The following is a 57671-nucleotide window of genomic DNA, read 5'->3' as shown; positions in this document are numbered from 1 at the left end:
GGCGGTAACACGGGTTCGAATCCCGTACGGGTCATACTAAAATACAGTAGATGTAATTTACATCTACTGTATTTTTTTGTATTTCCAAATGGTCCAAAGGTGGCGAATGTAATACTATTTGTCTTTAAGATACACTACAAAAATAGCATGTTACTTTTCATGTCTTTTTATTGCTAGTACCCTAATGGGATATAAAAGGTGTTTTGTGCACGTACTTTGCATTATCAATATGATCAATGATAAAAGTGGCTATATCTTGATTCGTAATTTTTGTACCAGGCATATCAGTAAGATTTTCCTTTATCTGATTAGATGTTAAGCTATCTTTCACAAATGGTAATCTAAGTAGTGTCCATTTAATTTGTTTATTATTTAATAAAAGTTCCCATTCCAATTTTTTATCCTTCATCATTTTCGGAAAGATAACTTCAAACATCTTTGCTCCAAAACGATTCATCATGCTTTTTTTGTCCTCTTTTATCGTTAGAGAACCACCGGAAACACCTATATATCGACTAATGTTTAAATCTTCCATCACATTAAAAATAGTAGCTGTAACTTTACTATAAATAGGTTCCTCTTTAGGTGGTTGACCAAATGTATTAATAACAACTTGACAATCTTTAAGAAGTTCTCGAATGCTTTCTATCTCTTGAACCTGTCCTTTTACTATTTCAATTTTATCATTTTTATATAGTACCTTCTCCGGGTTCCTAACAAGCATCCGAACATGATATCCTTTTTCTATTGCACGAGCTGCTATATGCCTTCCTACTTTCCCTGTTCCTCCAATTATCGCAATTCTACTAGGGTTATCCATTTTAAACCTCCAATTGAATATACTAGTACATATACGATGAATCTCATTAATAGGTTTCAAACTTTTCTTTTTCTATTAAGTTATTTTCCAAAAGATTGTTGCTGTTAAAACAAAAAGGCAGATTTAATCTACAAAATGTGTAGAATAAATTCCGCCTTTTTGTTTTTTTAACTAAAGCCCCGTTTTAGGAAAAACAGCGATGCTTTTTAAACAATCGTGCCTTTTTGTGGAATACTTGTATACGAAATAATCTTGAAAAGTTCTTAGGGAGCTTAATCCTCTTCCTCTTGAGCAAAAGATGCAGCGATATCATCACGTACACCAGACAGTTTCTTCTTATCACCATTTGGATACACAATACTCCACAACGCATAGCCATTGTAACGCTCTGTGTAATTTTCACCTTTAACGGAATTTACTGCGGCAATGGCAGCGGCTGAAGGACTACTATATTCTTTTCCTTCAAAAAGGACCTTGCCACTTGTTAGGTCGATTTCTGCCTCTCTTACGGCACCTCCATAAGTAGCTTCTAGATTTTTTTCGTCTTCATTTAGTTGTGAATACAACTCTTTCCAAGAGATATTTGATTTACGAATCGGAGAAGATGTTTTGGCCGTCCTTTTTTCAGGTGTCTCATTTTTAACCGCATCGAATATCTCATCTAATACATCTTTATACTTATCGTATATTGCTACACACAACTCATCATTTACTCTTGCCATCGGCTTATTCACTCCTTTATAGACCATACGAAGATTATGTATATATTCTTCTAAAATATTTTTATTTGCTGTTGTAATTTTGGGGTGATTCAAGCAAGGCAATATGACGAAATCATATAACTCTTGATAATCAATTTGAATAAACTCGGGACATTTTGGTTTTACCGTGGCATCTGGAGACAAAAAGACCTTTAATTCATATGTATACGAGTCATCCAATTGTTTTAAGATTTTCGTATAGGTTTCGGTCTGGTCTTTGTTTTCTCTTGCCAACACCTTATTCTCCACAATGATTTTCACCAGATCGTTCGTCAAACATAAATCAAATCGAGCCCGTAATTCCTGGTTTGTCTCTGGATCGACCGCAGACTCCGATACCTCAGTTGCCACTTCCATTTCCTCTAGTTGGAGTGAGTCCGATTCGATTAAATCAAAATCAATAACGGTTTTCGCATTTGAGACATTTTCCTCAGAAATATAGTAGAGAAAACGCTTCAGTGGGAACGTCCCTAAATTTAACGAAGACGTTGGTGAAAGCAACCAACTGATAAAAGAGCTGTGCATCGTTTCGCGGTGTCCAAAACCCAATAATTGAAACAAGCTTTGTTTTTCAAAAGATTCTTGTAAACGCAAGAAATTAGAATCACTAATCAACTGATTCAGCTTGGTTTTCAACTCTTTCTCATTTCTTATCATATTCTAACCTCTCAAACTCAGTAGATTTAAAGTATCGAAAACTATTATAGCAATAATCTTTTCGAAAACAGCCTTGTAGTATTTTTTTGTGATGCTATAAGCTAAGATAAATATAGAAACAAAAGTAGGGGGATGGAGATGGAAAAATTATTATGGACAAACAACCAACAATATTTGTTGCAGAAGAACGTAGAACAAGTAGTACCTTTTCTACATCATTTTTCATCAGAACAAGTAAACCGTGTTGGTAGATTTCAACGTACATATGAGAAATTTGAAAGCACACCATTGCGAAGCTTAAATGCTTTTGCATCACTAGTTGGCGTACAAAGTATTTTTGTAAAAGATGAATCATATCGATTTGACTTAAATGCATTCAAAGTATTGGGTGGTGTTTATGCAATTGGGCAGTATGTTGCCAAAAAGTTAGATAGGAATATTGATGAGTTATCGTTTGAGCAGCTTAAATCACCAGAAATAAAGGAGCAGCTAGGAGACTTAACATTTATTTCAACGACCGATGGCAATCATGGTCGTGGAGTAGCTTGGGCTGCTAGAGAGCTTGGTTTGAAAGCACGCATTTATATGCCAGCAGGTAGTGCTGAGGAGCGCCTCCAAAATATTAAAAATGAAGGTGCATATGCTGAAATAACGACAATGAATTATGATGATACAGTTCGTTATACTTCACAACTAGCAACAGAAAATGACTGGGTAGTTATTCAGGATACGATGTGGGAAGACTATGAGGAAATTCCTTTATGGATTATGCAAGGCTATACAACGCTAATAAAAGAAGTCGCTCTGCAGTTGGAAAAAGCACCTACCCATGTATTTTTACAAGCTGGGGTTGGATCTTTTGCAGGTGCAGTTGTAGCTTTCTTACAACAATACTATGAGCAAGAGATTACATTTGTCTTAGTTGAGCCTTTTGTAGCGAATTGCTATTATGAAAGCTTTAAAGCAGGAGCTGAGCAATTTGTAACGGTTGGTGGAGAGATGCAAACCATTATGGCAGGTCTTGCTTGTGGTGAGCCGAATCCACTAGCTTGGGATTTATTAAAGACTTATACGAAGGTGAGTATTTGCTGTGATGAGGAAATTGCCGCTACAGGTATGCGCATTCTTGGGAATCCACTAGCAACAGATGCAAGAATTATTGCTGGAGAATCTGGAGCTGCCCCAGTTGGATGTTTTTATGAGTTGATGATGAATGAGCAATATATAGAACTGAAAGATACATTACAAATAGATGAAAATTCTCGTATATTGTTTATTAACACTGAAGGTGACACAGATGTAGAAAACTATAGAAATATTATGTGGCATGGGAAATATGCAAACATTTAACTTATTATAGCGGGTGTCCAAACACCCGCTATAATAGAACCCCACGTCCTGTGGCAATCTATCTGTGCGAAAGCGACAGCGACACGGTTTTAACTGTGCGAAAGCGAAGCGACAGCAACAACAACAGCAACAACACACGACTGAGGGACCTACTTCATGCTGCTGACGCTGCGTTAGCACTACGCTGTCGCACAAAAAACATCTGTTGGCCCAAAGCCGATTTCGGACGCAAATAACCAAGGCATAATTGATAATGAGCAAACTAGTGATAATAAAAATTCTAGTTTGCTTTTTTTATACGCATGTATTGAAGGATGAAATTTGAAAGACTTATGCAATTTATATAAGTTGATCTTCGTTACGACTGGGCGACTCCTTCGTGACCAACATCGGTGCCGCTGCCGCTTCGTTAGTACTATGCTTTCGCGCAAAAAATATCTGTTGGCCCGAGACCCTGAAGCGAAGCGAATGTTTTCTGTGCGAAAGCGTAGCGACAGCAACAACAAATGGTTTCTGTAGCGAAAGCAAAGCGCCCAGTCTGAACGGAAATCAACCACACTTATGGCGAGGAACAAATTTTTTTATTTTTTTCCTTGACCTTAACGTTGCGTAAAGATTTACAGTAGTAGTAGAGGGGGTGAACAGTGTGGAATTTACGATTCAAGAGCTTGCTCAATTATCCGGAGTTAGCACAAGAACACTACGCTATTACGATGAAATTGGATTACTGAAGCCAGCAAGAACCAATGAGGTGGGCTATCGATTTTACGGACAGTTTGAAGTTGATATGCTCCAGCAAATTTTATTTTATAGAGCATTAGATATGAAGTTAGCGACCATTAAGGAAATTATTCAATCGCCAAATTTTGAACATACAGAGGCACTCAAAACCCATCGTACGGCTTTACTGAAACGCAAGGAACAGCTTGAAAAGATATTACAAACAGTGGAAAAAACCATTCAATCTATAGAGGAGGAACAACCAATGGCAAATGAAGAGAAATTTAATGGATTTAAAGAGAAACTAATCGAGGAGAATGAAAAGCAATATGGTCAAGAGGTTCGTGCAAAATATGGTGATAAAACGGTTGATGCATCGAATGCGAAGCTAATGAATATGACGGAAGACCAGTATGAGGCTATGCAGCAGCTAGAACAGCAATTATTTGCTCGTTTAAAAGAAGCGATGGCAATCGGCGATACAAACAATGATGTGGCAATGGAAGTAGCAGAGCTTCATAAACGTTGGCTTAGCTTTTCGTGGGCACAATATTCTAAGGAAGCACATGCAGGTATAGCACAGATGTATGTAGCGGATGAACGCTTTTCAGCTTATTACGATGAACGTGTTGCTGAAGGAGCAGCGCAATTTTTACATGATGCCATCCAAAATTTCACTTTAGCGTAATTATAGCTGACGTTTCGCTTTCGCTATAAAAAACGTTTACTAAATGAAAATAAATATACAAAAAATAAGTGATTCCTTCTCATGCTTTCATGTTTTAGAAATATTAATTTAGGAAAAAATGAAGGCATGAGGAGGAGATTTTTTTGAACCCACAAGTAATGGAAAAATTGAAAAAGCAATTAGAGCAGGAGCTACAGGAAATAGAACAGCAACTGGAGGAATCAGAGCGTCCACAAGCGACAGAGCTATCTAATTATGATAATCATCCAGCTGACAATGCGAGTGATTTAACGGATCAGCTAACGGAAATGGCGATTGATGAACACCGTGGTGACGATGCTGAAGAAATAAAGGCTGCACTACAAGCGATGGAGGACGGTACATATGGTAAATGTGCTGTATGTGGTGAAGAGATTCCGATTGGTCGCCTAGAAGCTATGCCGAAAGCATTGACATGTGTTGAGCATGCGGAGCACAAAGAAGATAATTTAAGGCCAGTAGAGGAAGATGTATTGTCTTCAACCCCAAAATCAGATGATTTCATAGAACTTGAGGAATTTGGCTCTTCCGATACACCACAAGATAAAAGTTAGTAAGCATTTTCACTCACAGGCAGTATAATAGCTGTATGGGGTGAGAATATGGATATAATTGATTTACACTGTGATGCTCTATTGAAATTAACAACTTTAGAAGCGGCAAAATTTGAAGATGATGCACGTTTGCATGCCAATCGAGAGAGATTACATTTAGGGCGGGTTAAGGCACAAGTATTTGCTATTTTTATAAACCCTAACATTCCGCAAAGCATGCAATTTTTAGAGGCGGTGCGGCAAATTGAAGCCTTCCATACACATGTATTACAAACTGAGGGCATGGTGCATATTACGGATTGGTCCCAATTAGATACTTTAGCTCCGCATGAAATTGGAGCCATTTTAAGCTTAGAGGGCTGTGGCCCAATCGGTGAAGATTTAGCAAAGCTTTCTGCCATATTAGACGCAGGTGTAAAGCTTGTTGGTCTAACGTGGAATGAAGAAAATGCTGTAGCCCACGGTGCTGAACAGGATGCAAGCCTTGGTTTAAAATCATTTGGTAAAGAAGTTATAAACTTGCTAAATGAGAGGGATATTATTATCGATGTCTCCCATTTAAATGAACAGAGCTTTTGGGATGTTTTGCCACTAGCGAAGCATCTAATTGCTAGTCATAGTAATGCACGTGCAATTTGTGATCATCCTAGAAATTTATCGGATGCTCAGGCGAAAGCACTTGTCGAGCATGGCGGTCATATACATGTCGTATACTACCCGACTTTTATCCGAGACAATGCTAAGATAGATGATTTAGTAGCGCATGTGAAGCATCTAGCGAATATAGTAGGGGTAGAGCACCTTGGACTAGGTTCAGACTTCGATGGTATAGATGTTACTGTCAAAGGATTAGCGCACGCAGGAGAGGCACAAAATTTGTTAGAGGCATTACGTGAACATTTTTCAATCGAAGAAGTTTGTGGTATTGCAAGTAATAATTTTCGACGCTATGTAAAAGATGCAGCAACCTTTTAAGGCTGCTGCATCTTTAATGATGGGTCATACTAATAAAAGAAATATTGAATCAATAAACCGATTCCTAAGAGGAAGCCGAAGAATGTATTTGTTTGCGCTGTAAATTTCATCGCAGGCATCACTTCTTTAGCTTCTTTTTTATCGCGGAAAATTTGAATCGCACGAAGTGGTTTTGGAACACTTAAGAATATGATTAGAGCCCAAAAGGTAATACCATCAATTGCTACAAGAGCGATTACCCATAAGTACGAAATGATAAAAAAGCCAGATAGGACAGAAATGGCATTGTCTCGGCCTACTAAAATAGCAAGCGTTTTTCGACCACCTTCTGTATCGCCAACGATATCACGAATGTTGTTGGACAGCATGATTGCCCCAACTAAAATCATACTAGGTATTGAAAGTAAAACAGCATCAAAAGTTACTGTAAGTGTTTGAATATAAAAGGCGATTAAGATAATACCCATCCCCATAACACCGCCAGATACAAGTTCTCCAAATGGTGAATAGGCTATAGGGTAAGGTCCTCCAGTATATAAAAAACCGATCAGCATACAAACAAGTCCTACGGCAGCAAGCCACCAAGAGGTAGAGGCACATATGTAAATGCCAAGCAGCATAGCGATTGCATAAAAGCTTAAGGCAATCATCATAATAGTTTTTGGTTGAACACCGTGACGTACAATCGTTCCACCGATACCGACAGAATTTTCGTTGTCTAGTCCTAATTTGTAATCGTAATATTCATTGAACATATTTGTTGCTGCTTGTATAAGCATACTTGCAATGAGCATAGCAAAAAATAGTCCATAATCGATTGTTTGTTTTTCAATTGCCAAGGCAATCGCTGTTCCTAAAAATACTGGAACGAATGAAGCGGTTAAAGTATGTGGACGTGTTAAATGCCACCAAACTTTAAAACCCCTATCAGCTTCAATGACTTTGGTCATAAGGTCTTTCTCTCCTTCAAATGTTGTAGACTATTCTTATTTTATACGAAGAATGAGAAATTGGATAGGTTCACAGCTTATTATATACAGTTCAGATCAATTATGCCTTGGCATAATTGCGTCCGGAATCGGCTTTGTGCTTGCACAAAGAACTCCTTTCCGATTACGTGACATCCGCCGGGGGCTTTTAACTTCTTTCAGCGGCTGTTTGGACACCCGCTGAAAAGTAGCTTAAATCCGCATTCATCTCACCACCTATAGAGGAGGGAGACTTCTGTACCTGTCGCTACGCTTTCGGTACAAAGGACATTTGCTGAAAGAAGTTAAAAAAAATGATACAATAGAACATGCATTTATGAACTGAAAACAATAATTAAGATAATAGCAACAGTACAAAGAATAAGCTAGCAAAATAAAATGACAGCTATTTTAACAATATAAATATGATGTGGTAAAAGTACAAACACTCACTTTATTATGCAAAGGTTTGTCCAATTTGTGTTATAGAAAAGCCAAAGCAGTTAAAATTTATATTGAAAGTTAGAGCGAGTACAAAACATACCGTGCGTCATTCATTATGTACATTGCAACAACGGAGGTAATTTTCATGCAACAGAAGTGGTACCAAGCCACAGAAGTAGAAGTGGACTCTTTGGGCCAAAGCCTTCATTTTTATATGGAAACAATTGAAGTAAGTCGCTTATCGGCGCTCGCATTTTATGCGGCGGGTGAGGAACATTATAAAGGTGAACGATTTTATTGGCAAAATAGAGAAAAAACAATGACATTAGTAGGGCTAGGACATGCCTATACAATACAAAATAACGCCAAAAATGATCGCTACGATGCAGTAGAAGCGGAATGGAAAAACTTAACGAAAAACTGTGTTAAGGGACAAAGTGAGCTACAGCCAATTTTATTTGGCGGATTTACATTTGATCCACAAAATAATGTTGCTGGGGAGTGGACAGACTTTCCAGAAGCTTTTTTTGCGCTCGCAACATATCAGCTTGTCATACGTGATGACAAAGCATTTGTAAGTATCCATCTTCTTTCAAAAGATGGGCAAGCAGAGCCTCAGTTTGACGCGTTACGAAAAGAGCGAGATCATTTAATTCATGCTGCGCAGGTAAAAGAAGTGAAAACGTATTCAAAGCCTGAAATCACAAGTTATTTTGAGCCATATAAGGAACCATATTTAGCTTCGATTGACCAAGTAACAGCATTGATTAAGCAAAAGAAGGCAGATAAAGTTGTTATTGCACGCTCTCTAGCATTGCAATTTAAAGAAGAAGTTTCTTCACCACAAGTATTATCACAAATTATTCATGAGCAGCCAGAGAGCTATTTATTTGGTTTAGAGCATCAAGAATTATTGTTCTTTGGTGCGTCCCCTGAACGTCTTGTAAAAGTAGAAAAGGGCCGCGCCTTTTCATCTTGTGTGGCAGGTTCTATTAAACGTGGTAAGACAGCAGAGGAAGATGAAGCCTATGGACAAAGCTTATTAAATGATTCGAAAAACGGTGGGGAGCATCAATATGTTGTCGATATGATTGCGGAAACTTTCCGTAAAAATTGTGTCGAGATGAAAGTACCAGATAGCCCTCGCTTACTAAAGATTAGAGATATACAACATTTATATACACCTGTTGAAGGTCAGTTGAATAATGAGGCAACTATATTACAACTGACAAAGTCTTTGCATCCAACGCCAGCTTTAGGCGGTGTGCCAAGGAAAGAGGCAATGGCAGCTATACGTAAGTATGAGCCTATGAATCGTGGACTTTACGCAGCTCCAATTGGTTGGGTAGATGCTGAAGGTAATGGGGAATTTGCAGTGGCCATTCGTTCTGCTGCTTTAGTTAAGGATAAGGCTTATTTATATGCTGGTGGCGGTATAGTAGCAGATTCAGAGCCACAATCTGAATATGATGAAACATTAGTGAAATTCCGTCCAATGCTTCGTGCGCTAGGAGGACAATTACATGAGTGAACGAGAAATATTAACGGATTATGTTTATAAAATGGTAGCGTCACTAGTGCAAGCTGGTGTTGAAAACGTTGTTGTCAGCCCTGGCTCACGTTCTACACCTTTAGCTTATGCATTTGCTTCAACGAAACAGCTCCATATGTATCGTCAGGTTGATGAGCGATCTGCTGCCTTTTTTGCGTTAGGAATTGCAAAGGCTACCGCAAAACCTGTTGTTCTTTTATGCACATCGGGAACAGCTGCGGCAAACTATTTTCCTGCCATTGTTGAAGCAAGCTATGCCCGTGTACCGTTAATTGTAATCACAGCTGATCGTCCGCATGAATTGCGAGAGGTAGGTGCACCACAGGCTATTAATCAGCCGAATTTATACGGCTCCCATGTCAAGTGGAGCGTGGATTTCCCGTTGGCAGATGATGCAGCACCAACATTGCCGTTTATCGAGCGTCATATCGCACGTGCGGTAGCGATTGCAATGAGCGCACCATTTGGACCAGTGCATATTAATGTACCGTTTAGAGAACCTTTGTTAATTGATTTTCGAAAGGAACTTCCTGAAGCGACATTTAAGCACAGTAGTATGGGTCAGTTAATACCTTCCAAGGCGACTCAACAAGAGTTATCGGAGATTATACGTGCAACTAAAAAAGGCTTTGTTATTATTGGGGAGTTAGCACTTGGTACAGATTTAACAATGATGTGGGAGTTTGTTCGCCAATTAAAATGGCCGGTCATTGTCGAGAGTTTATCTAATATGCGCTCGTCTGTCCCAGAGGATTGTCTACCATATATGATCACAACGTACGATGCAATTATGAAGAGCGAAGATTTTAAAGCATTAGTTAAACCAGATACGGTACTACGTTTAGGAGCACAGCCTGTTTCTAAATTTATTATGCAATTTATTACTAAATCGCAGCCAGATGCTTATATTGTGGTCGATGAAGATCCGATGTTCCGTGATGCTACAGGTGCGTCTACTCATTTTGTTCATGCAAGTATTGGCGAGTGGCTCACGCAATTAGAAGTCTCTAAAACAGCACTAGAAGCAGCGTATTTAGCTGAGTGGCAAGATGCTAATGATATAGCACTAGAGTATATTGAACACTATTCTGATGGTGCGATTGATGAGGGTGCAATGGTAAGTCGATTACTCAAAATGATTCCTAATGGTAGTGATATTTTTGTAAGTAGCAGTATGCCAGTGCGTGATATTGATACGTTTTTAATGGCAACACCAAAAGATCTTCGTATTATTGCGAATCGTGGAACGAACGGTATTGATGGCGTCGTATCGACAGCAATGGGCTTTAGTCAAGGAAATAACCGCGAAACCTACTTGCTTATTGGCGATTTAGCCTTTTTACATGATGTCAATGGGTTAATTGCTTCAAGATACCAAGAATGCAACCTAACAATAATCGTTATGAATAATGATGGCGGCGGTATTTTCTCTTATTTACCACAATCTACAGTCGAGGCACATTATGAAGATTTGTTCGGGACACCAACTGCCCTAGAATTCTTCGATATTGCCAACATGTACGGAATGGACTATATACGTGTAGACGATATTTCAGAGCTATCAGTAAAGTTCACTACTATGAAGAAACGACCAATGCGCTTAATCGAAATTTTCACGAACCGAGAGGAAAATGTATATGCGCATCGAGCGTTGTGGAATCGCATTAATGCGGGGCTAAAAGCATGGCAAAGCTAATGATTCGTGGACTTGAAACGAGCGTGGAAATCTGGAATGAAGAAGCGGAGCAAACGCTCGTTGCATTGCATGGTTTTACAGGAAGTACGGCTACATGGAAAAATTTAGCGAAAGCTCTACCTAATGTACGAGTTATTGCCATTGATTTAATTGGACATGGTCAAACGGCAATACCTCAGCAAATTAGTCGTTTCTCTATGCAAGAGCAAATCCAAGATTTAGAGGAAGTCTTTAGCCAATTAGAGCTAAAAAAAATTACGCTGCTAGGCTATTCAATGGGGGGAAGAGTTGCATTATCGTATGCAATCTCCTACCCTGAACGCATTGAAAAGCTAATTTTAGAAAGTGCTTCGCCAGGTTTACGAACGGCAAAGGAACGTTCTGAACGTTGTGAGAGGGATAACGCTCTCGCTGAAAAAATAATTAGTAATGGTTTGATATCATTTGTTAATGCATGGGAGACTATTCCTTTGTTTGAATCTCAAAAGCGTTTACCACACAATGTGCGAAAAGCGATTAGGTTCGAACGACTTTTTCAGAAAGAGGAAGGCTTGGCAGGTAGCTTACGAGGCATTGGTACAGGAAGCCAACCATCAAATTGGATAGCATTGGAGAATCTTGAATTTTCTGTGCTTTTAATTACAGGATCACTCGATGAGAAATTTTGTAAAATAGCACTAGAAATGAAAGCGTTATTAAAAAATGCCAAGCATACGACAGTAAATGAAGCTGGACATGCAATTCATGTGGAAAATCCCGCTGAGTTTGCTACAATAGTAGAGGAGTATTTAACTTCTTTCAACACCAATGAGAGAAGTTAAAGTCGATTCCAGACGCAATTATGCCGAGGCATAATTGATAGTAATAAAATTTTTACGTTTTCGCCTCGATTTGAACGAGACGAATTTAATTATTAGGAGGCAATTCAATGACACGTCAATGGACAAGTTTACATACTTATGAAGACATTAAGTATGAGTTCTATAACGGTATCGCAAAAATTACGATTAACCGTCCAGAAGTACGCAACGCGTTCCGACCAAAAACGGTAATGGAAATGATCGATGCTTTTTCACGTGCACGTGATGACAAAAATGTTGGAGTTATCATTTTAACAGGTGAAGGTGAACATGCCTTCTGTTCAGGTGGAGACCAAAAAGTACGCGGTCATGGCGGCTATGTTGGTGAAGATGAAATCCCACGCTTAAACGTCCTTGATTTACAACGTTTAATCCGTGTTATTCCAAAACCTGTAGTAGCGATGGTAGCAGGTTATGCAATTGGTGGAGGACACGTATTACACGTTGTCTGTGACTTAACAATTGCTGCTGACAACGCTCGTTTTGGACAAACTGGACCAAAAGTTGGTTCATTCGATGCTGGATATGGCTCAGGCTATCTTGCACGTATTATTGGTCATAAAAAGGCGCGTGAAATTTGGTACCTTTGCCGTCAATATGATGCACAGCAAGCACTTGATATGGGATTAGTTAACACAGTTGTTCCTTATGAGCAATTAGAAGATGAAACTGTACAATGGTGTGAAGAAATGCTAGAAATGTCTCCAACTGCTCTACGCTTCTTAAAAGCAGCAATGAATGCAGATACAGACGGTTTAGCAGGTCTTCAACAAATGGCTGGCGACGCTACTCTTCTTTATTACACAACAGATGAAGCTAAAGAAGGTCGTGACGCATTTAAAGAAAAACGTCAACCAGATTTCGGTCAATTCCCAAGATTCCCTTGATGATCTGAAGCGATGAACGGCTCGTATCTTACTGAGATACGAGCTTTTTGTATATCTAAATGGGCAAGTCGGATAGACTTGGCAGAGTAACGGGACTCCATGTCCAACTGAAGGATTCTATGATGAAACGGCAAGATAAGGCAGATTGGAGGAATAACGAAATGTATCTGAACTGGGTTTTACAGCGAGCGTATTTAACACCATTACGAAACGGTTTAACATATAATGGGCAGACTTGGACATTTCAAGAGTTAAATGATTTATCTTTAAAACGTGCTCGTCAACTTACAACACTGGATATTAAGCAAGGCGACCGTATTGCAATAATGGGGCCGAGTAAGCCTTCACTTGTTATTATGATGTACGCATGTATGCATTTACAATGTGAAATGGTCATGCTAAATCGTAGGCTAACACAGGATGAAATTGCTTACCAGCTAGAGGATTCAGAAGCTATGGCAGTATTAGTTGCCGATGAGGATATAGAAAAATTACCATCACATACGACGAATTATTTATTTTCTACAATAGAAAAAAGTACAGAAACGGCAATTGATATTACGAAAGAATGGTCTTTAAACCAAACAACATCGATTATGTATACATCTGGTACGACTGGTTTTCCAAAGGGCGTTTGTCAAACAGTAGGAAATCACCAGGCAAGTGCAACGGCCTCAGTGTTAAATATAGGTTTGCATGCGGATGATACATGGTTATGTGCTGTACCACTTTTTCATATTAGTGGCTTTTCTATTTTAGTGCGTTCACTGTTGTACGGAAATAAAGTGCATTTATATGATCACTTTGATGCAGAAGCAATTTCGCAAAATATAATGGATGGCGAGGTTACACATATGTCGGTAGTCGCTGTCACATTAGAAAGGATTCTACATACTCTTGAACAGAGAAACGCACAAGCCTCACCGAAATTTAAAATGATGCTCGCAGGTGGTGGACCTGTGCCAGTGGATTATTTAAAAAGAGCGCATGCATTACATTTAGCTGTAGCTCAAACGTATGGTATGACAGAAACTTCGTCACAAACTGCAACATTAGCAAATGAAGATGCGATGAAAAAAATTGGTTCAGCGGGAAAACCATTATTTTTTAATCAAATTCGCATTGCTGAGCAGAATGACAATGGTGAAGGAGAAATTTGCATACGTGGTCCACATGTTACACCAGGGTACATTGGTCGTTTTGCTCAAAAAGAAGCAACGATTGATGGCTGGCTCCATACTGGGGATATTGGATATATAGATGAAGATGGTTATTTATTTGTTATCGATCGTCGGGCTGATTTAATTATTTCAGGTGGCGAAAATATTTATCCTGCTGAAATAGAAAATGTGCTACTTACACATCCTGCTGTAAAAGAAGCGGGAGTATGCGGCATTGATGATGATAAGTGGGGACAAGTACCAATAGCCTTTGTTGTATTAAAAGAACATGTTCAAGTAGAACAATTACAAGCATTTTGTCAAAAGAAACTTGCGAAATATAAACTTCCAAAAGAGATTATTGTTACGGACAAGCTCCCACGAAACGGCGCCAATAAGCTACTTCGGAGAAAATTAATGAACTAATCCAAAAAGAAGCTTTCATTATAGGTGTTTGACATGAAAAATTTAGTTTAGATTTTTAATATGGGGGTAAAGAAATGAATTTTCAAGATTTGATGAAATTTAAAGGGTATATATATTTAAATAAATTGTTTGAACCAGAAGAAAATTCATTGAGGGTATTTATCGATAGGTGTAATGCGAACAATACGAAGGGATCCGTGAAAATTATAGATAAGGTTGGAATAGAAGCATCCTAATTGATGTTGATGAAAATCAATCAGTTTTACAATTGGATTTTGAAACGTATGTTGCTTACTCCATTATTGACGAATCATTTACTGTAATGGATGATTACGAAATTTCCGATGGTAATCTTTTTAGAATTTACTCTAAATCAAGGTATTTGGATTATATTAAATTAGGAACAATTGCTGAAGATATAAATCCTGAAAAGCAGTTCGTTCACTATCAAATTCCTTGTTTGAACCATATAATCGATATTATTTCATATGATGAGCCTATAATTACTGAGACAAAAAGAAATTAATAATTTTCACACTAAAAGAGCATCGGAATCGATGCTCTTTTATGTGTTTAAAAAAACAAAATGATCAGGGAAATAGTATAAGCTTCTGCAAATCAAACACCACTTACTATAATTTTGTTTTATGACTCTATAAGAATGACATACTTTGTGACTTTGTTTGATTTCCGTTCCGACTGGACGCCCCCAGGAAAGCGCCTAGCCGGAACGGAAATCAACCCATCGTTTTGTAGAATAGCCATACTTTCATTTATTTCAACTAAATAATAGTTTTTTTCAACACTATAAAGGGAAGCCTTTATTATAAGAAGGCTTTTTTTATTCGTTTTAAGAGTCATCTTTAGTAAATTTTTAGGATTAAATTAATCATTCATTAACATAATAAGAAATGACAGGCATAAACTATTTAGTAAAGGAGAATGACTCATATGAGAAAATATATATATAATGTTTTCATTATATTATTTGTTCTACAAATGAGTCATGTGCAAGTATTCGCAAACTATGAACAAAAGAACACAACAACAGCCAATTCAATAGAATCCCTACAATATCAAATTCAAGAACAAGTCATGCAATTAACTACTGAATTTGACATTCAATATACTGGTAAAACGACGGAAATAAAAGATGAACTATCAGAGCTTATTAAACATGCTATTCAAGATCCATATATTTACGCCAATATTTCTAGTTTTAAATGGAAATATGAAGGCTATACCAATAATATTGTCATTAGATTTGAGTTTACCTATCATATTTCACAGCAAGAGGAAGTGTTTGTAGAACAGACTTTGGCGAATATTATTGCACCTATGCATGGATTAAGTGAATTGCAAAAAATACAAGCTGCACATGATTTTATCGTCCTATCTGCTGAATATTCAAAGGAAACGGAAGGAAGTCCATATTCCCCCTACACATTGCTTACAGAAAAAAAGGGAGTTTGTCAGGCGTATGCTTTAGTACTTTATCGAATGCTAGAGATGCAAGGCTTTGAGGTACAATATGTACCAGGAAAAGTAGGGGAGCAACTACACGCCTGGGTCTTAGTAAAGCTTGATAATGCATGGTATCATATCGACGTTACTTGGGATGATCCTTTGCCTGATCATAAGGGAGAGGTACGTTATAATTATTTTTTAGTTTCTGATCGCCAATTAGCAAAAGATCACTCTTGGGACTATTCGAGTTTCCCAGCTGCTACAAACGAAGCCTATAGCGATTTACAAAAAACAAGTAAGATTGAAGTTCTTACAAAGCCAATTATGGATAGTCAGTTTTCCTTTGACAGAGGGCTGTCCGTTTTAAGTGAAAATAAACAACTAGTAAAGCCATTAATAGAACAACCTACACTGCTTTTGAAAAGTAATAAAAGCGATAAGAGTGTTCAGGTACATCTAAATGAATGGGAACCAATTATTTTAGAAAGTAATATAGCCCAATTAAAGGCTAATCGAAAGATAATACAAAATACTTTGTATAAGAAAAAAGGGCTAATAAGTATTGATAGAACGGAAAAACGAATGCCACAAGAAAAGTACGTCATAATAAAGGAGGTGTCCCCATACGATTTTCGGGGCACCTCCTTACTCATTTATTTGTGTTCGTTTAAGGCAGTATTTAAGGTTTGAATATTTTTCTTCATAAGGGTGAAGTAAGTTTCATTTTTCTTTACATCCTCTGTTGTTAAAACGCTTAAATTATGCAAGACAAGAGAGTTCGCACCGACTTCTTTTTGGATAACCTCTGCTAATTTAGAAGAGACATTTTGCTCGAATAAAATGTAGTGAATATGCAATTCATTTGCTTTATCAACAATCGTTGTAAGTTCTTTTTGAGAAGGCTCATTTTGCGAGTTTAAACCGGCTATTGGTACTTGCTTTAAGCCATATTGTCCTGCAATATAGCCAAATGCTGCATGTGATACGAAGAATGTTTTCTCTTGCGCTTTATCCGCCGTTGCTTTGAATTCGTTATCTAAATCTTGTAGTTCTTTTACCAATGTCTCGTAGTTAGCTGTAAATGTAGCTTTTTGTTCTGGCATTTTTTCGACTAAAGTATTTTTAATGGAAAGTGCTAAGTCTTGACTGATCGTTGGTGATAGCCAAACATGTGGATCTACATTACCGTGATCATGATCTTCATGACCGTGATGTGCTTCCTCTTCATCATCATGTGAGTGACCTGAGCTCATAGCTAATTTTTCATCTGAAACCTGATCTGCTGTTGCCACCATTGTTACATCTTCATTAGCTAGAGTCTTTTTGGCATTCTCAACAAAGCCCTCTAGCCCTAAGCCAATATAGAAAAATATATCAGCATCTGCTAATTTCATCATATCTTTTTGTGTTGGCTCAAATGTGTGTTCATTGGCACCGGTAGGGTAAATAGAAGAAACCTCTACAAAATCGCCACCAATTCGTTGTGCAAAATAACTTAATGGATAGACAGTCGTGTAAATTGTTAATTTATCTTTTGTCTCTGACTGTTTGGACATTGATGATTTATCCCCACAGGCAGCAGTGAATAGGGCAAGTACTGCAACTGAAAATAACAAAAATAATTTTTTCATCTTATTGTATACCTCTTTTTTTAATAGTAATCATTACGATTTATTTTTTTGAACAGTTTCTATAATAACGTACATCTTAAAAAAGCACAAGAAAAAATGACCCTCGAAAATTAATTCTTTTTCGAAGGCCATTTTTCAGGTACTGGATCAAAGCCACCTGGATGGAATGGTTGGCATTTTGATATACGTTTAATCGTTAAATAGAATCCTTTAATGGCACCGTGTTTTTGAAAAGCTTCAAGTCCATAAGAGGAGCATGTAGGATGGAAGCGACAGGATGGCGGTGTCATGGGTGATATAAATTTTCTGTAAAACTTAATGAGCCATATAAAGGGATATTTCATATTTTTTTGTCCTCTTGTTGAGCGTTGGATTGCTTAGGCTTAGCATCGATAGTTTGTGTAAAGAAATTGCTTTTTTTCTTCAACAGGACAATGACAGATACGCCAAACATAAGCATCATCATTGCGATCATAATGATTATTGGTAATGGTACTCCCATTGCGTTCACTCCAAATTCTACTTGATAATAATATTATAAAAGAATTGCTAAAAAAAATGTACAAATTGAACTAGTCATCATCTCGATGAAAGCTTTGCTGAGGTTTTTCGTCAACTGTATGTTTAAAAGCATACGCACGATTGACACTAATAATAGTCGCGACCGTTATTAATACAACGATGATTGCGGCTACAATTAAGAGTGTGACTAAACTCATGGCATTCACTCCGTTCCTGATTCATCACTTCCTATTATAAAATAGATAAACTTACTTAGTTGTGAAGGAAGTTTGACATTCCAGCGAATAAAACAGTACTTTTACCGCCATACTATGGTAAAAGGAGTGTTTTGTAAAAATGGATCGTCAGCGTGTATATTTTTCACTTGCCAATAGAACATATTATACAAATCCATATGCAGGACCGTGGAATTTTGAGCTCAATGTAGACCGACAAGCATTAGATGTATTTGAAAAAATATTTCAGCAAATGCAGATGTTGGAGATTGCGAATGCGTGGCGTGCGCAATTGCCATATATCCAATATCATCTTGATAGAGAAAATGATGAAATTGATTTACGATTAAAAAAAATCTATGCACTAGTTCATGAATATGGGGATGCGGATACAAAGGCATTTGTGGAGCAACTTCCTTATTTCAACAAACGTGCTTAAAAGTTAAGGTCACTGAATACTTCAGTGATCTTTTTTATTTAAGAATTAATTAGTGAAAACTACTTTTATTGTACTTTCAATTATAAAAGGCTGTTTTCTCAAAGATCGTTGCTAATAACTCTCATTCATGAAAATCAAACTTAATGACATGATATTTACACTTTGTAAATATTGGAGTTGAAAAAGTAGTGAATTTTATTTGTTGATTGTAGCTACATGATTACACTATAGTGAAAATAAAAGACTATCACCATAACACCGAAGAATACCAATCTCTATTAGTAATTGATTGGGCTCAGTGTGTGAAATAAGCCTTTAACATGAACAAAGGAGTTGATGAGCATGTTCTCATTTACAGATTTAAATGGTTTACGAGTGGATTTAAGTTTTATAAGAGGCGTATTGGACGTTGAGCCTAAGCATGTACTTGTTTTATTAAAGCATGAAAATAAGTGGTTATGTACGATTCATAAACGCCGTGGTGTAGAGGTTCCAGGTGGAAAGCTAGAACCTGGGGAAACATTGGAGCAGGCAGCGGTTCGGGAAGTATTCGAGGAGACTGGTGTTCATGTAAAAAACCTTAGATGGTTTGCTGAATATGCCGTTCATGATGATAGTTTATTTTGTAAAACGGTCTTTACTGCACAGTTTGCGGGGCAGGAGGACATTGATTTTGATTTAGAAACTTCAGGGATGACTTGGCTAACAGATGAAGAATTTACTAATCATCCAAATTTAAGTTTTCATATGAAAGATGAAGGAATGAAGAAAATGCTGGAGGAGTTGAAACATTATGACCAATGGTAAGATCGTTAAAAAACGTCCTTATCCTTCGCCCAATCCAGCTATTCGTTTAACGGAAATCACGTATATGTCACAGGGTCTACGTGTGAAGGGATTATTAGCGGAACCTAAGGCAGAAGGTACATATGATGGTTTTTTATATTTACGTGGAGGGATGCAAAGCATTGGTATGGTTAGACCTTCGCGTGTCGCTCAGTTTGCAGCACAAGGCTTTATCGTTTTTGCCCCATATTACCGTGGCAATCGAGGTGGAGAAGGTCGAGATGAGTTTGCAGGAGCTGATCGTTATGACGCTGTATACGCAGTAGACGTACTAAAGCAGTTCTGTAATGATAATATTCATGTCTTTGGTTTTTCACGTGGCGGTATTATGGCACTTTGGACTGCAATCTTACGTAGAGATATTACATCTGTTGTAACATGGGCAGGAGTATCTGATGCAACAGCTACATATTGGGAGCGAACAGATATGCGCCGAATGATGAAGCGTGTAATTGGAGGGACACCTAATCGTGTACCAGAAGCTTATGATGCCCGAACACCACTTTTTGAGGTAGAGCATATGACAGCTCCTGTCCTTATTATTCATGGCTATCGTGATGAAAATGTAGATATTGAACATGCTAGACAGTTAGAATTTTATTTAAAAGATGCCAATATATCATATGAGACATGGTATGATCATCGCTACGCTCATCAGTATCCGCCTGCCAAAAATAGAGAGACAGTACATGCACTTTGTGAATGGATGAAACGACAATAGATGAAGATCGGTAAAATTAGTTAATTAACTCCATTTTGATTAACTCTTTTTCAAAATGGAGTTTTTTTGTTAGAAAAACTGCTCAGGTAGCCCAAAAAACCGTTCAGGTGCTTTACTGTAGGCACATGAACGGTTGGAAAAAGGAAACTTACTTTACGTATTTCACTAAAAAGTTATTAATAGTTTCCCAGTACGAATCACCAGCAACGCTTTCTGCACTGCCATGTCCAGCACCTTCAACTATCATTTTCTCCTTCGGTACATTGGCAGCCTCATATACTTCATTTAGCATATAAGATGGCACAAATGTATCATTACTTCCATGAATAAATAACATCGGCGTTTTCGATTTGGCAACTTGCTCGACAGTATTAGCTTCACCAAGCGTATAGTCAGCTCTTACTTTCGTAACAATTGAAGAGAAGTGCATAATAGGAAAGGCCGGTAAATGAAAGATTTCTTGTAATTGGTAGGAGAATTCATCCCAAACCGAGGAATAACCGCAATCCTCAATTATAGCTTTAACATTGTTAGGTAGATCTTCTCCTGAGGCCATCATCACTGTAGCACCTCCCATGGAAATACCATACAAAATAATTTCAGCGTTTTTATCTGAATTGGTAACATTATTAATCCATGAGACTACATCAAGCCGATCGTGCCAGCCCATCCCAATATAGTCACCCTCGCTTTTTCCATGAGCTCTTGCATCTGGTATGAGAACATTGTAGCCTGTATCATAAAAATGCTTAGCATACTTTGACATTTGTGAGCCATCAGATGAATATCCATGGAAAACAATTGCCCATTTATTTGTTTCGTTTGTATTTTTAAGCGTATAGGCATGTAATTTCAAATCATCAAAAGACTTTACATAAGAATCCTGGTAATTCTCCTTAAACCATTTTTCACTCTCTTCTTTTTCTTTTGCTTCCTTAGGATTAACAGCGATTGAATTGTGCGGTGCATCAAGCACAGCTGATTTATCTGTATTAGGATTTAAGGCGAGATTATAAAAATAATTCCCTGCAAAAAATCCAGCACCAACAAACAATACTAATAGAAGACTGACAATGGTAATAATCACTTTATACTTTCTTTTCATATATTTCCTCCTAAAACTACTATTATGAATTATACACAAAGTTACCAATATGAAAAGTGGACTTTTCTAAAATAGGGGAAAATAAAAAAGGGAATGACTTGAATCGATCCCTTTGTATGTTGTCGAACTACTATTAATTTAGTGTGGCTCTTCGGCAAAAATGAGGGATTGATTTCCGCTCCGACTGGGGGCGTCCGATGAGCCGCTTCGCTTCGCTGCAGGGTCTCGGGCCAACAGATGTTTTTTGCGCGAAAGCGTAGTGTTAACGTAACGGCAGCAACAGGGTTTGGTTTTGTTTTTGCGAAAGCGCAGCGACAGCAACAGCAGGATGTTGGTCACGAAGGCGTTATCACAGGACTTGATGCTTTTAGCCTTCGTTCCTCTATATCGCTGATCCCCAAGGAGTCGCCCAGTCTCCGCTCCAATCAATCCATTCACTCAGCGTGTATCTTCTGGCATGCTACTGTAATTAAAAGTGTTAAAACGCTAATGTTTTGAATACGAAATGGAAGCGGCAACAAAATGCAAGGCAGTGGAAGTGGCTAGATACAAAGGATAGCGAGTAGTCTAGTATGGAAATCTCTCTCATTTTCATAAAAATTTTCTCTTTCAACAAAAAAGGGAACGACTGAAATCGTTCCCTTTGCTTAGTAAATTATTTTAATGGACCACCAAGGTTTGTGATAGCTTCAGAAACATTTGAGAATTTCTTGAAGTTTTCGTTGAATAAACCAGCAAGTTCAGCAGCTTTTTTATCATAAGCAGCTTTATCTGCCCATGCATCACGAGGATTAAGCACTTCAGTTGGTACACCCTCAATAGTAGTTGGGATGTTTAAACCGAATACTGAATCTTGAATTGTTTCAACATCAGTTAATTTACCATCAATTGCAGCGCGCACCATTGTACGAGTGTAAGAAAGCTTCATACGGCTACCAGTACCATATTCGCCACCAGTCCAACCAGTGTTCACTAAGAATACTTGTGCACCGTGCTCGTCAATTTTTTGACCTAACATTTCAGCATAAACTGTTGCTGGAAGTGGAAGGAATGGAGAACCGAAGCAAGTAGAGAATACTGGTTCTGGCTCTGTTACACCACGTTCTGTACCAGCAAGTTTAGATGTGAAACCGCTTAGGAAGTGGTACATTGCTTGCTCTTTTGTTAATTTACTGATTGGAGGTAATACACCAAATGCATCAGCTGTTAAGAAGATGATTGTTTTTGGGTGACCAGCAACAGATGGATCAACAATATTTTCAATGTATTGAATTGGATAAGCTACACGTGTATTTTCTGTTAATGAACCGTCATCATAGTCACAAACACGAGTTTCTGGATCAACAGCTACGTTTTCTAAAACAGAACCGAAGCGAATTGCGTTGTAGATTTCTGGTTCTTTTTCAGCAGAAAGGTTAATTGTTTTTGCGTAGCAACCGCCCTCAATGTTGAATACACCGTTATCAGACCATCCGTGTTCATCGTCACCGATAAGCTTACGATCAGGATCTGCTGATAAAGTAGTTTTACCAGTACCAGATAAACCGAAGAATAATGCAACATCACCAGCTTCACCAACGTTTGCTGAGCAGTGCATTGAAAGGATGCCTTGTTGTGGTAATAAGTAGTTCATAATACCGAAAATAGACTTTTTGATTTCACCAGCGTATTCAGTACCACCGATTAGGATGATTTTCTTTTCAAGTGATACAATGATGAATGTTTCAGAAGCAGTGCCATCAACGGCAGGGTCTGCTTTGAAATTAGGAGCTGAGATAACTGTGAAGTCAGCAACATGAGAAGCTAATTCCTCTTTAGTTGGACGGATAAATAATTGATGAGCGAACAGATTGTGCCAAGCATATTCATTGATTACTTGAATGCTTAATTGAGAATCTTTGTCAGCACCAGCAAAGCCTTTGAATACGAATAATTCGTCCTGTTCTTTTAAATATTTTACTACTTTTACATATAAGTTATCGAACACTTCAGAAGAAATTGGTCGGTTAACTTTTCCCCAGTCAATTTTATCTTTTGTGCTCTCTTCTTCTACCGTATATTTATCTTTAGGTGAACGACCAGTGTATTTGCCAGTTTCTGCACGAACTGCGCCATCTACTGTTAACATAGCTTCACCACGAGAAGTAGCTTTTTCAGCTAATTGTGGTACTGAAAGTTGAACATTAATGTTACTGCCGCTTAATAATTCCTTCAGTTCGTTTGCAATTTCTACTGAATTCATCGATTAAATACCATCCTTTTTTATAGTATTCCCTTGAGTCTGAGGGAGATTTTCTTAATTTCAAAAATAGTATAACACAATTGCTTAAATAATCTATACTAATTCAGAAATTATTTTTCAGATTTTATTACTTTTCAAGAAAACGACAAAAAGTAAATTGATTCGTTTTGATAATGCTTTTTACCCTATTTATTATAAGTGATCAGTCAATCACTTTCGACACAGCAAAATTGTGTTCTAGAAGCTTTTGGCTTATATGAGGTTCGCACAGGATGTGAAGTTTTCAGCTTGTTTTTTATTAGTTGGAGCTTGTCTTCGATTGAAAAGGGGCTACAATCATTTTCATCCACCACATGTTCCGTAGCTGACGCTTTGCTTTCACTACAAAATGTGCTGTAAAGGGTTACACATATGTTAACACATGATGTGAGGTGGAGAGTAGGGATTATTTTGTTTGAATTTACAGGATAATACAAATGAGTTTCATAATAATGGTATAACTGTAGCTAACGCTTTGCTTTCGCTATAGATAAACAAAGCGTCCGGAATCGGTTTTGTGCTTATGCCTGTAGACGTTATTTTGCGAAAGCGCAGTGTTAACGTAGTGACAGCAATGTGTTTTTGTCTTTGCGACAGTGACAGCACGAGAGCCGACATGATTTTCGCTTTCGGTAATGCTACAGGACGTGGCGTTCTTACACTGAGTTTCCCTATTTTAGCGGGTGTTTGGGCACTCGCTGAAAGAAGTTAAAAATATTTGACAACGTTCGACCTTTTCCGTATTATGAGATATTGAACGGATACTCTTATCCCGAGCTGGTGGAGGGTCAGGCCCTGTGAAACCCGGCAACCTGCATGAACTATTTCACGACATGCGCTGGTGCCAACCTGATGCAAGGGAAACCCCTTGAACGATAAGAGTGAAAGGTTACGAAGTCATTATTCCTTTCCTCATGTAAAGTAAGCGTGAGAAAAGGATTTTTTTATTGTTAAAAACGAATGTAAAGGTAAGTATATAGTCCTTTCCTTATTATAATGACGGATCTTTCGAAAACCTCGTGTTAAAAGCAGTAGTTGTTTTTTATGCGAAAGCGTAGTGAAACGTAGCGACAGCGACAACTGCTTTAGAGTTCAATCTATAGGAGCGGGCTTGACATGGGTAATGAGTACCGTATTAATTCGCAAATATTATTTGTAAAAGTAATTGGAGGAAAACCAAATGACAAAACGTCGACTGTTTACATCAGAAAGTGTAACAGAAGGACATCCAGACAAAATTTGTGATCAAATCTCGGATGCCATTTTAGATGCTATTTTAGCAGAAGATCCAAACGCACGTGTAGCGTGTGAAACAACAGTAACTACTGGTTTAGTATTAGTAGCAGGAGAAATTACTACGTCTACTTATGTAGACATTAAAGGTATCGTTCGTGATACTGTAGCAGAAATCGGTTATACACGTGGGAAATATGGCTTTGATGCTGAAAATCTAGCAGTACTTGTTGCTATTGGTGAACAATCACCTGATATTGCTCAAGGTGTTGACCAAGCATTAGAGGCACGTGAAGGCTCTATGACAGACGCTGACATTGAAGCAATTGGCGCAGGTGACCAAGGCTTAATGTTCGGTTATGCATGTAACGAAACACCAGAGCTTATGCCGTTACCAATTAGTTTAGCGCATAAATTGGCTCGTCGTTTAACGGAAGTACGTAAATCTGGTGAACTAGGTTATTTACGTCCAGATGGAAAAACACAAGTAACAATTGAGTATGATGAAAACAATGTACCAGTGCGAGTTGATACGATTGTCATTTCTACACAGCATGACGAAGAAGCTACACTTGAGCAAATTCAAGCAGACTTAAAAGAATTCGTTATTGCTCCAGTTGTTCCGAGTGAATTATTAGATGCCGAGACTAAATATTTCATCAACCCAACTGGCCGATTCGTAATTGGTGGTCCAAAAGGAGATGCTGGTCTAACTGGACGTAAAATCATCGTTGATACATACGGTGGCTATGCCCGTCATGGTGGTGGTGCTTTCTCTGGTAAGGATGCAACTAAGGTAGACCGTTCAGCGGCATATGCAGCCCGCTATGTGGCAAAAAATATCGTAGCAGCTGGTTTAGCAGATCGAGCTGAAGTACAACTAGCTTATGCTATTGGTGTTGCTCAACCTGTATCTATTGCTGTTGATACATTCGGGACAGGAAAAGTTACGGAAAGTGAAATTGTAAAATGGGTACGCGAGCTATTTGACCTACGCCCAGCAGGGATTATTAAAATGCTTAACCTTCGTCGCCCAATTTATAAGCAAACTGCAGCATATGGTCACTTCGGTCGTACAGACTTAAATGTACCTTGGGAACAAACGGACAAAGCAGACGCATTAAAAGAAAAAGCAGGTTTATAAACTATTCAGCTAAAGTAATAAAGTAGTTGGACAAATATTTTAAGATACTATTACAGAAAGGGGCTTAACATGCTATTGCCCCTTTCGTTGTTTTTAACTTCTTTCAGCGGGTGTCTAAACACCCGTTGAAAGAAGTTAAAGCCCCCGGTGGATGTCACGGAATCAGAAAAGAGTGCTTAGGGGATGTTAGCCTAAAACCATCGCATTCATGCGATAACGACTAACTGACCTACATCGGTAAAAGGGACATGTCCTGTGGCATTACCGAAATGACCGACATCGTGTCGGCCCTCACGCAGGCCTAAGCACAAAGCCGATTCCGGACGCAATTATGCCGAGGCATAATTGATCAAAAAATAAGCGACATATACAATCACGTGGGGATCGGTTGTCCAAGCAACGTGGAGCTGCTTTGATTTAGTTGAAAGAACTATTTATTTTTTGGTTGAAGAGATTTATAGTATTGGCCTTTTTCTACATATTCATGTATGATGCGTTCCATATCTTCTATATCTTCATCATTTAATTCTCTTACAACTTTTGCGGGACGCCCTAATGCTAAGCTATTTGGAGGAATGACTTTGCCTGGAGGAACAAGGCTACCCGCCCCAATAAATGCACCCTCTCCAATCTCCGCTCCGTCTAATATGATAGAGCCCATACCTATTAAGGCTTTCTTACGAATCGTACAGCTATGTAAAGTTACTTGATGTCCGACTGTTACCTCATCTTCGATAATTAGTGGATATTTAGGGCTTTGATGCAAGCAACAGAGGTCTTGAATACTAACTCTTTTTCCGATAATTGTCGGTGATACATCCCCTCGAATAACTGTGTTAAACCAAATAGTTGTTTCAGCACCTATTGTAACGTCACCAGTTATGGTCGCATAATCGGCAATAAATACAGATGGATCAATATTGGGTGTTTTACCTTTAAATGGATAGATCATGAGAATCGCCTCTTTTCTTTCTATGATGTAATATTATCGTATCAAATACGCAACTTGATGGAAATATTAAATTAAAATGAGCTAGATATTTCGTTATAATCATTGTGTAATTATTTTTTTAGGAGGACTATGTGAAATGTGGAAATGGGAAGCTGATGGACAAGCAAAGGCTGTGGTTGCAATTCTTCATGGTGCATATGAAAATCACCGCTGGTATGCATGGCTTATAGAAAAATTAAGATTGGAAGGCTTCCACATAGTCATGGGGGATTTACCTAATCATGGAGTGAATAAAGGATTTTCAAATGTTCACGATGAAGATTTTAAAGAATACAACAAATATACAAGGCATTTGATCGAGAATGCTTTTTCGTATAATCTACCTGTCTTTTTAATAGGACATGGGCTTGGTGCGACACTATTACTACATACCATGCAAAAACGAAAATATGAATGCGCAGGAATTATTTTAACTTCACCATGGCTTCATTTAAAGCTACTGCCAGGTAAATTATCAAATGCTTTAACTAGTTTAAGTGCCCTGACTGCAAATGTGAAGCTGACTCATGAAATTACTATAGAAACTTTAACGCGCAGTGTAGAAGGTAGAGATGAGATGAAGGATGAAGTTCCTTTTTCGTCAGTTGTTTCAGTGAAATGGTATCGAGAACTACAGCAAATGATGCGCAATTTAGTGTTATTGCCTAAGGCAGAATTCCCTAATAGACCTATGTTAGTGATGACAGCTGAAAAAGATAATATTACTGAAACTAAACAAACTCGTAATTGGCTTCATCTGCAGGACTTTACAGAGTTTCAATTTAAAGAATGGGCAAACAGTTATCATAATCTATTTCATGAAGTAGAGCGTGATGAGATTTTTGTTTATATACGTGATTTTATTAATAATGCTCTTCGAAACATTGGCTATATAATTAAGTAGTGAATGACCTCTCCAATTAACTAGAAAATTACTAACTTTTTGTTACTTGAATATAATGTTGTAATTTTCTGAAAAGTGTAATACTATAATGACCTAAAGTATTATTTTTCAAATTGGAGGGGTAAAATGGAAGCAATCGTTGGGAAAATGAATGAGATTTTATGGGGACCGTGGTTTATTTATGGCATTTTGTTAATTGGGCTCTTCTTTTCAATCATTACAAGGTTCCTACAAGTAAGACACATTAAAGATATGTTTGTTTTAATGTTTAAAGGCGAAAAATCGGAAAAGGGGATTTCATCTTTCCAAGCAATGTCTATTGCATTATCTGGTCGAGTAGGGACAGGTAATATTGCCGGTACAGCTACAGCAATCGGGATGGGGGGACCTGGTGCTGTTTTTTGGATGTGGGCAATCGCCTTTATTGGTGCGGCAACTGCTTATGTTGAGTCGACATTAGCTCAAATTTATAAAGAAGAGAAAGATACAGAATATCGTGGTGGGCCAGCTTTTTACATAGAAAAGGGAATGGGGCAAAAATGGTTTGCTGTCATTTTCGCTGTTGCTGCATTAGCTGCCATGTTAGTGTTGATGCCGGGTGTTCAATCAAATGCAATTGCGACAGCTGTTGAAAACGCTTTCTCTGTTGACACTTGGATTACAGGACTTATTATTGTTGTATTATTAGGTACTATTATTATCGGTGGGGTAAAATGGATTGCCAATGCTGCACAGGTCATTGTACCGTTTATGGCATTAGCATATATTCTTATGGCCATTGTCATTATCGCAATGAATATTAAAGAAGTACCAGCTGTATTTTCATTAATTTTTTCTAGTGCATTTGGTGCGCAAGAAATCTTCGGTGGTATTGTTGGCTCCGCTATTGCATGGGGGGTTAAACGTGGTATTTATTCAAATGAGGCAGGGCAAGGGACAGGTGCGCATCCGGCTGCTGCAGCAGAAGTATCACACCCTGCTAAACAAGGTATCGTGCAAGCGGCTTCTGTATACATTGATACATTATTAATTTGTTCAGCTACTGCATTTATGATTTTATTTACTGGCATGTACAATGTACAGGATGAAAAAGCTGCAGAAGGCACTGATTCATATGTTTATGTTGGTGATTTCAATAAAGGTGGATTAACTGGAGATGAGCAAGTAACATTTGCGAAAAGTATTAAAGAAGGTGCAGCATATACACAATATGCAGTTGACTCTTCATTACCAGGCTTTGGTGGACCATTCGTAGCGATCGCATTATTCTTCTTTGCTTTCACGACGATTATGGCATACTACTACATTGCCGAAACAAATGTGGCTTATTTATTCTCAGGAACTACAGAGAAGGTCGTCATTTGGCTAGCTAAATTTGCAATTTTAATTGCTGCGTTTTACGGTACTATACGTACTTCCGACCTTGCTTGGGCTATGGGGGATGTTGGATTAGGACTAATGGTTTGGATTAACGTTATAGCGATTTTAATTATTATGAAGCCTGCTATAGTTGCATTAAAGGACTATGAGAGACAGAAAAAAGAAGGAAAAGATCCTGTTTTTGATCCTCGTAAACTAGGAATTAAAGGTGCAGATTTCTGGATTGATTATAATGAAAAACGTAAAAATAAATAGATAATAAGATAGGAAGCTGTCTAATAGATTGAAAGATTCTATTAGATAGCTTTTTTGTTTTGTCTTTCCCGCGCTATCAGGGATATCCTCTTTTCTAAATTAAAAGGCACGATTCCAATGAGTTATCGGAATTGTGCCTTAAATAAATTATCAAGTGTGTTGATTAAACATTTTTATCTACTCAAATTACTTAGATGGCTCTGATTTCCGCTGCGGGCTACTCGCTTTGGTGCTGCCGCTACGCTTTCGCACAGATAAAACAATTGGTGCTGCCGCTGACGCTCGCCCGCAGGAAGCCTTGCTCAGCGCGAAAGCGTCGAGCCGCTTCCTCGGCTGCGCTCCATGCAGGGTCTCGTCTGTCTCGCTTTCCTGCGGGAGTCGAGTAGCCCACCGCTACAATCAGTAAAATGGACATCCATTAGCAAAGTATCAACAAAAAAATCCTTTTATCAGTCAATAATAAACCTAAATTTTCCTAATCAACATGCATGTAAAATTTATATTAAATTATCTAACTAACTTAACGAATAATTTTTCATTTTTTCTAAAGCAATTACAAAAGGTGGATCATTTTGTTGATTTAAAAACTCGTATTTTAAAACATGTACACATTTTTGGGGAAGTTGACTGACATAGTCAATCACAGCATCTCGCTCTTCCTTCCCGCCCGGATGACCATGATAAATGACGAGGACAATAAGACCCCCTATTTTTAGCATCTTTAGCAAATCATCAATTGCTTGTATCGTCGTATTTGGCTGTGTAATGATGTCGTGATCGCTACCAGGCAAATAACCAAGATTAAAAATTGCAGCTGCAACTGGTTTGTGGACATAGTTGACTACTTCTTCATGCCCTCTATGTAAAACAAGTGCACGATGCTCTAAGCCATTATCTAAAAGGCGATGGAGAGTGGCATCAACAGCGCTCTTTTGAACATCAAAGGCGTATACTTGTCCTTCATCGCCGACAAGCTGTGCTAGAAACAAAGTGTCGTGGCCATTTCCAGCTGTGGCATCTACTACAGTGTCGCCCTCTTCAACAGTATCTTTTATTAGCTGTTGGGCATATTGTAAAACTCGTTGTAGCTTCATTTGTCATCCTCAGCTTTATAAAATTTTCCTTGCCAGCTTCCGCGGCGTTCAAGCTCAGCATCAATTCCATTTAATACTTCCCATTTATTAACACTCCACATCGGGCCAATCATTAAATCAATTGGTCCATCGCCTGTAATACGGTGAATAACCATATCTGGTGGTAGAATTTCAAGTTGATCGGCAACAAGCTTTGTATAAACATCTTGATCTAAAAATTCTAACATTCCTTTTTCGTATTGCTTAACCATTGGAGTACCTTTTAAAAGATGCAGTAAATGTATTTTAATACCTTGTACATCAAGCTTTGCGACTTCACGAGCAGTTTCCATCATCATGTCAGAGTCTTCGAGAGGAAGACCATTAATAATGTGTGAGCATACACGAATACCATGTTTTCGTAACTTTTCAACACCTTCCACATATGTTGCATAATCGTGGGCACGGTTGATAAGATTGGCTGTTTTTTCATGTACAGTTTGAAGTCCTAATTCAATCCATAAATAGGTACGCTCATTTAATTCAGCTAAATATTCAACTACATCATCTGGCAGACAATCTGGGCGTGTTGCGATGGATAATCCGACAACCCCCTCTTGGGCTAATGCAGCTTCAAATTTTTCTTTTAATACTGGTAGCGGTGCATGTGTATTTGTATACGCTTGGAAGTAAGCCATGTATTTGCCATCTTTCCATTTTTGATGCATTTTGTCACGTATTTCAGCAAATTGCACCTCGATAGGATCAACTTTGTTGCCCGCAAAATCACCTGAACCTGCAGCACTACAGAACGTACAACCGCCAAAGGCAACTGTACCATCACGGTTTGGGCAGTCAAAGCCTGCGTCTAGTGCTACTTTAAAAACTTTATGACCAAATTGCTCACGTAAATAGCGATTCCATGTATAATACCTCTTCCCGTCTGATGGAAAAGGAAAGTTTGTTTCTGTCATTTATTTCACTCCTCTAAAACTATATTTTATCACGTGCTGGTGTTTCCGTCATGAGGGAAGAATTTAATAATATGTGGATGTACTATGAGAGGAGGCAATCGAAAAGTACATCGACCATCGTATATCATCAGGAGGCCCCAAAAAACTACACAAAAAATATTCTAATGCATATGTAAAAAGAGTAAATTTATTTTTCTTGTGCTTTTGTATGTTTAAACATAAACTAACTATTTAGAGTAGCGAAATAATGGAGGACATTCTATGCCAAAAAGTGTTTGGTTTTTAATTATTGGTATGCTTGTGAATACGACGGGCAACTCTTTTTTATGGCCTTTAAACGCCATTTATATGCATGATTATTTAGGGAAGTCGCTTGCGATGGCTGGCTTTGTGTTGATGTTGAATTCTGCTGCTGGCGTATTAGGGAATCTCTTAGGTGGTTACTTATTTGATAGAATAGGTGGCTATAAATCAACAATGTTTGGCATTCTTTTGACGATTGCATCATTAATTGCTTTAACGATTTGGCACGGCTGGCCACATTATGTGTGGATTTTAACGATACTCGGCTTTAGTGGGGGTATTGTATTCCCAGGAATGTTTGCTTTAGCTGGTACTGCGTGGCCCGAGGGTGGACGAAAGGCTTTTAACGCAATTTATTTAGCTCAAAATTTAGGTGTAGCAATTGGTCCTGCTCTTGCGGGTGTTGTTGCTGCTTATCAATTTGACTACGTCTTTAAGGTCAACTTAGCCATGTATATTTTGTTCTTTTTTATAGCATTTTTTACTTTTAAACGATTAGAAGCGGGGAGCATTGCGCCGAAGAATGTCGTGAGTGAAAGTAAGAGAATAATAAATAAAGCACCGTTTTTTGCATTATTAATTATAAGTTCTTCCTCTGTACTATGCTGGGTAGCTTATTCACAATGGAGTGCGACTATTTCTGCCTATACACAAGATCTAGGGTTAGGATTGAAACAGTACAGCTTACTTTGGACTATTAATGGTCTGCTTATCGTTTTAGGGCAACCGCTAATTGCGCCGCTAGTGAAACGTTGGGAAAATAATTTGAAGCGTCAATTAGTATTTGGCGTTGTCCTTATCGCGATATCCTTTGGAATCATTGCGTTTGCAAGCGATTTTAAAATGTTTGGAGCAGCAATGGTCGTGCTAACTTTTGGTGAAATGTTTTATACGCCTGCCTTACCTACAATCGCCAATCAACTTGCACCAAAAGGGCGTCAGGGCTTTTATCAAGGGATTATTAATAGTGCAGCAACAACTGGTCGTATGATTGGCCCTCTATTTGGTGGTATTATGGTTGATCAGTTTGGTATGATTGCACTCGTTTCAATTCTAGTAATAATTGTATTGCTTGCGATTATTCCATGCCTTATCTATGATTATCCTTTACGAAAGAATAACACTGCGACAGATTAATAGATAAATTTAACAAAAATATTTTCAAAACGAGCAAAAACCGTGTGGGAAACACGTTTTTTGCTCGTTTTTTAATGTTTGACATTGAAAGTTAGCTTATATTAGCGTACAATCAACTATACATATTCAAATATTTGAATATATGAATATGATTCATGGAGGGATTTATGTGGAAGATTTGCAGCAATTTAAGGCAGATTTTTTTAAAGCTTTAGCACATCCATTACGAATTAGAATATTGGAATTACTAGTAGACGGTAAGAAAAATGTCAATGAAATTCAAAGTTACTTAGAAAAAGAGGGCTCAGCTGTTTCTCAGCAGTTAAGTGTATTACGAGGCAAAAATATTGTGTATGGAACGAAAGAGGGGAAAAAAGTTTATTATTCTTTAAGCGATCCGATGATTGGAGAGTTACTTGGCGTCGCAAAAGAAATTTTTAATAATCACTTAATAAATACAATTACAAGATTAGAAGAAATGACTATTAATGAAGATAATGAAGAGGATATGTAAACTGGGGTTTTTACGAAACATTTACCTTGCTATTATTTTGAAGGGAAGATTTATAGATGAAGTCACTGTTTACAGGGCGATATGAAGGATATTCTGTTCATCATTTGAAGAAAGATTTAATCTCAGGGACAATTGTCGGGATTGTAGCAATACCACTGGCAATGTCCTTTGCCATTGCGTCAGGTGTTAAGCCTGAGTATGGAATATATACAGCTTTTATTGCTGGCATACTTATTTCTCTTTTGGGTGGTTCGAAGTTCCAAATAGGGGGACCTACAGGTGCCTTTGTGCCAATTTTATTAGGGATAGTCATTTCGTATGGCTATGAAAACTTACTAATCGCTGGATTAATGGCCGGGATTATTTTGTGCTTAATGGGTATTTTTAAACTAGGCTCATTAATAAAATTTATTCCCCGACCCGTGACAATTGGATTTACAGCAGGAATAGCCGTTATTATTTTTACAGGTCAAATTGCTAATTTCCTAGGTTTAACAAATATTAAACGACATGAGTATTTTATTGACAATGTAAAAGAAATTGTTATGCATATTGGTACGACAAACTTTTATAGTGTTTTAACGGCGATCATAAGTCTTATCATTATTTTAATAACACCGAAAGTATTACCTAAAGTTCCAGGAGCGTTAGCGGGAATTGTTGTTTCTACACTAGTGGCAACATTCTTTTTTTCTGGACAAGTTGCCACAATCGCAACAGCCTATGGTCAAATTCCTAATACACTACCAAATTTCGCAGTTCCAGATATCACATGGGAGCGTATTCAGCTACTTATTGGACCAGCTTTTGTGATTGCGATGCTTGGTGGAATTGAATCACTTTTATCTGCTGTGGTAGCGGATGGAATGACAAATACAAAGCATAATAGTAACCGAGAACTTGTTGGTCAAGGGATTGCTAATATCGTCACTCCTTTCTTTGGAGGGATCCCTGCGACAGGCGCTATTGCTCGTACTGCGACAAATATTAAAACAGGTGGAGTATCACCAATATCAGGTATTATTCACGGTGTATTTGTATTAGTCACTTTATTATTACTTGCGCCTTTTGCTTCACATATTCCATTAGCTAGTATGGCTCCAGTTTTAATGGTTGTTGCTTGGAATATGAGTGAGCAAAAGCATTTTGCACATATTGTTAAATTAAAATCAGGAGATTCCCTCGTTTTAATCATTACGTTCCTTCTTACTGTTTTTACAAGTTTAACATTAGCTGTAGAGGTGGGGCTTGTACTAGCGGTCGTATTATTTGCAAAGCGTATGAGCGAAAAGCTTGTCGTAACAAAGGTTTTACCGGATCATTCGAAAGAGAGTGGAAAGGTACAATCACATGTTGTTCATCAAAAACGAGACTGTCCACAAATTAGTATTTATACAGTTGAGGGTCCTCTTTTCTTTGGCGCAGCTCAAACCTTTGAGCAGGCAATTGTAAGTTCTATTCAGCACGAACAAAAAGTTTTAGTATTACGCATGGGTAAAGTACCTTTTATGGATTCAACAGGTGAGTCGTATTTTAGTAATGTCATTCGGAATTTTAAAACACAGGGTGGCACTATTTTAGTTACAGGAGTACAAGACGAATTAAAAAAGGCACTACAGCACAATGGCTTATATGATGAAATTGGTGAAGATAATTTCTATCCGCATACAGGAGAAGCGATTAATAAAGCTTTAAGCTATTTAGATACAAATAAATGTATTGGCTGTAAGCATTTCGCTTTCCGTGAATGTCAGGAGCTATCCCGCAATAAGGGGCAGTAATAATAAATGAACTGCCCCTAATTGCCCGATTGGTGAAGACTAATGATCAGTGGGGTACAGAAAACACCCCACTGATAAAGTTTCACTTTATCCCGCAATAAAGGAACGCAATTATGCCGAGTATGAGTATCTTTAGACAAAACTTTCATTTTACATAGTAAATTAGAATTCGTTTTTAAATATATTTCGAGGGGTATCATAGCGGGAATCTTCTTTGAATAATTATAGAAGTATGTCTACAAATAGGCTCCGTAAAATGTGACAAAACTTATAGGGGAGGATTAAGATGAAAAAAATTATGAATCAACCTGAATCACTTGTTATGGAAATGTGCAATGGGATAGTTATGGCTCACCCGGAACTTGAGCTGTTAAAAAAATATAAAATAATTAAGAAAAAAGCAATGAATGCAAATAAGGTAACTTTAATTAGCGGTGGCGGTAGTGGACATGAACCAGCACATGCAGGGTTAGTAGGAAAAGGAATGCTAGATGCTGCGGTATGTGGTGATGTGTTTGCCTCTCCTTCACAAATACAGGTATATCAAGCAATTAAAGCAACAGCCAGCCAAAAAGGTACACTGCTCATAATTAAAAATTACAGCGGGGATATAATGAATTTTAAAAATGGCGCCCACTTAGCTATGGAGGATGGCATTCAAGTAGAGTACGTTCGCGTAGAAGATGATATTGCAGTAGAAGATAGCCTTTATACAGTAGGACGCCGCGGCGTTGCAGGAGTTGTGTTAGTACATAAAATTGCTGGTGCAGCTGCAGAAGAAGGTATGGATTTGATGCAGGTTAAAGCTGTAGCGGAAAAAGCAGCGGCAAATGTTCGAACAATTGGTCTGGCACTAACTTCCTGTACGGTTCCTGCTAGTGGATCACCTACTTTCAAATTGGGTGAAGACGAGATGGAATATGGTGTCGGTATTCATGGAGAGCCAGGAAGAAAAAGAGAAAAAATAATGGCTGCAGATGAATTAGCTTTACGTATGACAAATGACCTTATGAAAGATTTAGGATTAGATAAAGATGCTGAAATTGCTGTTCTAGTAAATGGATTTGGTGGTACACCACTTCAAGAACTTTATCTGTTTAATAATGCGGTTACTAGAGAGCTGAGTAAAAGAAATATACGAATCAATAGAACGTTTGTCGGCAATTACATGACAAGTATTGATATGGCTGGGATCTCTCTTACAGTAATGAAACTAGATAATGAACTGAATACATTATTATCGAAAGAATGTAATACACCTGCATTTAAGGTAGATGGACCAGTTGAACGTGTAGAATACGTAGATATTAATGATAACGTAGAAGAGAAAGAGGTATTCTTTGAGACGGAAACAGAAGAAGAACACGCTATCATTAAAAACGAGGTAATCACATTAAATAATATGATTTATCTTGTAGATAAAATGAGTGAGATTATTATTAAGAACGAAGTGTCTTTCTGCGAATTGGATACCTATGCAGGTGACGGCGATTTCGGAATGAGTGTCGCAAAAGGTTTTAAGGAATTAAAACGAGGATGGAGCTCGATTCTAAATCATGAACATTTAAGTATTGGGACTTTCCTTGATGGTTGTTCCATGATCATTATGGAACATTGTGGAGGAGCTTCTGGTCCAATTTGGGGCGGGGCTTTCCGAGCTGCTAGTAAAGCAGTGGAGGGGAAAATGGAATTAACTGTCGGAGAGTTTGCTGAAATGTTACAAGCTACGCTGAAAGGTATACAATCTGTCGGTGAGCGTTCTTTCGGAAGAGGGGCAGAGGTAGGCGATAAAACGCTTGTAGATGCGCTTGTACCTTGTGTGAATTCCTGGTCAGAAAGTGCTGCAACTGGTGCGGACTTTAAAACAGCTTTTGAGAAAGGGGCAGAGGCTGCTGTTAAAGGAGCGGAATATACAAAGGAAATCGTAGCTCGAATGGGTCGCGCTGGAACAGTTGGTGAAAGAAGTCTAGGTTATCCGGATGCCGGTGCTTATGCGCTAGGAGTTATCTTTACGGAGCTTTCTTGTAGTTTAAAATAAAGCGAGCACTATGGATACAACTTATTTCGAATATTGTTACCTTCTTAGGGATTTAATTTGTTCAAAAATGGTTAGTATGTAAACAAAGTCTTGTGCTTTTCAGTACTTTCCATTAGAATAAATGCAATACATGTAAGACAATGATGAGGAATAGTAAATTTGTGTTTCTTTTTAGAGAGCTAGCGGTTGGTGGGAGCTAGTAGGAAAGCAAATTGAACTCGCCTTCTGAGTCTGCCCGAGTGAAACAGCTCGTGCCGTTCCTTCCGCGTTAAGGAAGCTAAAGCTGAGTGTGATCACTAATGTGGGTGGTACCGCGGGAGATACGAATTCTCTCGTCCCTTTCTAATGAAGAAAGGGGCGAGTTTTTTTATTTTTTAAATATTTTGTCAATTCTTAAGTTGAAGAGCATGACACATTCAAAGGAGGAAAAATAATGAGTTTTAATCATCAACAAATCGAAAAAAAGTGGCAGCAATATTGGGCTGATAATAAAACGTTTAAAACTGAAAACGAAACAGAAAAACCAAAATTTTATGCGTTAGATATGTTCCCATATCCATCTGGTGCTGGTCTTCATGTAGGACATCCAGAGGGCTATACAGCGACAGACATCCTTTCACGCTTCAAGCGTATGCAAGGTTATAACGTCCTACATCCTATGGGCTGGGATGCATTCGGTTTACCTGCAGAGCAATATGCACTTGATACAGGAAATGACCCTGCAGAATTTACAGCGAAAAATATTGCAACATTTAAGCGTCAAATCCAAGAGTTAGGTTTTAGCTATGACTGGGATCGTGAAATTAACACAACAGATCCAGAATATTATAAATGGACACAATGGATCTTTATCCAACTTTATAACAAAGGCTTAGCCTATGTAGATGAAGTAGCTGTAAACTGGTGTCCAGCACTTGGAACAGTACTTGCAAACGAAGAAGTTATTGATGGAAAGTCAGAGCGTGGTGGTCACCCTGTAGAACGTCGTCCAATGAAACAATGGATGCTTAAAATTACTGCCTATGCTGATCGTTTAATCGATGACTTAGAGGAAGTTGATTGGCCAGAGTCTATTAAGGATATGCAACGTAACTGGATTGGTCGTTCGGAAGGTGCAGAAGTAACATTTAATATAGATGGAACAGATGAAAACTTCACGGTGTTTACAACTCGTCCTGATACATTATTTGGTGCTACATACTGTGTTATTGCACCCGAGCATAAATTAGTGGATCAAATTACATCTGCTGAACAACGACAAGCTGTTGAAGCTTATTTAGATAAAGTAAAATTGAAATCTGATTTAGAACGCACAGATTTAGCAAAAGAAAAAACAGGCGTATTCACAGGTGCCTATGCAATTAATCCAATTAACGGTAAAAAAATGCCGATTTGGGTTGCGGACTATGTGTTAGTATCATACGGTACTGGTGCAATTATGGCAGTTCCAGCACATGATGAGCGCGACTATGAATTCGCTACAGAATTTGGTTTAGAAATTATTCCTGTCCTTGAAGGTGGAGACATTAGCAAAGAAGCCTTCACAGGTGATGGTAAACATATTAACTCTGACTTCCTTGATGGCTTAAACAAAGAGGAAGGTATTGCTAAGGCAATTCAATGGCTTGAAGAAAAAGGTGTAGGAGAGAAGAAAATCTCTTACCGTCTTCGCGACTGGTTATTCTCTCGTCAACGTTACTGGGGTGAGCCAATTCCTATGATTCATTGGGAAGATGGTACAACGACGCCAGTACCGGAATCAGAATTACCATTAGTACTACCAAAAACAGATAATATTCGTCCTTCAGGTACGGGTGAATCTCCGTTAGCGAACATTTCTGAATGGGTAAATGTTGTTGATCCTGAAACAGGCAAAAAAGGTCGTCGCGAAACGAATACGATGCCACAGTGGGCAGGTTCTAGCTGGTACTTCATTCGTTATATTGACCCAACAAATAAAGAAGCAATCGCAGACCCTGAATTACTGAAACGTTGGTTACCAGTTGATATTTATATCGGTGGGGCAGAGCATGCGGTATTGCACTTACTATACGCTCGCTTCTGGCATAAAGTATTATACGATTTAGGTGTTGTACACACGAAAGAGCCATTCCATAAATTATTTAACCAAGGGATGATTCTTGGTGAAGGTAATGAGAAAATGTCTAAATCAAAAGGTAATGTCGTTAACCCAGATGAAATCATTTCTTCACACGGTGCGGATACTTTACGTCTATATGAAATGTTTATGGGTCCACTTGAAGCATCTGTTGCATGGTCAACAAATGGCTTGGACGGGGCACGTCGCTTCTTAGATCGTATTTGGCGTCTATTTGTTAATGAAGAAGATGGTACAATCGCTGCGAAAATTCAAGTTTCTGATGACAAAACATTAGAAAAATCATATCATCAAACTGTGAAAAAAGTGACAGAGGATTATGAAGGTATTCGCTTCAATACAGCCATTTCACAAATGATGGTATTCATCAATGATTGCTACAAAGCGGATGTAATTCCAACAGAATACGCTGAAGGCTTTGTGAAAATGCTAGCTCCAATGGTGCCACACGTTGCTGAAGAACTATGGCAGATATTAGGTCATGATGAATCACTTTCATATAAGGAATGGCCAACATATGATGAGGCTAAACTTGTAGATGATGAAGTGGAAATCGCTGTACAAGTACTAGGCAAAGTACGTGCAAAAATCGTCGTAGCGAAAGATGCTTCAAAAGAAGAAATCGAAAAAGTAGCTCTTGCAGATGATAAAGTACAAGAGTATATGGCAGGCAAAGACTTAGTAAAAATAATTGTCATTCCAGGTAAGCTTGTTAATATCGTCGTGAAATAATAATGTGAAAAGTGTCCAATATTTGGGCACTTTTTTCTTTTTTGCTGAAACCATATAAGATTTTGATACGACTATAGTGTGAATAGGAGGTGTTTGTTTGAGTGAGCATTTAGCAAATATTATGGAAGAGCATGGTGAGTATTGCCTTCGAGTAGCTTATCTATATGTGAAAGACTGGGCTATTGCAGAAGAAATCGTTCAAGATGTCTTTTTTGCTTATTATCGGCAACGGGAGCGCTTTGAACAACGATCCTCGCTAAAAACATATTTAGTAAAAATAACAGTACATAAAAGTCATGACTATTTACGAAGTTGGAGAAATAAGCGACATATTTTATTTGAAAAGCTGCACATTGGCGTCAATAAACGATCGCCAGAAACAAATTTGATTGAAAAGGATGAACGAAGAATTGTAACAGCAGCTTTGTTTGAACTTCCAATCAACTACCGAGAAGTAATTATTCTTTATTATTACCAAGAATTAAAGGTTCGTGAGATAGCGGAGGTACTTGCATGTACCGAAAATACAGTGAAAACAAGACTTCGTAGAGCTAGACAAATATTGCAGGGAGAACTGGACAAAAACCATTGGGAGGTGCTAGAAGATGACATCTTTTAAAAATAAACTGGATAAAGAGCTTGGAGAAGCCCCGCGTTTCTCACAACAATTGCAGGATCGTATTTTGCACAATGTAGTTCAGCAAAATAAACAATCTCGTAGATGGCAATATCCAATGGTTTTCATTGGAGCAGTCGTGACGATCCTCTTCTTGATTGTAATTGGTCCATGGAAGCAAGTAGATTTATCTAAGCATGCTACGATTATTGAACTAGCCCAACATGAGGTTAAACAGTTTACGAGTGCGTATAATTGGGAGGAGGATACCTTTAAGGCCGGAAGAACTGGCTGGATTTTAGGGCAACAGTCTTATAAAAATGATTCGGAAACAAAGCTCATTGCCAATACGCTTCAAAAGGCAGTTATTTCGAAGAAGGATGATGATTACTATGCATATCGTGATGTATGGGTAGAGTTTGACAATGGGCAGGTTGTGCAGCTAAAAATGTACTTAAACGATGAGCTGTTAGCTTTTAGCGATAGACATACAAATATCTTCTACAAGGTGGAAGATGCTGACACTGCGTCAGCATTTATTGCCCTTATGCGAAAAGATGATAAAGATATTAGTTTCGGTGAGATGGTTACTTTTTTAATAATTGCTCTCTTTCTAGGGTTACTTATCGAGATAGTTATTAGAAAAAAGTTTAGCATCTCAAAGGAGCCAAAATATATAAATACAGGCCATCAACGTACAACATATATTGTTAAGTTTATAGAAGGGGCAATTTTAATTTTAATGAATCTATATGGATGGTTTATCTATATAGCTGCAATATCCGGATTTTTAGCTGTCGCCATGATAAGTTCTATTGCGATTGACTATAATTATGGGCGAGAGGAAAAAAGACATTATATATCAATTGGATTGTTTATTATGTCACTAGTACTAATAATTGTATTTATCATTTATTTTTCATAAAAAGGAAAGAGGTGCTCTGAAATTCTTCGAGCATCTCTTTTTTTGATATGTAACTAGATTAATGGGGAACTTCATTTCAAAATATGTCTTGAAGACCGCCTTAGATTGACCGTCTCTAATAGAATGCATATCTTCGTCAAAGTTAGTATTTACATAAAAAAATCTATAATTGGTTTTTATAAACATTAACAGTATTTGGTTGAAAAGTACTGTTTTTACTTGTGCGCTATAGCAAATATTTCTGTTATAACTGATTGGTTTAGTTGTTTTTTAGTTTGAAAAGTATAACTAGCCATAGCTAAAAAGAATGTGTAGGATTTTTACTAAAAGAAAAAATATATATTTGAATAATAAAAATCAATAAGTAATTATTAATCGTTTTAAAGTATGCACAATGTGTATTGTATTTATTTAATTGAATATCCATTAAAAGTTAATTAAATCATTTAATATGATTTTCACATTCCCTTTTGCACGAACGAAATTTGTCTATTTAGGCTTTAAAATTCTCTTTTATCCACGTTATTTCTACTTAATGGATATTTGTTTATGAACCTTTATAGAAACACGAAGAAATAATAAGCGTTAGAAAAAGTGGGGTATACATTGATTGTATGTGAAAATATGCACAAAATTAATTATATTAATATAGTTAATATGAAGTTGTATAATAGAGTAGAAAAATAATAATAGCTAAAAAATGTTATGGTTTTTGTTTAAAAAACATCTATTTGCTTAGAGACTGTAGGGTTTACGTTATAAAATTATTGGGGTGAAAAATAAAATACTTTTTGCAGAAATAATATTTTTTTAAAAAACATCTTGCATTTGAATAATTCTAAGTGGTAAATTGTTTTACAGAGACGTTCATAAAGTTTTCACAGGTAGCAAAAGAGGGGAGAAAAGAGAAATTATGAATAAAAATAGATGGTTAATTGCATTATCTGCAATCGCTATTCACCTTTCAATCGGTGGAGCATATGCATATAGTGTATACAAGATACCGATTGTTACAGAAATGGGATGGAGTGAAACAAACGTAACGGTTGCCTTCACAATAATGATGGGGCTTGCTGGTTTTTCGGCAGCATTATTTGGTAACTTAGTAGAAAAAATGGGGCCACGTAAATCTGCGATGATAGCAGCTGTTCTATTTGGGGCAGGACAAGCTGGTGCAGGTGTAGCTATTTCAATGGATTCCGTAACATTATACTGGTTAACATATGGTTTACTAAGTGGATTGGGTATGGGTATTGGTTATATTGCGCCTGTATCGACATTAGTAAAATGGTTCCCGGATCGCCGAGGACTAGCAACAGGTATGGCTGTACTTGGATTTGGTTCAGGAGCACTTATTACAGCGCCAGTCGCAGCTAACTTAATGGGGGCTGTGGGAATTTCTACAACGTACTTTATTTTAGGGGCAAGTTATTTCACGTTAATGATTTTAGGGGCTTCATATATAGCACCGCCTAAACCTGGTTATATGCCAGCGAATATGAAGGCGGCTGCAGATAATGGTAAAGAAGTAGTGAAGAAAGATTTAGCTGTCATGTCAGCACGTGAAGCTGTGAAAACTAAGCATTTCTGGATGCTTTGGTCAATGCATTTAGTAAACGTAACAGCAGGTATTATGATGATTTCTGTTGCATCTCCAATGGCTCAAGAAATTGTAGGTTTATCAGTTGCGGGAGCCGCAGCAATGGTAGGTATAATGGGATTATTTAATGGTGGTGGTCGTTTAATATGGGCTGCTGTGTCTGACTATATTGGTCGTTCGAATGTCTTTGTAATTTTCTTTATCGCACAGCTAGTTACATTTATCGTCTTACCGCATACTACAAACGTTATTATTTTCCAAGCACTTATTTTCTTAGTTGTTAGTTGCTATGGTGGAGGTTTCTCTAATCTACCTGCATTTGCAAGTGATTTATTCGGTACGAAACAACTTGGAGTTATTCATGGTTATTTATTAACGACTTGGTCTTTAGGTGGTATTTTTGGTCCACTTTTAGTAAGCACTATTAAAAATGCTTATGGTAGCTATATTCCTGTATTCTATGTATTTACAGGGTTAATTGCAGCTTCATTAATTATTGCATTAACATTACGTGCAGATGTACGTAAACGAACAGCATTAAAAGAAGCTTCTCAAAAGGTTGGAGACGTCTCCGCTACACAATAAAGTTTACTTTCAATTCGCACTTGAAGGTAATGGCCATATGAGTGTCATTTCGCACATGACGCTTGTATGGTCTTTTTTTGTAGCTGTTGTTATATAACACTCGATTAATCTCTGTTTAATGTATAACAGTTGATGTCTGCTGTCAATATCATTATGGGAAATAAAGTGAATTCGCTACTAAAAGAGAAATTTTGTAACGGAAAGCAAATGCGAGGTGTATGAACTAATTTGCTAGTGGGTTTAGATACCATTTCATTTTTTGAAATTTCATGAATAAAAGATTCAACGCATCATTCAATCGTTTGTTTTTACCCCTCGGATAATTTGATTGAATCTTTCCGGAACTTAAAACGTATATAAAATAAATAAGGAGGCATTGATATATGGGGAAATTTTCTTTAAATGAGTTTATTAATAAAACACAGCAGGACGATAGCGAAAATGAATATTTCGAGTTAGAAACTGAGCGTGTATTAGAGGTTAACCTAAATGGCGAGGTTTGGTCGAAAATGGGCGCAATGATTTCTTATGTAGGAGATATTAAGTTTGAGCGTGAGCGTGTGCTGGAGCATGGCTTAGGTAAAATGTTTAAAAAGGCATTAACCGGCGAAGGTACTCAACTTATGAAAGCGATGGGTAAGGGGCGACTTTATTTAGCCGATCAAGGGAAAAAAGTAACAGTCTTCGATCTAAAGGATGAAACAATTTGTGTAAACGGTAATGATTTACTCGCATTTGAGCCTAGTATTGATTGGGATATTCATTTAATGCGTAAAATGGCAGGAGTTATGTCTGGTGGATTGTTTAATGTAACTTTACAAGGAAGAGGGAAGGTTGCCATTACAACTCATTTCGAACCGTTAACCTTGTTAGTAAAGCCTGGTGAAACGGTTTATACTGATCCACATGCTACTGTAGCTTGGTCCGGTACTTTGTCCCCAGAGTTTAAAACAGATATTAGCTTCCGAACATTTATCGGTCGAGGTAGTGGTGAATCTATTCAAATGGCATTTTCAGGTGAAGGGTTTGTCATCATTCAACCATATGAGGAAGTATATATGTCAAAAGAAAGCTAAAAAAGCGTGTCCGCGTTCTCAGGACACGCTTTTTATAATGTGGAAAAATAAAATGTTCAAGGAAATCTTTGTGAATGTTGTGGTGCATTTAATGAGTTGATTTCCGTTCCAGGCTACTCGCTTTGTTGTTGCTGCCGCTACGCTTTCGCACAGAGCAATGCTTCCTATGGGCGGCTCATCGGACGCCCATAGGAAAGCGCTCAGTCGGAAACGGAAATTAACCCCTCGCTTTGCCGAAGAGCTTTATTACCCAATAGTTTTTATGTGATAAAACCACTAATATAAGTCCGAAATAGAGTATCTTACATTCCTGCGTTCATCCCTGCAATACGTCCTGTAACGAGTGCAGACGTAATATTATAGCCACCTGTGTAGCCATGAACATCAAGGATTTCCCCGCAGAAAAATAAACCATTCTTTTTCTTCGAAGCCATAGTCTTTGGTTCAATCTCTTTAACAGAGACGCCACCACCAGTGACAAATGCTTTTTCAAGAGATTGTGTCCCACTAACTGTCATTGTGAAATTGACGAGTAATCTAGCTAAGTTGCGGACTTTCTCCTGTGATAATTCAGCGCCTGTCATTTGCACATCGATATTTGCACGCTCACATAAAAATAGTAGCCAGCGTTCAGGAGCAATACCCTTCCATACATTTTTCACCGCTTTTTTGGGATCTTCTTTAATGAGTTTGTTTAAATGTTGCAAGCACGTTTCCTCATTATAATCAACAAGTGTTTGAATACGCATTGTCACAGGTTCGTATCCTGTTTTCATCAATTCTTTCACGATAAATTGACTGCAGCGTAAAACAGCAGGACCGCTTATCCCAAAATGAGTGAAAAGCATGTCCATTTGATGTGTTACGAGTACTTTGCCCTTCTTGTTTAAAACAGAGACAGCGACATCGCGTAACGCAAGTCCTTGTAGCTCACAAGCTTGAATGAAATCCTCTTTTGATAGAACAGGAACCTCAGTAGGGAAAAGTGTAGTAATTGTATGGCCGGCACGCTCTGCCCATGGATAACCATCGCCTGTTGAGCCAGTTTGTGGAACAGCTTTCCCACCAACGGCAACGACTACTGCCTCGCTACGAATTTCTGTGCCATCTGTAAGGCGTACCCCGAGAATTTTTTCTTCATCCATTAGAAGCTTATTAACGGGTGTGTTTAAGCGCACTTCAATATGAAGTCTCTGAAGCTGACGAATAAGTGCATCTACAACATCCTGCGCGCGGTTAGATACAGGAAACATACGTCCGTGATCCTCTTCTTTTAATGCCACACCAAGTCCTTCGAAAAATGCAATAATATCTTCGTTATTATAAACCGTGAATGGGCTGTAAAGAAAACGGCCATTTCCAGGGATGTGCTTGACTATTTCTTCAACGGGCAAACGATTAGTGACATTACAGCGACCACCGCCTGAAATGGCCAATTTTTTGCCGAGCTTTGTTCCTTTTTCTAGTAATAATACTTTCTTTTTACGTTCTCCAGCGGCTATAGCAGCCATTAAACCGGATGGGCCACCACCGATAACGATAACATCGTACATATATTTAAAAACTCACTTTCTTTTCAAATTAGGAATCTTTCCTATTATACATGAAGTCTATATAGAGAGGCTTCTTTCACATTGAAAATACGACAAAAGTATTTTATAATTTCTTATCTTCTACTTTCACGAAGGGCTCGTCATCAAGTGTTGGGGATGCCATTAGTTAAAACATATGCCATGCCATATTAGTTGATCTTCGTTACGACTGGGCGACTCCTTGGGGATCAGCGATATAGAGGAACGAAGGCTAAAAGTATCACGTCCTGTGATAACGCCTTCGTGACCAACATCCAAAGCGCCCGGCCGGAACGGAAATCAACCACACGTTTTAATGAAGAGCTTTCATGTGTGGATTTTGGATGGAAGATGTGAAATTGAAGTGTTTTTAAATGAGATAAAGTGCTCGTTGGTTGAACGAATAATCGGTGTAGAATAAATTAACTGATGAAAGTTTTGCTTTATATGTATTGTCGGTATGAAATGAATGTCTTTTCATGCTATTATGGTAAAGGTTATGCACTAAATTATGAGGTGAAAAATAGAATGTGCGGATTTATAGGCTATATTAATGGAACAAATGTGATTGATCATCATCAAACGATTGAAAATATGATGAATACAATTATTCACCGCGGACCTGACAGCGGTGGGATTCACAGTGATGATAAAATAACGTTAGGATTCCGTCGATTAAGTATTATCGACTTATCAGACGTGGCAAACCAGCCGTTGTACAGTGCGGATGGTAATATCGTTCTAGTATTTAATGGAGAAATCTTTAACTTCCAAGAGCTACGTGCTGATTTGGTTGAAAAAGGTCATAACTTTAAAACACACTCTGATAGTGAAGTTATTATTTATGGTTATGTTGAATATGGTGTAGAATTTGTCAAAAAGCTTCGCGGCATGTTCGCATTCTGTATTTGGGATAAAAAGAATGATTTACAATTCATCGCTCGTGATGGCTTTGGTATTAAGCCACTGTATTATACAGAAAACACAACAGATGGTACGTTTATTTTCGGATCAGAAATTAAATCATTTTTACCACACCCATCATTTATTAAAGAATTAAATAAAGATGCGCTACGTCCTTATTTGACGTTCCAATATTCTTCAATGGACGAAACGTTCTTCAAAGGTGTGTACAAATTACAACCAGCACACTATATACTTATTAAAAATGGACAAAAGCAAATTGTGCAGTATTGGGATAAAAAATTCCATGCAAAAGAAGCTCCAATTGAAAAATATGTAGAAGAAATTCGTACGACAGTAAGAGAATCAGTAGATGCGCATCAAATTAGTGATGTGAAGGTCGGTTCTTTCTTATCAGGTGGTATTGACTCAAGTTATATTACTTCATTATTACGCCCTGATAAATCCTTCTCTGTTGGTTTCTCTGACTACGAGGATATGTTCAATGAAACAAATTTAGCAAAAGAATTATCGGATACATTAGATATTCAAAATGAGCGTAAATATATTTCGGCAGATGAGTGTTTTGAAGCATTACCGAAAATTCAGTGGCATATGGATGAGCCACAATCGAACCCATCTTCTGTACCGCTATACTTCCTTTCTGAGTTAGCATCGAAGGATGTAACAGTAGTACTTTCAGGTGAAGGTGCGGATGAAATTTTTGGTGGCTATTCATGGTATCAAAACTCTGGCAAAATGCAAAAATATGAAAAAGTTCCTTTTGGTATCCGTAAAGCGTTACGAGGTATAGCAGAGGCGTTGCCTAAAAATCAATATACGCACTTCCTTGTTAAAGGTGGTCAAACAGTAGAAGAGCGCTTCATCGGAGAAGCGGTAGTATGGGATGAAGAAGATGCATTAAATGTCTTGAAACCAGACTATAAAAATGGTCCATCTGTAAAATCGATTACAAAACGTATTTACGATGAAGTTCCAGGCGATGATGATGTTACTAAAATGCAGTATCTTGATTTAAATCTTTGGATGCCAGGCGATATTTTATTAAAAGCAGATAAAATGAGTATGGCCCATTCAATTGAATTACGTGTACCATTTTTAGATAAAGAAGTGATGGAATTAGCGAAAAACATTCCTTCGAAATATCGCGTAAATGATATTGATACGAAATATGTTCTTCGTCAAGCTGCGCATCAGGAATTACCTGAAGAATGGGCAAAACGTCCAAAACTTGGCTTCCCAGTGCCAATCCGTCACTGGTTACGTGAAGAAAAGTATTATAAACTGGTAAAAGAAATGTTTACAACGGACTTTGCCAATGAATTCTTTGATACAAAACAATTAGTAGGCTATCTAGATGAGCACTATGAAGGAAAAGCAAATCGTGGGCGTTATATTTGGACAGCCTATGTGTTCTTAGTATGGTATAAACAATTTTTCGTAGATATGTAATAGAGAAGTAGCTTTAATCGGTGGGGGTTTTCGTAATCTCCACCGATTATTTTGAAACTTCTATTTTCCTTTGGGAGGACATAACTGCTATTTTTTTTTGAGTGCTAGAACTTTTTAATGTATTTATGCGTCTGTTTACCTAGTAAATGTGTTAAGATTACAGTTGCTTTACTTTTTTAATATTTTCTAGGGTTATTGTATTCTGAATTTTGTTAATGTAGTTCTGTAGTTTTTACAGTGAGAGTAAGTTTTTTATATGGCAGCGTTTACAAGTTATTGTGAAACAAGTGCTTTATTCGCAGAAAGATCTGCTCAAGAAGTAGCTTAAACCTTGAGTACATTGAAATTATGCCTAGGCATAATTGATTGGCAAATAGTTTATAAGTTTTTTTTAAGTGTTAAGATAATGAAATTATTGACTTTAAAATGAATGGATGGTTACAATGTCCAATTTAATGAAAGGTACTGCGATATTAACGATGGGGATGTTTTTATCGAAGGTGCTCGGATTAATTTATATTTTTCCATTTTATGCGATTGTGGGTGAGGAGAATGTAGCCCTCTATCAATATGCATATATTCCCTACTCGATTATGCTAGCAGTAGCCATCTCGGGTGCGCCAATTGCTGTATCCAAGTTTGTTTCTAAATACAATGCAATGGGTGATTATCAATCAGGCCGCAAGCTTATGAAATCCGGCATACTTATTATGATGTGTACGGGGTTAGCGGCGTTTGTTGTTCTCTTTATATTAGCTACACCAATAGCAGGCCTTGTTATTAAAAGTGATGAACAGGCATTTTCGGTAGAGCAAATTGCCTCAGTTATTCGCTGGGTTAGCTTTGCGTTAATTGTAGTGCCATTTATGAGTCTATGGCGTGGATTTTTCCAAGGCTATGACAAAATGGAGCCTACTGCAGTTTCTCAGCTAGTAGAGCAAATTGTTCGTATTGTAGTGTTATTAGGTGGTTCATTCTTAGTTGTAGTAGTTTTTAATGGGAAACCAGAAACGGCTGTTTCCTTTGCGGTGTTTGCTGCCTTTATTGGAGCAATTGGCGGGTTGCTAGTACTCTATTATTATTGGAAAAAATATCAACCTGAATTTGATTTATTGCGCAGTCAAAGTGTTACATCTACACAGCTACCAATGTCCAACATATATAAAGAAGTAATTACGTATTCGATTCCGATGGTGTTTGTAGGTGTTGCTAACCCATTATTCCAATTAGTGGATATGCTTACGTTTAATGGAGCTATGGCATCTATAGGCTTAGCGGAAGTAACGGATAAGTATTTATCAATGATTAACTTTACAACACATAAGGTTGTCATTATTCCAGTAATGCTAGCTACAGGTTTTTCAATGGCGCTAGTACCGACGATTACAAAATTTTTTACGCAAGGTGAATATTTATCGTTACGAAATGCAATGGATAAGACATATCAAATATTAATTTTCATTACATTACCAGCAGTAGTTGGAATTTCGTTGTTATCGAATGAAATATATTTTATGCTCTATTCGGAAAGCGAGATGGGGGCTATGATTTTAGCCCATTATGCACCTGTTGCTATTTTATTTGCATTATTCCAAGTGACTGCAGCACTTTTACAGGGGATTGATTTCCAAAAGTGGATTGTCCTCAGCTTATTATCTGGGATTTTAGTCAAACTAGCGATTAATATTCCGTTAATTCGTTTAATGGAGGCAGATGGTGCACTTCTTGCCACAGCTATTGGCTATAGTGTTTCAATTATCATTAATATACTTGTGCTACGACAAACATTGAACTACAGATCAGAAATGGTTATTCGTCGTGTCATGCTCATTTCTCTTTTGACAGCGATAATGGCGGTAAGTGTATTCATCGTTCATACGCTTTTAGAGTTATTAATGGGACCAGTAAGTGGTAAATTCTCAGCGTTAGTTTATTCTGTTATTTGTGCTGGAGTAGGCGTAGCAGTATATGGCTTCTTGTCTTTACGCCTAGGCTTAGCACAAAAGCTTCTCGGTGAACGATTGACAAGAATAACGAACAAACTGGGATTTAAATAGGAGGAACTAATGCGATTAGATAAATTACTGTCGAATATGGGTTACGGGTCACGCAAGGAAGTTAAGTTGCTTCTAAAGCAAAAAGCAGTGACAGTAGATGGCGCATATGTGAAGGATGCAGCATTACATGTTGATCCTGAAAAGCAGGAGGTTTCTGTATTTGGGGAGCGTGTGAACTATACAGAGTTTGTATATTTTATGATGAATAAGCCTCCAGGCGTTATTTCTGCAACAGAGGATTTACGAGATGAAACCGTCATCGATTTGTTAGAGCCTTTACATCAGCATTTCCAGCCTTTCCCTGTTGGTCGCCTTGATAAAGATACAGAGGGATTATTGCTAATAACAAATGATGGTTCTTTAGCACATAATTTATTGTCTCCTAAAAAACATGTGCCAAAGGTTTATTATGCACAAATAGAAGGAATTGTGACTGAGGAAGATTGTGAGAAATTTGCTCAAGGTGTTGAGCTAGATGATGGTTATGAAACCAAACCAGGAGAGCTCATCATATTAAAATCTGCTCAACAATCTGAAATTGAGTTAACGATTCAAGAAGGTAAGTTTCATCAGGTGAAGCGTATGTTTGAGGCTGTTGGAAAACGTGTAACCTATTTAAAACGTCTATCAATGGGCAACCTAAAGCTAGATGACAGTTTGAAATTAGGTGAATATAGAGAATTAACGGCTGAAGAACTAGCCTGCTTACAAAATAGGGATTAGAGAATTCCTCGATGCTAACGACGATTAGTATCGGGGTATTTTTTATATACATACTTATACCAGTAACTGTATAATTAATGTAACCTATGTTAAAAGCTATTTAGTCTATGGTACTAAAAATCACTAAAAGTTTCGAAAAAAATGATGGTGAAAATAAGTAGAGGACACGTTAATGAAAAACCTAAGAATTAAATTATTAATATCTTTAATTGCTTTTGCATTAGTACTAGTTGCTGTAATTTTTTATTTCAATAGGCAAATACTTACATCTGATATCAAAAAACAAGAAGTTATGAATAGAACATTAATTGAAAATCATATTTTGACAGATATGCAAACGGTAGATAATGCACATTTTTATTTTGATAAAACTCTCTCAGAGAAAATGGAAACGGTATTACGAAACCTAATTACATATTATGAAGAAAACCCTCATATAGCAAAGTGGGACTTGGAGAAAATAAAAAACGAGCATGGAATGGATGTGTACATACTCGATCAATCAAATACTGTAATTTATACAACTTTTGAAAAAGATAAAGGTTTAAATTTTTCTCAATGCTGCACACGTTTTTCTGCTTTACTAGACGAACGTCGAATAAGTGGGGAATACTATGTTGATGGTATAGATATTTCAACAACTACTGGGGGATATCGAAAATTTGGTTATTTAGCAACACCTGACAAGAAATATTTATTCGAGGTCGGTATAGACTTACTTAAAGATCCTGTATTCCAAACTTTTAACTTCGAAAAGACAGCTGACTATTTAATTGATAAATATGCTGATTTATTAGAAGTACAAACGATAACGGCGGGAGGGGTTTTCTTTAAGGATTCTAAATCTCGTAAAACTGTAAATGATCAACCGAAAATATTTCAAGAGCATTATAAGCTGGCCAAAGAAACGATGAAGCCAACGGAATATCAAAAGGAGTTTGAAAATGGTTATATAGAAAAGTACCGTTTTTTACCTTATGAAGCAGAAGCGGAAAAGATTCGGGGAGAATCCTCTAAAAGAGTTGTATATGTAAAATACGGTAATTTCACAGAAATTAGAGCGCTTACTAAAAATACAAAGCAGTTTCGAATCTTACTGTTTATTGCCTTAGTAACTTCTTTCATCATGCTATTAGTCATCAATAAACTTCTTTCCAAAACGATTCATCTCGCAACATATGATCCATTAACGAATGTTTATAATCGTGCTACCTATATTAGAAAAATGGGCAATTTATTAAGGAAAAGGAAGACGAATCAACCAGGTTTATTGTTGTTAGATTTAGATAATTTTAAACAAGTAAATGATCGATTTGGACATGTTGAAGGTGACAAGATCCTGATTGAAACAGCTAGAACTTTAAAACGAGAAGTAGGGAAAAATGGCTTTGTTGTTAGATTTGGTGGAGATGAATTCGCAATTGTATTATATGATACGGAAGATGAATATATGGAAAAATTAGCGCATTCTATTTTGGAGAAAATTCATCACTTGAAGTTTGCGGATAAAATTTCTGTTGATAAATGGTCTGTGCTTTCAGTCAGTTTGGGCGGTGCCATTTGCAGTCATCCAGATGAGTCAGAAAGAAGCTTATTTGAGCGCGCAGATAAGGCATTATATCAATCGAAAAATGCTGGTAAAGACCAATACACCATTTATGAAGAAGTTACAGTTGAGGGAGAAAGTTAAAGCCACTTTAAAATTTTGGATATAATTGTAAAACTAATCATTAGCTCGCTCCAATCCTATTAGTAAGTTCAAGCAAGTATATCAAATGCTTGAGATTCGCTGATAGACATGGAGCGATTTTTTTATTTGAATGTTAACTCCTTAATAACCCGATTGGTGAAGACTAATAATCAGTCGAGGAAAGAACTCGCTGATAAAATTTATCCCTGTTGTGGCTTATGATTTGATCTGTAAAATATACAACTACATAAAACAAGAACAGCAATAACCGCAAACATTGCATCCATGTAATGTGTTAAAAGCCACCCGCCAATAATTGGTCCAATAAAGCCGCCTAAATTTTTAAATTGAGCTGCTCCTAAATAGACACCCTTTTGAGTATCAGGCGCAATTTCATCAATCAAGATGCTCATAGTTGGAAAGGCAAAAATTTCACCAATCGTGAATATAACCATAGCGATCATATATAGTGGGTAGTTATTCGAGAAGCCGAATAGTAAAAGGCCAAATGCAAAGAACAGAATTCCTACTAATAGCGTAGCCGAGGATGAAAAACGTTCTGAAAGTATACTAATCGGCAATTGAAGTAATAATACAACCGCTGCATTTAGTGAAATTAATACAGAATAGAGCTTGGCACCTTCTTCGATTTTAAGTTCAATGATTTGTGGCAGTGTCGAATCAAATTGAGAGTAACCAATATTTATTAAAATTGCCCCGAATATAAAGCTTAGTAGTACACGATTCGTCAAAAGTATCGTGAAGGTTTGCAGTATTTTTGTAGGTGTTGGAGCTTTTGGTTGCTGCATCTCATAGTGATTTAAAACTAAAAATAAAAATAAAGCATAAATAATATACATAATTCCTGTCAGCATAAACGGAATACTTGGGCTAGACAATTGAGAAATATAAACACCAATAACAGGACCGATGACAGCTGCTATGTTAATCGCTGTATAGCGAAGCGAGAACAATCTTTTCCGTTTTTCCACAGGCGTAAAATCAATCATTAATGCTTGTGTCGAGGGTTCAAAGAAGGAGCGACATAAGCCATTTAAGGCATTCAATGCTACGAAGAGCCAAACCGTATGCGCTGTTGCAAAGCCAAAGAATACAATGCTCCAAACAACAATAGTAAGTAAAATGATGCTTTTCCTGCCAAACCGGTCAGTTAGATAACCACCAAAGAATCCTCCTACAGTGGAGATTAACGGTGCAATACCAATCGTCAAACCTATTTGTAAAGGGGATGCTTCAATTTCGTTATGTAAGTAAATGGCTAAAAAGGGCATTGCCATAAAACTTGCTATGCGTGTAAAAATAGTTCCACCTAAAATGATCATAACTAGAGGATGAAACAGTTTAGAAAGCTTCATAAAAATCCTCCTTTCAAAATGTAGAGTGTTTCGATTTTAACGGATTGTTAAGTAATTGTAAATAGTAGGAAAAATAGTTTAATATAACACCGAGGAAGCAAATGTTGTAAAATAAATGAATTCTTAGCGAATATAGTGCTTGTATAAATACGGTTCATCACCATAATGTGTGGTTGATTTCCGTTCCGACTGGGCGCTTTGTAGCTGCTGCTTTTGCTTTCGCGCAGTTAAAACAATTTGCCGCTGCCGCTACGCTTTCGCACAGAGTATAGCTTTCTGGGGCATCCGATGAGCCGCTCAAACCAACAGATGTCATCCTCAACTTTAATGATGAGCTAATGAATATTTATCGTTAGAGGGAAATTTCACTAAAAGTAACCGTGATTTTTTTGGAGTATTTGCTTGGTAGTTTGATAAATTGTGGGGAATCAAAAAAAGTAGAAAACAAAAAAAGAATGACCACGACGAAAGGTCATTCTTTTCCAATACAAAATGTTTTACGTGTTATACGTAAAAACTAAGACGTCAATTTCACTTTTTTCTTCGTCGTTGTCCATTTGCCTCGACTTGGACTCATCACCAAATCGTTAAAGGCTAACACGTTCAAATCTCTTTGAACGGTGCGAGGAGTGATACTAAACTCTTCGACTAAATCCTGTGTAGACACGGTTCCTTTGTCTAAAATAAACATGTACACATCTTTAATACGATTAAGCATTCGATCAGTAGTTGGTTTCATAAATGAACCACTCCTTCATCTTAATTCTCTTGGCAAAGACTAGCGGACGACAATATGTGCGGAGTGCACTTAGGCTAATAAGTAGCTGCCTTAGACATCCCCTTTTCTAATTTTATATTCAGAAAAATAGTTCTGATAAGTTCATTATATAGAAAAACAAGTCAGTTTTCTAGTGAATGCAAGAGGAATTTACAAATCAGACATAAAATTTTCACTGTATTTTGTGGGAATAAGTGAAAAACGTGCTATATGTGGTAGTGATTGAAGTAAGTTTTTGAAAACTTGCCAGAAAGATGATTGTAAATTATGTTGTAAAGAGTAGAATAATGTTATTACTTTAGAGGAGGTACATCATATGGATTGGTTACAAGCTGCAAAGGAAAGACAAGATGAATTGATACAAGATTTACAGGAGCTTGTGCAAATTAATAGTGTTCTCGATGAGAATACGATCACTACTGAAGTACCTTTTGGTGATGGTCCATTAAAGGCTCTTGAATGGTTATTAACAAAGGGCGAAGCTGAAGGATTACAAACTAAAAATATTGATAATTATGCTGGTCACATACAGATGGGCGAAGGTGACGATTTATTAGGTATTTTATGTCATGTTGACGTGGTACCAGTTGGTGATGAAACAGATTGGACATACCCACCCTTTAGCGGCACTGTAGCAGATGGAAAGCTATTTGCTCGTGGTGCAATAGATGATAAAGGCCCAACAATTGCAGCATGGATGGCCATGAAACTTGTCAAGGATGCAGGTATTGAGCTTAATAAAAGAGTACGTATGATAATCGGTACGGATGAAGAAACTGGCTTCCGCTGTGTCGACCACTATTTTAAACATGAGGAAATGCCGACGATTGGCTTTGCACCAGATGCGGATTTCCCGCTCATCAATGCTGAAAAAGGCATTGCAGAGCTAGTGTTCTCTCAAAATAGAACCGGCGATGCTTCGAAAGAACAGCTATTACTATTTAATGCTGGAAAGCGACCAAATATGGTACCGGATTTTGCAAAAGCAACAGTTCAATTTGTTTCCGAACAATTCGAACAGAATTTTCACACATTTTTAAGCAAAAATCAGCTAGAAGGCTCTTTATTAATCGAGGGTTCTCGCTATATAATAACTATCAAAGGTAAAGCAGCCCACGCAATGGAGCCGGAAAAAGGTGTCAATGCAGCTGTTTATCTTACAGCATTTTTACAACAAGAGTTGACGACAGAGGCAAGTAAGCAATTTGTCGACTTTGTCGCAGATGTTTTTTATCAAGACCATTATGGCAATAAGCTTGCTTTACAATTCGAGGATGCAATGTCTGGTAAAACTACATTAAATCCCGGAATTGTAACTTACGATGTAACTAAAGGTGGTAGCCTGGTCATTAGTATGCGCTATTCTGTCACATATCCGTTTGATGAAAAAATCACGGAAGCACAACCTTTAGCTGTGGCAAAAGGATTTTCATTGGACATTCAAGATGACTCTAAACCTCATTATGTAAGCGAGGATGATGAATTTATCCAAACTTTAGCAGATATCTATAGACGTCAAACAGGAGATTATGAAACGCCTTTATTGTCTACTGGTGGTGGTACGTATGCGCGTGTTATGAAAAAAGGTGTAGCATTTGGCATGCTATTCCCAGGTGAACCTGATGTAGCGCATCGTGCGGATGAGTTTGTTGTCATTGAAAATCTTATAAAAGCAACAGCTATTTATGCTGAAGCAATTGTTGAACTTGCAGGAAATAAATAAATTAGATATGAAAAGGATGAACGAAACATGGCATATTCATTATGGAATGATCAAATCGTAGAAGAAGGATCTATTACAGTCTCTCCAGAAGACAGAGGTTACCAATTTGGTGACGGCATTTATGAAGTAATAAAAGTATATAACGGAAATATGTTCACAGCACAAGAACACATTGATCGTTTCTATGCGAGTGCCGAAAAAATTCGTCTTGTC

47 protein-coding genes, 1 tRNA gene, 1 pseudogene, 1 riboswitch and 1 other annotated feature (2 of these 51 cut by a window edge) are annotated in these 57671 nt (G+C 37.5%); of the genes and pseudogenes, 34 read left to right on the top strand and 15 right to left on the bottom strand.

Translation table 11 applies throughout. The annotated features are described in order from the left end of the window. Window positions 1-34 (top strand) — tRNA-Glu (locus ACVYAD_RS16410); it begins 38 nt to the left of the window's first position. A 147-nt stretch (window positions 35-181) separates the two neighbouring features. Here the strand turns inward: ACVYAD_RS16410 and ACVYAD_RS16405 are convergent. Beyond that, window positions 182-820, bottom strand: a complete 639-nt coding sequence (locus ACVYAD_RS16405) for an NAD(P)-dependent oxidoreductase (RefSeq protein ID WP_476427159.1) — start codon at window positions 818-820, stop codon at window positions 182-184. Between the two features lie 272 nt (window positions 821-1092). Further along, on the bottom strand, window positions 1093-2238 hold the full coding sequence (locus ACVYAD_RS16400) for a PD-(D/E)XK nuclease family protein (RefSeq protein WP_476427158.1): 1146 nt from the start codon (window positions 2236-2238) through the stop codon (window positions 1093-1095). 138 nt (window positions 2239-2376) lie between these two features. Here ACVYAD_RS16400 and ACVYAD_RS16395 point away from each other — a divergent pair, with 138 nt between their 5' ends. The 4 genes from ACVYAD_RS16395 (at window position 2377) to ACVYAD_RS16380 (ending at window position 6564) form a co-directional block, all read left to right on the top strand. Continuing rightward, window positions 2377-3588, top strand: coding sequence for a diaminopropionate ammonia-lyase (locus ACVYAD_RS16395; RefSeq protein ID WP_476427157.1), 1212 nt, complete (start codon window positions 2377-2379; stop codon window positions 3586-3588). A 646-nt stretch (window positions 3589-4234) separates the two neighbouring features. Then, the gene (locus ACVYAD_RS16390; RefSeq protein ID WP_476427156.1) at window positions 4235-4996 is read left to right on the top strand and encodes a MerR family transcriptional regulator; all 762 of its coding nucleotides are present in this window, start codon (window positions 4235-4237) and stop codon (window positions 4994-4996) included. Window positions 4997-5139: 143 nt separating this feature from the next. Next, window positions 5140-5589, top strand: coding sequence for a TraR/DksA C4-type zinc finger protein (locus ACVYAD_RS16385; protein WP_197140214.1), 450 nt, complete (start codon window positions 5140-5142; stop codon window positions 5587-5589). A 48-nt stretch (window positions 5590-5637) separates the two neighbouring features. Further along, window positions 5638-6564 carry a dipeptidase gene (locus ACVYAD_RS16380; protein WP_476427155.1) on the top strand — a complete coding sequence of 309 codons (927 nt, stop codon included), beginning with the start codon at window positions 5638-5640 and terminating at the stop codon, window positions 6562-6564. Between the two features lie 29 nt (window positions 6565-6593). Here ACVYAD_RS16380 and ACVYAD_RS16375 read toward each other — a convergent pair whose 3' ends face one another. Continuing rightward, window positions 6594-7514: a 1,4-dihydroxy-2-naphthoate polyprenyltransferase gene (locus ACVYAD_RS16375; RefSeq protein WP_476427154.1), complete on the bottom strand. Its 921-nt coding sequence runs from the start codon at window positions 7512-7514 to the stop codon at window positions 6594-6596. A gap of 607 nt (window positions 7515-8121) precedes the next feature. On the opposite strand from ACVYAD_RS16375, the gene ACVYAD_RS16370 reads away from it, so the two are divergent. The 7 genes and pseudogenes from ACVYAD_RS16370 to ACVYAD_RS16340 all read left to right on the top strand — a co-directional run bounded on the left by ACVYAD_RS16370 (window position 8122) and on the right by ACVYAD_RS16340 (window position 16714). Further along, window positions 8122-9507: an isochorismate synthase gene (locus ACVYAD_RS16370; protein WP_476427153.1), complete on the top strand. Its 1386-nt coding sequence runs from the start codon at window positions 8122-8124 to the stop codon at window positions 9505-9507. Further along, window positions 9500-11224: a 2-succinyl-5-enolpyruvyl-6-hydroxy-3-cyclohexene-1-carboxylic-acid synthase gene (menD, locus tag ACVYAD_RS16365; protein WP_476427152.1), complete on the top strand. Its 1725-nt coding sequence runs from the start codon at window positions 9500-9502 to the stop codon at window positions 11222-11224. Before ACVYAD_RS16370 ends, menD begins: the two co-directional genes overlap by 8 nt. Then, on the top strand, window positions 11212-12045 hold the full coding sequence (menH, locus tag ACVYAD_RS16360) for a 2-succinyl-6-hydroxy-2,4-cyclohexadiene-1-carboxylate synthase (protein WP_476427151.1): 834 nt from the start codon (window positions 11212-11214) through the stop codon (window positions 12043-12045). Before menD ends, menH begins: the two co-directional genes overlap by 13 nt. Before the next feature lie 107 nt (window positions 12046-12152). Continuing rightward, window positions 12153-12971 (top strand): 1,4-dihydroxy-2-naphthoyl-CoA synthase, encoded by an 819-nt coding sequence (gene menB, locus ACVYAD_RS16355; RefSeq protein WP_053485078.1) that lies wholly within the window; start codon window positions 12153-12155, stop codon window positions 12969-12971. Between the two features lie 161 nt (window positions 12972-13132). Then, complete coding sequence (locus tag ACVYAD_RS16350; RefSeq protein WP_476427150.1) at window positions 13133-14557, top strand: o-succinylbenzoate--CoA ligase; 1425 nt, start codon at window positions 13133-13135, stop codon at window positions 14555-14557. A gap of 74 nt (window positions 14558-14631) precedes the next feature. After that, a pseudogene (locus ACVYAD_RS16345) lies at window positions 14632-15083 on the top strand (hypothetical protein). 425 nt (window positions 15084-15508) lie between these two features. Continuing rightward, on the top strand, window positions 15509-16714 hold the full coding sequence (locus ACVYAD_RS16340) for a transglutaminase domain-containing protein (protein ID WP_476427149.1): 1206 nt from the start codon (window positions 15509-15511) through the stop codon (window positions 16712-16714). Here ACVYAD_RS16340 and ACVYAD_RS16335 read toward each other — a convergent pair. The 4 genes from ACVYAD_RS16335 to ytzI all read right to left on the bottom strand — a co-directional run bounded on the left by ACVYAD_RS16335 (window position 16678) and on the right by ytzI (window position 18374). Beyond that, entirely contained in the window at window positions 16678-17655 is a 978-nt protein-coding gene (locus ACVYAD_RS16335) for a metal ABC transporter solute-binding protein, Zn/Mn family (protein WP_476427148.1), read from the bottom strand. The genes ACVYAD_RS16340 and ACVYAD_RS16335 overlap by 37 nt on opposite strands. A gap of 110 nt (window positions 17656-17765) precedes the next feature. Then, window positions 17766-17999: a membrane protein insertion efficiency factor YidD gene (gene yidD, locus ACVYAD_RS16330; protein ID WP_053485074.1), complete on the bottom strand. Its 234-nt coding sequence runs from the start codon at window positions 17997-17999 to the stop codon at window positions 17766-17768. Beyond that, window positions 17996-18157, bottom strand: coding sequence for a hypothetical protein (locus ACVYAD_RS16325; RefSeq protein ID WP_197140193.1), 162 nt, complete (start codon window positions 18155-18157; stop codon window positions 17996-17998). Before ACVYAD_RS16325 ends, yidD begins: the two co-directional genes overlap by 4 nt. Window positions 18158-18227: 70 nt before the next feature. After that, on the bottom strand, window positions 18228-18374 hold the full coding sequence (gene ytzI, locus ACVYAD_RS16320) for a YtzI protein (RefSeq protein WP_349659119.1): 147 nt from the start codon (window positions 18372-18374) through the stop codon (window positions 18228-18230). Window positions 18375-18513: 139 nt separating this feature from the next. Here ytzI and ACVYAD_RS16315 point away from each other — a divergent pair, with 139 nt between their 5' ends. From ACVYAD_RS16315 to ACVYAD_RS16305, 3 genes are all read left to right on the top strand, one after another. Next, window positions 18514-18831: a transposase gene (locus ACVYAD_RS16315; protein WP_197140191.1), complete on the top strand. Its 318-nt coding sequence runs from the start codon at window positions 18514-18516 to the stop codon at window positions 18829-18831. A gap of 342 nt (window positions 18832-19173) precedes the next feature. After that, a complete protein-coding gene (locus ACVYAD_RS16310; protein WP_476427147.1) occupies window positions 19174-19638 on the top strand; it encodes an NUDIX domain-containing protein in 465 nt (154 codons plus the stop codon). Beyond that, a complete protein-coding gene (locus ACVYAD_RS16305; RefSeq protein WP_432760131.1) occupies window positions 19622-20398 on the top strand; it encodes an alpha/beta hydrolase family protein in 777 nt (258 codons plus the stop codon). The genes ACVYAD_RS16310 and ACVYAD_RS16305 overlap by 17 nt, the downstream gene beginning before the upstream one ends. Window positions 20399-20546: 148 nt before the next feature. Here ACVYAD_RS16305 and ACVYAD_RS16300 read toward each other — a convergent pair whose 3' ends face one another. Next, window positions 20547-21503, bottom strand: a complete 957-nt coding sequence (locus ACVYAD_RS16300; protein ID WP_476427146.1) for an alpha/beta hydrolase — start codon at window positions 21501-21503, stop codon at window positions 20547-20549. 237 nt (window positions 21504-21740) lie between these two features. Between ACVYAD_RS16300 and ACVYAD_RS16295 the strand changes: the two genes are divergently transcribed. After that, a complete protein-coding gene (locus tag ACVYAD_RS16295) occupies window positions 21741-22001 on the top strand; it encodes a hypothetical protein (RefSeq protein WP_476427145.1) in 261 nt (86 codons plus the stop codon). 157 nt (window positions 22002-22158) lie between these two features. Here the strand turns inward: ACVYAD_RS16295 and pckA are convergent, their stop codons facing one another. Then, window positions 22159-23745 (bottom strand): phosphoenolpyruvate carboxykinase (ATP), encoded by a 1587-nt coding sequence (gene pckA / locus ACVYAD_RS16290; protein WP_349659123.1) that lies wholly within the window; start codon window positions 23743-23745, stop codon window positions 22159-22161. 803 nt (window positions 23746-24548) lie between these two features. Beyond that, window positions 24549-24666, top strand: a riboswitch (SAM riboswitch). Between the two features lie 298 nt (window positions 24667-24964). Here pckA and metK point away from each other — a divergent pair. Then, window positions 24965-26161: a methionine adenosyltransferase gene (metK, locus tag ACVYAD_RS16285; RefSeq protein ID WP_349659124.1), complete on the top strand. Its 1197-nt coding sequence runs from the start codon at window positions 24965-24967 to the stop codon at window positions 26159-26161. A 430-nt stretch (window positions 26162-26591) separates the two neighbouring features. Here metK and ACVYAD_RS16280 read toward each other — a convergent pair whose 3' ends face one another. Further along, window positions 26592-27113 (bottom strand): gamma carbonic anhydrase, encoded by a 522-nt coding sequence (locus tag ACVYAD_RS16280; protein ID WP_349659125.1) that lies wholly within the window; start codon window positions 27111-27113, stop codon window positions 26592-26594. Window positions 27114-27249: 136 nt separating this feature from the next. Between ACVYAD_RS16280 and ACVYAD_RS16275 the strand changes: the two genes are divergently transcribed. Continuing rightward, window positions 27250-28056, top strand: a complete 807-nt coding sequence (locus ACVYAD_RS16275; RefSeq protein ID WP_476427144.1) for an alpha/beta hydrolase — start codon at window positions 27250-27252, stop codon at window positions 28054-28056. 126 nt (window positions 28057-28182) lie between these two features. After that, window positions 28183-29691 carry an alanine/glycine:cation symporter family protein gene (locus ACVYAD_RS16270; protein WP_349659127.1) on the top strand — a complete coding sequence of 503 codons (1509 nt, stop codon included), beginning with the start codon at window positions 28183-28185 and terminating at the stop codon, window positions 29689-29691. 515 nt (window positions 29692-30206) lie between these two features. Here ACVYAD_RS16270 and mnmM read toward each other — a convergent pair. Together mnmM and mnmL are read right to left on the bottom strand one after the other, a co-directional pair. Then, entirely contained in the window at window positions 30207-30785 is a 579-nt protein-coding gene (gene mnmM / locus ACVYAD_RS16265; RefSeq protein ID WP_476427143.1) for a tRNA 5-(aminomethyl)-2-thiouridylate-methyltransferase MnmM, read from the bottom strand. Further along, complete coding sequence (gene mnmL, locus ACVYAD_RS16260) at window positions 30782-31738, bottom strand: tRNA modification radical SAM protein MnmL/YtqA (protein WP_079561670.1); 957 nt, start codon at window positions 31736-31738, stop codon at window positions 30782-30784. Before mnmL ends, mnmM begins: the two co-directional genes overlap by 4 nt. Window positions 31739-31999: 261 nt before the next feature. On the opposite strand from mnmL, the gene ACVYAD_RS16255 reads away from it, so the two are divergent. The 9 genes from ACVYAD_RS16255 (at window position 32000) to ACVYAD_RS16215 (ending at window position 45164) form a co-directional block, all read left to right on the top strand. Then, entirely contained in the window at window positions 32000-33178 is a 1179-nt protein-coding gene (locus ACVYAD_RS16255) for an MDR family MFS transporter (RefSeq protein WP_476427142.1), read from the top strand. 148 nt (window positions 33179-33326) lie between these two features. Further along, a complete protein-coding gene (locus tag ACVYAD_RS16250) occupies window positions 33327-33692 on the top strand; it encodes an ArsR/SmtB family transcription factor (RefSeq protein WP_476427141.1) in 366 nt (121 codons plus the stop codon). A 56-nt stretch (window positions 33693-33748) separates the two neighbouring features. Next, window positions 33749-35473 carry a SulP family inorganic anion transporter gene (locus ACVYAD_RS16245; protein WP_476427140.1) on the top strand — a complete coding sequence of 575 codons (1725 nt, stop codon included), beginning with the start codon at window positions 33749-33751 and terminating at the stop codon, window positions 35471-35473. 286 nt (window positions 35474-35759) lie between these two features. Further along, window positions 35760-37511 carry a dihydroxyacetone kinase subunit DhaK gene (dhaK, locus tag ACVYAD_RS16240; RefSeq protein WP_476427138.1) on the top strand — a complete coding sequence of 584 codons (1752 nt, stop codon included), beginning with the start codon at window positions 35760-35762 and terminating at the stop codon, window positions 37509-37511. Between the two features lie 131 nt (window positions 37512-37642). Next, window positions 37643-37854 (top strand) — a binding site (T-box leader). 90 nt (window positions 37855-37944) lie between these two features. After that, on the top strand, window positions 37945-40362 hold the full coding sequence (leuS, locus tag ACVYAD_RS16235) for a leucine--tRNA ligase (RefSeq protein WP_476427137.1): 2418 nt from the start codon (window positions 37945-37947) through the stop codon (window positions 40360-40362). A gap of 97 nt (window positions 40363-40459) precedes the next feature. Further along, entirely contained in the window at window positions 40460-40981 is a 522-nt protein-coding gene (locus tag ACVYAD_RS16230; RefSeq protein WP_476427136.1) for a sigma-70 family RNA polymerase sigma factor, read from the top strand. After that, window positions 40968-41903, top strand: coding sequence for a DUF4181 domain-containing protein (locus tag ACVYAD_RS16225; RefSeq protein ID WP_476427135.1), 936 nt, complete (start codon window positions 40968-40970; stop codon window positions 41901-41903). Before ACVYAD_RS16230 ends, ACVYAD_RS16225 begins: the two co-directional genes overlap by 14 nt. 913 nt (window positions 41904-42816) lie before the next feature. Beyond that, a complete protein-coding gene (locus ACVYAD_RS16220) occupies window positions 42817-44088 on the top strand; it encodes an L-lactate MFS transporter (RefSeq protein ID WP_349659136.1) in 1272 nt (423 codons plus the stop codon). 383 nt (window positions 44089-44471) lie between these two features. Continuing rightward, on the top strand, window positions 44472-45164 hold the full coding sequence (locus ACVYAD_RS16215; RefSeq protein WP_476427133.1) for an AIM24 family protein: 693 nt from the start codon (window positions 44472-44474) through the stop codon (window positions 45162-45164). Window positions 45165-45466: 302 nt separating this feature from the next. Here ACVYAD_RS16215 and ACVYAD_RS16210 read toward each other — a convergent pair whose 3' ends face one another. After that, window positions 45467-46717 (bottom strand): BaiN/RdsA family NAD(P)/FAD-dependent oxidoreductase, encoded by a 1251-nt coding sequence (locus ACVYAD_RS16210; protein ID WP_476427132.1) that lies wholly within the window; start codon window positions 46715-46717, stop codon window positions 45467-45469. Between the two features lie 546 nt (window positions 46718-47263). On the opposite strand from ACVYAD_RS16210, the gene asnB reads away from it, so the two are divergent. From asnB to ACVYAD_RS16190, 4 genes are all read left to right on the top strand, one after another. After that, window positions 47264-49111, top strand: a complete 1848-nt coding sequence (gene asnB / locus ACVYAD_RS16205; RefSeq protein WP_349659140.1) for an asparagine synthase (glutamine-hydrolyzing) — start codon at window positions 47264-47266, stop codon at window positions 49109-49111. A gap of 443 nt (window positions 49112-49554) precedes the next feature. Further along, complete coding sequence (locus ACVYAD_RS16200; protein ID WP_476427131.1) at window positions 49555-51168, top strand: putative polysaccharide biosynthesis protein; 1614 nt, start codon at window positions 49555-49557, stop codon at window positions 51166-51168. A gap of 9 nt (window positions 51169-51177) precedes the next feature. After that, on the top strand, window positions 51178-51891 hold the full coding sequence (locus ACVYAD_RS16195; protein WP_349659142.1) for a pseudouridine synthase: 714 nt from the start codon (window positions 51178-51180) through the stop codon (window positions 51889-51891). Window positions 51892-52063: 172 nt separating this feature from the next. Then, window positions 52064-53581 carry a GGDEF domain-containing protein gene (locus ACVYAD_RS16190; protein WP_476427130.1) on the top strand — a complete coding sequence of 506 codons (1518 nt, stop codon included), beginning with the start codon at window positions 52064-52066 and terminating at the stop codon, window positions 53579-53581. A 200-nt stretch (window positions 53582-53781) separates the two neighbouring features. Here ACVYAD_RS16190 and ACVYAD_RS16185 read toward each other — a convergent pair whose 3' ends face one another. Together ACVYAD_RS16185 and ACVYAD_RS16180 are read right to left on the bottom strand one after the other, a co-directional pair. Next, a complete protein-coding gene (locus ACVYAD_RS16185; RefSeq protein ID WP_476427129.1) occupies window positions 53782-54957 on the bottom strand; it encodes an MDR family MFS transporter in 1176 nt (391 codons plus the stop codon). A gap of 517 nt (window positions 54958-55474) precedes the next feature. After that, on the bottom strand, window positions 55475-55696 hold the full coding sequence (locus ACVYAD_RS16180) for a DeoR family transcriptional regulator (protein ID WP_049667439.1): 222 nt from the start codon (window positions 55694-55696) through the stop codon (window positions 55475-55477). A gap of 355 nt (window positions 55697-56051) precedes the next feature. Between ACVYAD_RS16180 and pepV the strand changes: the two genes are divergently transcribed. Continuing rightward, the gene (pepV, locus tag ACVYAD_RS16175; RefSeq protein ID WP_349659145.1) at window positions 56052-57458 is read left to right on the top strand and encodes a dipeptidase PepV; all 1407 of its coding nucleotides are present in this window, start codon (window positions 56052-56054) and stop codon (window positions 57456-57458) included. Between the two features lie 27 nt (window positions 57459-57485). Continuing rightward, window positions 57486-57671, top strand: partial view of a D-amino-acid transaminase gene (gene dat / locus ACVYAD_RS16170; protein WP_349659146.1) — the beginning only. It continues 660 nt past the right edge of the window; 186 of the gene's 846 nt are visible here — the first part of the coding sequence; it begins with the start codon at window positions 57486-57488; the stop codon falls past the right edge of the window.

Source organism: Lysinibacillus sp. G1-3, assembly GCF_056322905.1.
Note: the sequence above shows the minus strand (reverse complement) of the source record. Positions and strands in the feature narration are given on the sequence as shown.

Coding starts and splice junctions, on each gene's coding strand:
- ACVYAD_RS16200 (WP_476427131.1), top strand. CDS start 49,555: ATGTCCAATTTAATGAAAGGTACTGCGATATTAACGATGGGGATGTTT.
- ytzI (WP_349659119.1), bottom strand. CDS start 18,374: ATGAGTTTAGTCACACTCTTAATTGTAGCCGCAATCATCGTTGTATTA.
- mnmM (WP_476427143.1), bottom strand. CDS start 30,785: ATGAAGCTACAACGAGTTTTACAATATGCCCAACAGCTAATAAAAGAT.
- ACVYAD_RS16315 (WP_197140191.1), top strand. CDS start 18,514: ATGGATCGTCAGCGTGTATATTTTTCACTTGCCAATAGAACATATTAT.
- ACVYAD_RS16180 (WP_049667439.1), bottom strand. CDS start 55,696: ATGAAACCAACTACTGATCGAATGCTTAATCGTATTAAAGATGTGTAC.
- ACVYAD_RS16245 (WP_476427140.1), top strand. CDS start 33,749: ATGAAGTCACTGTTTACAGGGCGATATGAAGGATATTCTGTTCATCAT.
- ACVYAD_RS16215 (WP_476427133.1), top strand. CDS start 44,472: ATGGGGAAATTTTCTTTAAATGAGTTTATTAATAAAACACAGCAGGAC.
- menH (WP_476427151.1), top strand. CDS start 11,212: ATGGCAAAGCTAATGATTCGTGGACTTGAAACGAGCGTGGAAATCTGG.
- ACVYAD_RS16375 (WP_476427154.1), bottom strand. CDS start 7,514: ATGACCAAAGTCATTGAAGCTGATAGGGGTTTTAAAGTTTGGTGGCAT.
- ACVYAD_RS16220 (WP_349659136.1), top strand. CDS start 42,817: ATGAATAAAAATAGATGGTTAATTGCATTATCTGCAATCGCTATTCAC.
- ACVYAD_RS16195 (WP_349659142.1), top strand. CDS start 51,178: ATGCGATTAGATAAATTACTGTCGAATATGGGTTACGGGTCACGCAAG.
- ACVYAD_RS16210 (WP_476427132.1), bottom strand. CDS start 46,717: ATGTACGATGTTATCGTTATCGGTGGTGGCCCATCCGGTTTAATGGCT.
- ACVYAD_RS16310 (WP_476427147.1), top strand. CDS start 19,174: ATGTTCTCATTTACAGATTTAAATGGTTTACGAGTGGATTTAAGTTTT.
- ACVYAD_RS16400 (WP_476427158.1), bottom strand. CDS start 2,238: ATGATAAGAAATGAGAAAGAGTTGAAAACCAAGCTGAATCAGTTGATT.
- ACVYAD_RS16395 (WP_476427157.1), top strand. CDS start 2,377: ATGGAAAAATTATTATGGACAAACAACCAACAATATTTGTTGCAGAAG.
- dhaK (WP_476427138.1), top strand. CDS start 35,760: ATGAAAAAAATTATGAATCAACCTGAATCACTTGTTATGGAAATGTGC.
- ACVYAD_RS16300 (WP_476427146.1), bottom strand. CDS start 21,503: ATGAAAAGAAAGTATAAAGTGATTATTACCATTGTCAGTCTTCTATTA.
- pepV (WP_349659145.1), top strand. CDS start 56,052: ATGGATTGGTTACAAGCTGCAAAGGAAAGACAAGATGAATTGATACAA.
- ACVYAD_RS16340 (WP_476427149.1), top strand. CDS start 15,509: ATGAGAAAATATATATATAATGTTTTCATTATATTATTTGTTCTACAA.
- ACVYAD_RS16405 (WP_476427159.1), bottom strand. CDS start 820: ATGGATAACCCTAGTAGAATTGCGATAATTGGAGGAACAGGGAAAGTA.
- ACVYAD_RS16255 (WP_476427142.1), top strand. CDS start 32,000: ATGCCAAAAAGTGTTTGGTTTTTAATTATTGGTATGCTTGTGAATACG.
- leuS (WP_476427137.1), top strand. CDS start 37,945: ATGAGTTTTAATCATCAACAAATCGAAAAAAAGTGGCAGCAATATTGG.
- ACVYAD_RS16185 (WP_476427129.1), bottom strand. CDS start 54,957: ATGAAGCTTTCTAAACTGTTTCATCCTCTAGTTATGATCATTTTAGGT.
- ACVYAD_RS16275 (WP_476427144.1), top strand. CDS start 27,250: ATGTGGAAATGGGAAGCTGATGGACAAGCAAAGGCTGTGGTTGCAATT.
- menB (WP_053485078.1), top strand. CDS start 12,153: ATGACACGTCAATGGACAAGTTTACATACTTATGAAGACATTAAGTAT.
- ACVYAD_RS16295 (WP_476427145.1), top strand. CDS start 21,741: ATGTTTTTTGCGCGAAAGCGTAGTGTTAACGTAACGGCAGCAACAGGG.
- ACVYAD_RS16335 (WP_476427148.1), bottom strand. CDS start 17,655: ATGAAAAAATTATTTTTGTTATTTTCAGTTGCAGTACTTGCCCTATTC.
- ACVYAD_RS16270 (WP_349659127.1), top strand. CDS start 28,183: ATGGAAGCAATCGTTGGGAAAATGAATGAGATTTTATGGGGACCGTGG.
- metK (WP_349659124.1), top strand. CDS start 24,965: ATGACAAAACGTCGACTGTTTACATCAGAAAGTGTAACAGAAGGACAT.
- pckA (WP_349659123.1), bottom strand. CDS start 23,745: ATGAATTCAGTAGAAATTGCAAACGAACTGAAGGAATTATTAAGCGGC.
- mnmL (WP_079561670.1), bottom strand. CDS start 31,738: ATGACAGAAACAAACTTTCCTTTTCCATCAGACGGGAAGAGGTATTAT.
- ACVYAD_RS16350 (WP_476427150.1), top strand. CDS start 13,133: ATGTATCTGAACTGGGTTTTACAGCGAGCGTATTTAACACCATTACGA.
- ACVYAD_RS16250 (WP_476427141.1), top strand. CDS start 33,327: ATGATTCATGGAGGGATTTATGTGGAAGATTTGCAGCAATTTAAGGCA.
- menD (WP_476427152.1), top strand. CDS start 9,500: ATGAGTGAACGAGAAATATTAACGGATTATGTTTATAAAATGGTAGCG.
- asnB (WP_349659140.1), top strand. CDS start 47,264: ATGTGCGGATTTATAGGCTATATTAATGGAACAAATGTGATTGATCAT.
- ACVYAD_RS16190 (WP_476427130.1), top strand. CDS start 52,064: ATGAAAAACCTAAGAATTAAATTATTAATATCTTTAATTGCTTTTGCA.
- yidD (WP_053485074.1), bottom strand. CDS start 17,999: ATGAAATATCCCTTTATATGGCTCATTAAGTTTTACAGAAAATTTATA.
- ACVYAD_RS16370 (WP_476427153.1), top strand. CDS start 8,122: ATGCAACAGAAGTGGTACCAAGCCACAGAAGTAGAAGTGGACTCTTTG.
- ACVYAD_RS16280 (WP_349659125.1), bottom strand. CDS start 27,113: ATGATCTATCCATTTAAAGGTAAAACACCCAATATTGATCCATCTGTA.
- ACVYAD_RS16380 (WP_476427155.1), top strand. CDS start 5,638: ATGGATATAATTGATTTACACTGTGATGCTCTATTGAAATTAACAACT.
- ACVYAD_RS16325 (WP_197140193.1), bottom strand. CDS start 18,157: ATGGGAGTACCATTACCAATAATCATTATGATCGCAATGATGATGCTT.
- ACVYAD_RS16225 (WP_476427135.1), top strand. CDS start 40,968: ATGACATCTTTTAAAAATAAACTGGATAAAGAGCTTGGAGAAGCCCCG.